General features: G+C 60.2%; 48 protein-coding genes and 1 pseudogene (1 of these 49 running past the window's edge). 19 read left to right on the top strand and 30 right to left on the bottom strand.

Annotated elements, in window-relative coordinates; genetic code table 11:
- The 11 genes in view from IP65_RS21490 to IP65_RS17875 are tightly spaced (at most 52 nt apart) and all read left to right on the top strand, a layout consistent with a single transcriptional unit that may run on beyond the window.
- Positions 1–364 carry the 3' portion of a hypothetical protein gene (locus tag IP65_RS21490; RefSeq protein WP_156306720.1) on the top strand. The gene continues 80 nt to the left of window position 1, outside the view, so the window shows 364 of its 444 coding nt (coding positions 81–444); its start codon lies beyond the left edge, outside the window; it ends in the stop codon at positions 362–364.
- Entirely contained in the window at positions 361–1,104 is a 744-nt protein-coding gene (locus IP65_RS21485) for a hypothetical protein (RefSeq protein ID WP_156306718.1), read from the top strand. Before IP65_RS21490 ends, IP65_RS21485 begins: the two co-directional genes overlap by 4 nt.
- Position 1,105: 1 nt before the next feature.
- Entirely contained in the window at positions 1,106–1,558 is a 453-nt protein-coding gene (locus IP65_RS17910; protein ID WP_054132540.1) for a flagellar hook assembly protein FlgD, read from the top strand.
- Position 1,559: 1 nt separating this feature from the next.
- Positions 1,560–2,735 (top strand): flagellar hook-basal body complex protein, encoded by a 1,176-nt coding sequence (locus tag IP65_RS17905; protein WP_054132539.1) that lies wholly within the window; start codon positions 1,560–1,562, stop codon positions 2,733–2,735.
- Between the two features lie 52 nt (positions 2,736–2,787).
- On the top strand, positions 2,788–3,501 hold the full coding sequence (locus tag IP65_RS21480) for a FliM/FliN family flagellar motor switch protein (protein WP_197279283.1): 714 nt from the start codon (positions 2,788–2,790) through the stop codon (positions 3,499–3,501).
- A complete protein-coding gene (locus IP65_RS21015) occupies positions 3,494–3,766 on the top strand; it encodes a FliM/FliN family flagellar motor switch protein (protein WP_197279282.1) in 273 nt (90 codons plus the stop codon). Before IP65_RS21480 ends, IP65_RS21015 begins: the two co-directional genes overlap by 8 nt.
- Positions 3,766–4,179 carry a hypothetical protein gene (locus IP65_RS21475; RefSeq protein ID WP_054132537.1) on the top strand — a complete coding sequence of 138 codons (414 nt, stop codon included), beginning with the start codon at positions 3,766–3,768 and terminating at the stop codon, positions 4,177–4,179. The genes IP65_RS21015 and IP65_RS21475 overlap by 1 nt, the downstream gene beginning before the upstream one ends.
- On the top strand, positions 4,169–4,888 hold the full coding sequence (fliP, locus tag IP65_RS17890) for a flagellar type III secretion system pore protein FliP (RefSeq protein ID WP_156306715.1): 720 nt from the start codon (positions 4,169–4,171) through the stop codon (positions 4,886–4,888). The genes IP65_RS21475 and fliP overlap by 11 nt, the downstream gene beginning before the upstream one ends.
- Positions 4,888–5,640: a sigma-70 family RNA polymerase sigma factor gene (locus IP65_RS17885; RefSeq protein WP_197279281.1), complete on the top strand. Its 753-nt coding sequence runs from the start codon at positions 4,888–4,890 to the stop codon at positions 5,638–5,640. Before fliP ends, IP65_RS17885 begins: the two co-directional genes overlap by 1 nt.
- A complete protein-coding gene (locus IP65_RS17880; RefSeq protein ID WP_156306713.1) occupies positions 5,637–6,209 on the top strand; it encodes a hypothetical protein in 573 nt (190 codons plus the stop codon). Before IP65_RS17885 ends, IP65_RS17880 begins: the two co-directional genes overlap by 4 nt.
- Before the next feature lie 3 nt (positions 6,210–6,212).
- Positions 6,213–6,554, top strand: coding sequence for a hypothetical protein (locus IP65_RS17875; protein WP_054132534.1), 342 nt, complete (start codon positions 6,213–6,215; stop codon positions 6,552–6,554).
- Between the two features lie 24 nt (positions 6,555–6,578).
- Here IP65_RS17875 and IP65_RS17870 read toward each other — a convergent pair whose 3' ends face one another.
- From IP65_RS17870 to IP65_RS17850, 5 genes are read right to left on the bottom strand one after another with little or no spacing between them, the layout of a single operon-like run.
- On the bottom strand, positions 6,579–7,694 hold the full coding sequence (locus IP65_RS17870; protein WP_054132533.1) for a tetratricopeptide repeat protein: 1,116 nt from the start codon (positions 7,692–7,694) through the stop codon (positions 6,579–6,581).
- A 25-nt stretch (positions 7,695–7,719) separates the two neighbouring features.
- Entirely contained in the window at positions 7,720–9,732 is a 2,013-nt protein-coding gene (locus tag IP65_RS17865; RefSeq protein WP_054132532.1) for a flagellar biosynthesis protein FlhA, read from the bottom strand.
- Positions 9,732–10,817: a flagellar biosynthesis protein FlhB gene (locus IP65_RS17860; protein ID WP_054132531.1), complete on the bottom strand. Its 1,086-nt coding sequence runs from the start codon at positions 10,815–10,817 to the stop codon at positions 9,732–9,734. The genes IP65_RS17865 and IP65_RS17860 overlap by 1 nt, the downstream gene beginning before the upstream one ends.
- Positions 10,818–10,820: 3 nt before the next feature.
- On the bottom strand, positions 10,821–11,585 hold the full coding sequence (locus IP65_RS17855) for a flagellar biosynthetic protein FliR (RefSeq protein ID WP_054132530.1): 765 nt from the start codon (positions 11,583–11,585) through the stop codon (positions 10,821–10,823).
- Positions 11,582–11,851, bottom strand: a complete 270-nt coding sequence (locus tag IP65_RS17850; protein WP_054132529.1) for a flagellar biosynthetic protein FliQ — start codon at positions 11,849–11,851, stop codon at positions 11,582–11,584. Before IP65_RS17850 ends, IP65_RS17855 begins: the two co-directional genes overlap by 4 nt.
- A 342-nt stretch (positions 11,852–12,193) precedes the next feature.
- Here IP65_RS17850 and IP65_RS17845 point away from each other — a divergent pair, with 342 nt between their 5' ends.
- From IP65_RS17845 to IP65_RS17835, 3 genes are read left to right on the top strand one after another with little or no spacing between them, the layout of a single operon-like run.
- A complete protein-coding gene (locus IP65_RS17845; RefSeq protein WP_197279280.1) occupies positions 12,194–23,971 on the top strand; it encodes a LysM peptidoglycan-binding domain-containing protein in 11,778 nt (3,925 codons plus the stop codon).
- Positions 23,972–23,973: 2 nt separating this feature from the next.
- Positions 23,974–24,363: a hypothetical protein gene (locus IP65_RS17840; RefSeq protein ID WP_054132527.1), complete on the top strand. Its 390-nt coding sequence runs from the start codon at positions 23,974–23,976 to the stop codon at positions 24,361–24,363.
- Positions 24,353–24,934 (top strand): RNA 2'-phosphotransferase, encoded by a 582-nt coding sequence (locus tag IP65_RS17835; RefSeq protein WP_054132526.1) that lies wholly within the window; start codon positions 24,353–24,355, stop codon positions 24,932–24,934. The genes IP65_RS17840 and IP65_RS17835 overlap by 11 nt, the downstream gene beginning before the upstream one ends.
- 261 nt (positions 24,935–25,195) lie before the next feature.
- Here IP65_RS17835 and IP65_RS17830 read toward each other — a convergent pair whose 3' ends face one another.
- The 14 genes from IP65_RS17830 to IP65_RS17765 form a co-directional block, all read right to left on the bottom strand.
- Positions 25,196–25,417 carry an AlpA family transcriptional regulator gene (locus tag IP65_RS17830; RefSeq protein ID WP_054132525.1) on the bottom strand — a complete coding sequence of 74 codons (222 nt, stop codon included), beginning with the start codon at positions 25,415–25,417 and terminating at the stop codon, positions 25,196–25,198.
- Positions 25,414–25,647 carry a DUF2274 domain-containing protein gene (locus IP65_RS17825; protein ID WP_054132524.1) on the bottom strand — a complete coding sequence of 78 codons (234 nt, stop codon included), beginning with the start codon at positions 25,645–25,647 and terminating at the stop codon, positions 25,414–25,416. The genes IP65_RS17830 and IP65_RS17825 overlap by 4 nt, the downstream gene beginning before the upstream one ends.
- Before the next feature lie 10 nt (positions 25,648–25,657).
- Positions 25,658–26,845, bottom strand: coding sequence for a TrbI/VirB10 family protein (locus IP65_RS17820; protein WP_054132523.1), 1,188 nt, complete (start codon positions 26,843–26,845; stop codon positions 25,658–25,660).
- Positions 26,842–27,819, bottom strand: coding sequence for a P-type conjugative transfer protein TrbG (gene trbG / locus IP65_RS17815; protein ID WP_054132522.1), 978 nt, complete (start codon positions 27,817–27,819; stop codon positions 26,842–26,844). Before trbG ends, IP65_RS17820 begins: the two co-directional genes overlap by 4 nt.
- Positions 27,816–28,649 carry a conjugal transfer protein TrbF gene (trbF, locus tag IP65_RS17810; protein ID WP_054132521.1) on the bottom strand — a complete coding sequence of 278 codons (834 nt, stop codon included), beginning with the start codon at positions 28,647–28,649 and terminating at the stop codon, positions 27,816–27,818. The genes trbG and trbF overlap by 4 nt, the downstream gene beginning before the upstream one ends.
- A 5-nt stretch (positions 28,650–28,654) precedes the next feature.
- Complete coding sequence (gene trbL, locus IP65_RS17805) at positions 28,655–29,959, bottom strand: P-type conjugative transfer protein TrbL (RefSeq protein ID WP_054132520.1); 1,305 nt, start codon at positions 29,957–29,959, stop codon at positions 28,655–28,657.
- A gap of 128 nt (positions 29,960–30,087) precedes the next feature.
- Positions 30,088–30,846 carry a P-type conjugative transfer protein TrbJ gene (gene trbJ / locus IP65_RS17800; protein WP_082350234.1) on the bottom strand — a complete coding sequence of 253 codons (759 nt, stop codon included), beginning with the start codon at positions 30,844–30,846 and terminating at the stop codon, positions 30,088–30,090.
- Positions 30,843–33,320: a conjugal transfer protein TrbE gene (gene trbE / locus IP65_RS17795; RefSeq protein ID WP_054132519.1), complete on the bottom strand. Its 2,478-nt coding sequence runs from the start codon at positions 33,318–33,320 to the stop codon at positions 30,843–30,845. Before trbE ends, trbJ begins: the two co-directional genes overlap by 4 nt.
- Positions 33,314–33,589: a VirB3 family type IV secretion system protein gene (locus tag IP65_RS17790; RefSeq protein WP_054132518.1), complete on the bottom strand. Its 276-nt coding sequence runs from the start codon at positions 33,587–33,589 to the stop codon at positions 33,314–33,316. Before IP65_RS17790 ends, trbE begins: the two co-directional genes overlap by 7 nt.
- Complete coding sequence (locus IP65_RS17785) at positions 33,586–33,870, bottom strand: TrbC/VirB2 family protein (RefSeq protein WP_231627776.1); 285 nt, start codon at positions 33,868–33,870, stop codon at positions 33,586–33,588. Before IP65_RS17785 ends, IP65_RS17790 begins: the two co-directional genes overlap by 4 nt.
- 52 nt (positions 33,871–33,922) lie before the next feature.
- The gene (gene trbB, locus IP65_RS17780; protein ID WP_231627774.1) at positions 33,923–34,876 is read right to left on the bottom strand and encodes a P-type conjugative transfer ATPase TrbB; all 954 of its coding nucleotides are present in this window, start codon (positions 34,874–34,876) and stop codon (positions 33,923–33,925) included.
- 44 nt (positions 34,877–34,920) lie between these two features.
- Positions 34,921–35,325: a hypothetical protein gene (locus IP65_RS17775; protein ID WP_054132515.1), complete on the bottom strand. Its 405-nt coding sequence runs from the start codon at positions 35,323–35,325 to the stop codon at positions 34,921–34,923.
- Between the two features lie 7 nt (positions 35,326–35,332).
- Positions 35,333–37,357 carry a conjugal transfer protein TraG gene (locus IP65_RS17770; RefSeq protein ID WP_054132514.1) on the bottom strand — a complete coding sequence of 675 codons (2,025 nt, stop codon included), beginning with the start codon at positions 37,355–37,357 and terminating at the stop codon, positions 35,333–35,335.
- Positions 37,358–37,518: 161 nt separating this feature from the next.
- Positions 37,519–38,439 carry a HEPN domain-containing protein gene (locus IP65_RS17765; protein WP_054132513.1) on the bottom strand — a complete coding sequence of 307 codons (921 nt, stop codon included), beginning with the start codon at positions 38,437–38,439 and terminating at the stop codon, positions 37,519–37,521.
- A 219-nt stretch (positions 38,440–38,658) separates the two neighbouring features.
- On the opposite strand from IP65_RS17765, the gene IP65_RS17760 reads away from it, so the two are divergent.
- Complete coding sequence (locus tag IP65_RS17760; protein WP_054132558.1) at positions 38,659–39,843, top strand: Fic family protein; 1,185 nt, start codon at positions 38,659–38,661, stop codon at positions 39,841–39,843.
- Between the two features lie 353 nt (positions 39,844–40,196).
- On the opposite strand, the gene IP65_RS17755 is transcribed toward IP65_RS17760, so the two are convergent.
- The 3 genes from IP65_RS17755 to IP65_RS17745 are packed head-to-tail and all read right to left on the bottom strand — an operon-like array spanning position 40,197 to position 45,321.
- A complete protein-coding gene (locus IP65_RS17755; RefSeq protein WP_054132512.1) occupies positions 40,197–41,429 on the bottom strand; it encodes a hypothetical protein in 1,233 nt (410 codons plus the stop codon).
- Positions 41,426–41,881, bottom strand: coding sequence for a LytTR family DNA-binding domain-containing protein (locus IP65_RS17750; RefSeq protein WP_054132511.1), 456 nt, complete (start codon positions 41,879–41,881; stop codon positions 41,426–41,428). Before IP65_RS17750 ends, IP65_RS17755 begins: the two co-directional genes overlap by 4 nt.
- Positions 41,878–45,321, bottom strand: a complete 3,444-nt coding sequence (locus IP65_RS17745; RefSeq protein ID WP_156306709.1) for a hypothetical protein — start codon at positions 45,319–45,321, stop codon at positions 41,878–41,880. Before IP65_RS17745 ends, IP65_RS17750 begins: the two co-directional genes overlap by 4 nt.
- Before the next feature lie 285 nt (positions 45,322–45,606).
- On the opposite strand from IP65_RS17745, the gene IP65_RS17735 reads away from it, so the two are divergent.
- Complete coding sequence (locus IP65_RS17735) at positions 45,607–47,103, top strand: caspase family protein (protein ID WP_054132508.1); 1,497 nt, start codon at positions 45,607–45,609, stop codon at positions 47,101–47,103.
- A gap of 192 nt (positions 47,104–47,295) precedes the next feature.
- Here the strand turns inward: IP65_RS17735 and IP65_RS17730 are convergent, their stop codons facing one another.
- Positions 47,296–47,685 (bottom strand): type II toxin-antitoxin system death-on-curing family toxin, encoded by a 390-nt coding sequence (locus IP65_RS17730; protein ID WP_054132507.1) that lies wholly within the window; start codon positions 47,683–47,685, stop codon positions 47,296–47,298.
- A 1-nt stretch (position 47,686) separates the two neighbouring features.
- On the bottom strand, positions 47,687–47,914 hold the full coding sequence (locus IP65_RS17725; RefSeq protein ID WP_054132506.1) for an AbrB/MazE/SpoVT family DNA-binding domain-containing protein: 228 nt from the start codon (positions 47,912–47,914) through the stop codon (positions 47,687–47,689).
- A 79-nt stretch (positions 47,915–47,993) separates the two neighbouring features.
- Here IP65_RS17725 and IP65_RS17720 point away from each other — a divergent pair, with 79 nt between their 5' ends.
- Together IP65_RS17720 and IP65_RS21470 are read left to right on the top strand one after the other, a co-directional pair.
- Positions 47,994–48,626 carry a tyrosine-type recombinase/integrase gene (locus IP65_RS17720; protein WP_054132505.1) on the top strand — a complete coding sequence of 211 codons (633 nt, stop codon included), beginning with the start codon at positions 47,994–47,996 and terminating at the stop codon, positions 48,624–48,626.
- Between the two features lie 239 nt (positions 48,627–48,865).
- Complete coding sequence (locus tag IP65_RS21470; protein ID WP_156306707.1) at positions 48,866–50,221, top strand: DUF6438 domain-containing protein; 1,356 nt, start codon at positions 48,866–48,868, stop codon at positions 50,219–50,221.
- 196 nt (positions 50,222–50,417) lie between these two features.
- Here the strand turns inward: IP65_RS21470 and IP65_RS17710 are convergent, their stop codons facing one another.
- Together IP65_RS17710 and IP65_RS21010 are read right to left on the bottom strand one after the other, a co-directional pair.
- A complete protein-coding gene (locus IP65_RS17710; RefSeq protein ID WP_054132503.1) occupies positions 50,418–51,872 on the bottom strand; it encodes a hypothetical protein in 1,455 nt (484 codons plus the stop codon).
- An 891-nt stretch (positions 51,873–52,763) separates the two neighbouring features.
- On the bottom strand, positions 52,764–53,219 hold the full coding sequence (locus IP65_RS21010; protein ID WP_082350232.1) for a pentapeptide repeat-containing protein: 456 nt from the start codon (positions 53,217–53,219) through the stop codon (positions 52,764–52,766).
- 146 nt (positions 53,220–53,365) lie between these two features.
- Between IP65_RS21010 and IP65_RS21465 the strand changes: the two genes are divergently transcribed.
- Positions 53,366–53,644 carry a hypothetical protein gene (locus IP65_RS21465; protein ID WP_156306705.1) on the top strand — a complete coding sequence of 93 codons (279 nt, stop codon included), beginning with the start codon at positions 53,366–53,368 and terminating at the stop codon, positions 53,642–53,644.
- A 415-nt stretch (positions 53,645–54,059) separates the two neighbouring features.
- On the opposite strand, the gene IP65_RS17695 is transcribed toward IP65_RS21465, so the two are convergent.
- From IP65_RS17695 to IP65_RS22030, 4 genes and pseudogenes are all read right to left on the bottom strand, one after another.
- A complete protein-coding gene (locus tag IP65_RS17695; protein ID WP_231627773.1) occupies positions 54,060–54,863 on the bottom strand; it encodes an IS110 family transposase in 804 nt (267 codons plus the stop codon).
- 173 nt (positions 54,864–55,036) lie between these two features.
- Positions 55,037–55,777 carry an IS21-like element helper ATPase IstB gene (gene istB / locus IP65_RS17690; protein WP_054132500.1) on the bottom strand — a complete coding sequence of 247 codons (741 nt, stop codon included), beginning with the start codon at positions 55,775–55,777 and terminating at the stop codon, positions 55,037–55,039.
- Positions 55,778–55,788: 11 nt separating this feature from the next.
- Positions 55,789–57,312 (bottom strand): IS21 family transposase, encoded by a 1,524-nt coding sequence (gene istA, locus IP65_RS17685; RefSeq protein WP_082350231.1) that lies wholly within the window; start codon positions 57,310–57,312, stop codon positions 55,789–55,791.
- A gap of 184 nt (positions 57,313–57,496) precedes the next feature.
- Positions 57,497–57,658, bottom strand: a pseudogene (locus IP65_RS22030) (IS110 family transposase); the annotation flags it as partial.
- Between the last annotated feature and the right edge of the window lie 13 nt (positions 57,659–57,671).

The following is a 57,671-nucleotide window of genomic DNA, read 5'->3' as shown; positions in this document are numbered from 1 at the left end:
TGCCCTGGCGGCTCGTGCCGAGACCATCGAAAAAGCTGATAGGCTGCATCAGGCCAAGGAACGACAGTTCTTGGCGAAGGACTTGTGGCAAAGCCAACTCCGTCACCGTCCTGATCCGGCCCAATTGCAGTTGTCGGCAGCCTGGCTGGTCGCGCAACAACGTCATGTCCATGAAGCCAATCTAGTCCATGATGCTGCGCAGAGCCGCGAACAGCATGCGCTTGTCCGGTACTCACGCGCCGGGGCTGAGCGTCGGGTGGCCGACGAGATCGCACGCGAAGCAAGGCGAGATCTTTTGCGGTACGAAGCCCGACAGGCCGACGATGCAGCGGCAGATCTGGTCCTGGCAAGGAGAGTGCGATGACCGCCATTGCAAGCCTGCCTGGTTTCGCCGTGATGCCTGCGGGCAATATGGTATCCGAAGGGGGCAATCAGGGCGGCGCGACTGCCGATTTCGCCGCACTGCTCGCAGCGCGGTTTGGTGACCTGCAGGGCATCGGCAATGCTACAGACCCAGCTCAGAGTGTGCCGAGCGCAGGTGCCACCCGTTTTGTCGACGGGCCATTATTTGGCCATTGGATCGAAGCGGCATCGAGCGATTCCCCACTCAATACCAAAACCGGTGCTGCACTGGCTACCCCCCTTGAGCCAGTGGACGTCAATGTCAGCGGCGCGGTGGCCCAACGCTCGGAACATCTTCACGAGGTACCGGGCATGGTTGCCAGCGCAGTCGGGAGGACTGCCGTCGGTGAGCGACCGGTTGAGCTATCTCTGTTGCCATCATCCCCCTCTGCTGTGACAGGGCCAACGCAGGTCTTGGGTCTCGTCGGCGAAGACGATGTGCAGGTTTCAGCGCCAAAGGTGCAACTGCCCACGGCGGCACTTGCTCTGCGAGCTGCCCGGGTTGCGAGTTTTGCTCCCCTGCAAGTGGCCCTTCTGGCGGAGGCCGGCGGGCATCGCCTGGTGCTGCGCGTGGCAAGGATGCCTGATGATGAAGCGCGCGAGACCGTTGTACGTCTGGTGGAGGAGGCTGAAAGGGCAGGGGTTTCGATCTCTGCCGTGACCGTCAATGGCAAGCCCTTCTCACTGTATGGGAGCTTCTGACATGGCTACCAATCCTGTGGCAGCGATCGGAGGTACAGCCACTTCGGCCAGCACGTCCAACGCTCAAGCTGCGAACAATGCCTTTGGTCTGGGCTTCGATTCCCTGCTCAAGATCATCCTGACGCAACTGACCTACCAGGATCCGCTCAAGCCGATGGAAAACTTCGAGTTCGTGTCGCAATTGGCACAGTTCTCGCAAATCCAGCAGGGCCAGGTCATGTCGGACTACCTTGGCCAGTTGGTTTCAGCTCAGGCCACGGCACAGGCAACCGGACTACTTGGCCGGAAAGTCGATATCGCTTCGGGCACGAGTGGGAGCGCCGCTTTGACGGGAACGGTCACAGCGGTGTCATTCTCCTCGGGATCGCCCGAAATCACCATCAAGACCTCCGATGGCCAGACCATCGCCAACATCGCGTTGACGGCGGTCAACCAGATCAGGGAAGGAAGCTGACATGCTGGGATCGATCTTTGTCGGGCTGAGCGGCCTTGAAGCCTATTCCGAGGGCCTCAAGAAAGTCAGCAACAATGTCTCCAATCTCAATTCCACCGGCTTCAAGACGTCCACGGTTACGTTTTCCAACCTGCAGTCGACGCGCGACAGTGGCGGCAGTGCGCTGACCAACGGTGCGCAATCCTGGGGCGAGGGCGTCAGCCTTTCGGACAGCACGATCAACTTCAAGGCTGGTGATCTGCGGACCACGGACAACGACCTCGATTTGGCCGTGGATGGCACCGGTTTCCTTGTTCTGCTCAAGGGCAGCGATGTGCGCTATGTGCGGACCGGCAGCTTTACCACGGACAAGAGCGGCAACATCGTGCTGTCCGGGACGGAATGGAAGCTGGCCACGCTCGACAGCACCGGACGGGCGGTGGCCGTGTCGATTGATGGCAGTCGTACCAACGCACCGGTTACGACCACCAAAGTCGTGTTTGCCGACAACCTTTCGTCCACCGGCACCACGGCATCGGTAAACGATATCGCGGTTTACGATGCATCAGGCGAGAAACATGTCTGGACGGCGACTTTTACCCGTGCGGAAAATAGCACCAACTGGACCGTGACAGTCAAGGACAGCACCGGCGCCACGATCGGCACCAGCGCGCTGAACTTCGAGAATAGCATTCCTTCTGCTGCCAGCGCGAAATTGACCTTTACCGACAGCACCACGGGGTTGGCGGTCCTGTTCGACTTTTCGTCGGGCGTTACTTCGTTCTCGTCCGGTACGGTTTCGTCGCTTCGGGCAGCATCGGTCGACGGCCATGCGGTCGGTGCCTTGACAACCGTTGCGGTCAACGATGCCGGCGAACTGCAACTCACCTATTCAAACGAGCAGACCAAGAATCTGGGAGCGGTGGCCGTCGCGACATTCCGCGATACCAGTGCCTTGACCCAGGAAAGTGCCGGCCTGTTCCAGGCCAAGGCCGGCGCAGATGTGCAGTTGATGGCCAGTGCCGATGACCGGGTCGGTCTGGTCCGATCCAAACGCCTCGAAGGCTCGAATGTCGATCTCTCGAAGGAATTTGGCGATCTCATCCTCATCCAGCGCGGTTATCAGGCCAGTTCGCAGATCATCAGCGTGTCTAACGACATGATCCAGCAGTTGTTCGGAATCCGTGGACAGGGCTGACATGGCATCGCTTTGGTTACCCCCGCCACAGGATGGCGATCTGGTCCGCTGCTTGCGCCAGATCATGGAGCAGGTCTTGCCGCGCTGGCTCCCGCACGGGCATGCGCTTGATATAGCGCCGGGGCGTCTTGCCGGTCGGGGTATCCTTTTTGCCGGCTCTTTCGGCAGCCTGCAAATTGCCGAAAACGAACTGCCTGCCCTGGGACAAGCCGCCTGCAATGGTGAGGGCGATACCGGCAATCCTGCCGACCGGCGCATTCTCGATCACCTTGGGCGGCAGGTTGTCCAGGGCATTGCCGATCTGCTCGACGAGCAATTGGGATTTCAACCGACAAACAGCGATACGAACGAGCCGTATGCCCAAAGTGCGTCGCTGCTTTACCACCGGCTACGGCGGCAAGGCGAAGAGTGGACCTTGTCCCTTGCCATGCGGCCTGATGCCGTGGTGCGACTGCGTCGCCAGGTTGCGGGCACGGCGCGGGTCTTGAGCGCCCCTGTTCCCTTGCTCGAAGCACTGGGTGAGGTGCCGGTTGATCTTGGCTGCCATCTGGGTTGCGCTGGTCTTGTGGCAGGCGATATCGCGACGCTTTCACCGGGCGATCTCATCGTGCTTGACGGCATTGTCGCCCAGCCCGCTGCACTGACCGTCAATGGTGCTCTGGCGCAAGCCGGCCAGGCGCGAGTTGCCCGCAAGGGCGACACACTCACAATTGCCGTTACCCAATCCGTTCGCATTGAGAGAAAGCATAATCGTTTCCATGTCTGATCGATCCGACCAGCCCGTTCAGGCGCAGGGAATTCCTGCGACGGTGCTCGACAGCGTGCCTGTTGCTGTAGAGGCGATCCTTGGCGTTGCCAGAGTAACTGTGAAAGATCTGCTGGCGTTGCAGCCAGGGCAGGATTTCGTATTGGACACTGCATTGGGCGATTTGGTCGAGCTGCGCATCAATGGCGCCGTCGTCGCCCATGGCGAACTGGTCGCGGTAAACGACCATTTCGGGATTCGGATCAAGACTTTGGCAGGGCAGTGATGTCCGTCACGCGCCGCATTGGCGGAGGCCTTGTTTTGCTCTGGCCCGGTCTGGCCCAGGCCCAGCAACTGGGTGGGGGCGGGTCTCCGAACATTTCCTTGCTCCGGGTGCTGATATCGCTGCTTGTCGCATTGGCTTGCGCCTTCGGGCTGGCGCTGTTCCTGCGGGCGCGCATGGGGCAGCATCCCGCGCCTGCGAGCTTGGGGCAATGGCTCAGTCGAATGGGCACGTCACGCCGGATCGAAGTGGTGGAAGCGCGTCGGGTTTCCGCTTACGCCGATTTGTGCCTGGTCCGTAATGAGGGCGAGGAGTGGCTGCTGGCATGCGGTCCTGCGGGCATTACCGTTCTGCGCCACGGCCTTGCTCCAGTGCGAGAAGACACCGCCGTTGCGGGGGGCAAAGATGCAGGCTGAGCGTCTAAGCCGATTTGTAATGGCGCTTGGATTGCTGTGTCTGCCCGGCGTGGCTTGGGCGTCACCGGTGGTGCCACCGCCAGACGGCGGTGACGTGGTCCGCACTGGCGTGCTCCTGGCTGTCTTGGCGATCCTGCCCACCATCATGATCGCAATGACCAGCTTCACGCGCATCGTCATTGTTCTCTCGATGGTCCGCCACGCCTTTGGCATGCCGGAAACGCCGCCGAATTCGGTGCTGGTGAGCCTGTCGTTGTTCCTCACCCTGTTCAGCATGGGCAGTGTGGCCACGCAGATTCATCGCGATGCCTTGTCGCCCTATCTGGCGCACCAGATTCCCGTCGAAACGGCGATCGATCGGGGCGTGGCGCCGCTGCGCAAATTCATGCTCGCGCAGACGCGGGACCAGGACCTGGCGACGATCTACCGCATCGCGCGAGAGCCTCTGCCAAAACACCCTGCCGATGTGGCCACGGTAAAGTTGGTTCCAGCCTTCATGATCAACGAACTGCGCGTGGCGTTCACCATCGGCTTCGTCATTCTCCTGCCGTTCCTGCTGATCGACCTGGTTGTTTCGGCCATTCTGCTGGCGCTAGGTATGATGATGGTGCCGCCGACCACGATTTCGCTGCCGATAAAGCTGCTCATGTTCGTGCTGGTCGATGGCTGGTCGCTGATCATCACCGGGGTCGTCGGAAGTTTTCGGTAGTGGCGGGCGCGATTGGTCTTGTTCGGGGGCTTTCGCTCCTGACTTGGCCGGAGCGCGAGGAAGCCGCGCTTTGGCGCCATCTACGCGATCATGCCCAGGCCGCCACGGCTCGGACCCGTTTGTTCAATCGCTATGTCCATCTCGCCCGCAGCGTGGCGCGTAAGCATGTGCGCCGCAACGGCATGCCCGAACATGTTCTGGACGACGCAGTTCAATTTGCCTTCAAGGGTTTGCTTGAGGCCATTGATCGTTTCGATCCCGAACGGGGGGTACCCTTCGCAGCATTTGCCAGGCCGCGCCTGAACGGGGCCGTGTTGGACGGCATCGGTCGATTGGATGAACGTGGTGCACAACTGCGGTTCCGTCGCCGAGCCGAACGCGAACGGCTGCAATCGTTGATGCCCGCAGGCGATCATGACCTCCCAACCGCCATCGCTGAACTGACCGAACTCATCACCGAACTTGCCCTGGGATTGATGCTCGATGCCGAAATGCGGCACGGCCCGAATGATGTGGTCGGACTACCCGACAACGGATTTGATCGTCTGGCCTGGCGCGAGATGCAGGGGTTGCTGCTGGAAGGTGTGCGCCAACTTCCCGATCTGGAGCAGACGGTGGTTCGGCAGCACTATGAGAATGATCTGCTCTTTTCCGAAATTGCCACTATGCTGGATCTCAGCCGGGGGCGAATATCCCAACTGCACAAGTCCGCGCTTGCGCGGCTGCGCAAATCGATGAAAGCGGTGCGATGATGTCCCATACCGACGAGACCTGCGATGACCAGACCATCCAGGCCATTCTGGCTACCGCCGGGCGCAGTTCCGAAGAGGGGTTGACGGCGATCGATGGCGCGCTTGCCGAACATCCCGGTGATGCCAGGCTGCACTTTCTCAAAGGCTCGCTGCTGATCGGTGCCAAGCGTCTGGTTCTGGCGCACAAGGCGCTGTCCCGCGCTGTCGAGCTCGCGCCGGATTTCCACATCGCTCGTTTCCAACTTGGCTTCTTTGAGTTGACCTCTGGCGAAGCGCAAGCCGCGCGCGATACCTGGGCTCCGCTCCATGTCTTGCCCGACGGTCACTGGATGCGCCTGTTCATCGATGGCCTGGAAAGTCTGGCTGCCGACCGGTTCGAGGCCTGTATCGATCTGCTGCGTCAAGGTATCGCGGCCAACACCGAAAACCTCCCGCTCAACAATGACATGCGCCTGATCATCGAACGTTGTGAGCAGCATCTGGGTGGCGCCTGGCAAGGTTCGCGGACCGAGCCCGAAGAGGCACTTTCGGCAACGTCCCTGCTGCTTGGCCAACGCCGGACCCATTGAGGCATGGCGTCGATCGGTCGTGTCGATCAGGCGGTCCTGCTGCTGCGCCAGCGGTTGGAGCGCCTTGACGCACAGCGCACCAAGGGAGGCAGCCGTACGGCTAGCGCGAAACGCCCGGACATCGTCGATCCGCTCCGCGCAGCCCGTGCCCTCGGGGATCGAGGGCCTTTCACCGCTGCTGAAATCAGGCGCGCTTTCGTGCGGACTTTGCTCGCTGATGCCCTCGGGCCGAGCCTGGTCACCAGCCTTGAGTTTCAGGCCCTCAGTGATCAGGTTGCCGACATTCTGGAAGGATCCGAAGCCGGGCGAGATTTGCTCGCCCGTGCTTTGCAAGAACTCGATTAGCGCCAAGAGTGCGCGTGTTTCCCCTCAGTGTACGGTCGGTAAGGCGAGCCGGGTCATGTAGCTGGCAACCGTCAGCCCTTGGTCGTTGATCGGCGTATCCAGCGCCTGGCGGAGCAAGGCCTGGGCCTTGTCACTGTTGCCCCCGGCCAGCAGGATTCGGGCAAAAGCAGCTGAAAAGCATTGCCGATCGAGCCGCAGGGCGGTAGCCACCAAGCGTCGGGCGGTATCGGCGTCTCCGCGTGTTGCCGCAATGACGGCAAGGGAGCCCTGGGTTTCGGCAAAGGCTGGGTCGATCGCCAAGGCGCGTTCAAACCGCAGTGCTGCTCGATCGGCGTCGCCGGCAAGATAGTGCGCCCAGCCAGCGGCGATCCAGGAGCCGATATGGTCGCCGAACTGTTCGGCCCCACGATCGATAGCATCGGCTGCGGTAGCCGGATCGCGCTGCGTCAGACTGGCCAGCCCCTTGCCGACCCAGGCGCGTGGATTGAACGCACGGATCGCCAGTGCATGGTCGAACGCCTGGATGGCCTGGACCGGATCGCCGTCGGCCAGGGCAATCACGCCATGCGCGGCCAATGCCTCGGGATGATCGCCCGCTTTTTCAGCGCAGTGCCGGGCCATGTCCATATCTTCCAGATCGAGCGCCAGCGTGGCTAGCGCGGCCAGCAATCCGGCATCCTCGGGAAAGCGGTGCAAGGCAGCTTTGCCTGCGGTCATGGCGGCATCGAACTCGCCAGCCTCGTGCAACAATTGCATATGCAGCATGGCCGCTGCGGAAACAGCTGCGACCGTCTGTCCATCCAGCAAAGCCAGCGCTTGTGGTTTGTCTCCCTGCATGGCGAGGCTCCAGGCAAGATTGAAGCGCACCGCCGGGGTGTCAGCCAAGGGCAGGAGACGGGAAAACCGGTCGGCCGCCCGGGCAAAATCGCGTCGGTACATGGCGCTCAGCCCGGCGAGATGCAGGGCATCGGCGCTGTCGGGGGCAAGCGCATCGAGCCGCTGGATCAGGGTTTCGGCCAGATCGTGGTCCCCGGTGTTGATGGCTTCCTGGCAAGTATCCACCAGCAGCGCCTGGTTGTCCGGATCGGCGGCAAGATAGAGTTGAAGGCGCGAAAGGCGGCTCGTGTCTGCAGTCGGCATGGCGTTCCCTGGCAGGTAGAAAGGATCAAGTTTCGAGGCGGACCACGTCGAATGAAGACAGCTCGATACGCTCTGGTATCTCGCCGACACCAATGACGGCAAGCCTTGGCAGGGCTCGGCGGGTCAGGGTCTTGATGGCCTTGCGTAGCTCATTACCGCAGAGCAACACGGGTGCGCGCCCCTCGCGAAACATCCGTTCGTAGAGTGGGGATAAGCGGCGCACCAGGGTGTCGGCAACGCGCGGGTCGATACCCGTGGCACCGTTGGCCAGCACATGTGTCAACTCGTTTTCCAGGCGTGGGTCTAGACTGACCACTGCAAGATCGCGATGGGTGCCGCGCAACTGGTCGCAGATGGCAAAGCCGATGCGCTGGCGCAGCAGTTCCGAAAGGACGTCTGGATCACGGGTCTGGCGGGACAGATCGAGCAGATGTTCGAGCAGGAGATCGAATCGCGCCACCGACACATTCTCGGCCAGCAGGTTGCGCAGCACCCGCTGGACATCGGCCAGTGAGAGGACCGTTGGGATCAAGTCGTCGACGAGCCCTGGCTGGCGGCGGCGGACACCGTCGACGAGTTCGGTGATGACCGGCCGGGTCAGCAGGTTGGCGGCTTCGCCACGGATGATGTCGGCGAGATGCGCGGTCATGACGGCTGTCGGTTCTGCGACAGAGAAGCCGCGATCGCGGGCGTCAGAGACCTGGTCGGGCCGAATCCAGAAAGCCGGCCGATCCAGCGTCGTATCGCTCGCTTCTAGCCCTTCAAGGCGGGCCTGGCGATCCCGGCCGGAAACGGCCAGCAGCCGGTCTGGATGGACCACCATGCGTCCGAAGCGCGTGCCAAACAGGCGCACTTCGAACTCGCCCGACGCTGTGCCTTCGCCTTCGACAATGCGCACCGGGGGCAGAGGCGTTCCGAACTCAGCCAGATGAGCTCGGCGTATCGCTGCCACGCCTTCCATGATTGTCGCGCGACGATCCAACAGGGCCGTGGCCAGATCCCGCCCCAGCACGATCTCAATGCCATCCAGGCGCTGCTCGTCGTCTTGATCCTGCTCCACTTCGCCCGCAATGCTCTCTTCACTTCGCGCGGCCCGCAGGCGGGAGCGCCAAAAGCTTACCCCTAAAAGACCAAGGAGCAGCAGGATCGGCCATTTGGGCATGCCTGGAAGAAGCAGCAGGAAAAGTAGAGCTACCGCAACGATGCGCGGAATGCGCGGGATCGAAGACAACTGCGCATAGATTTCCGTGCTCAGGTCGCGGTCAGCCGAAGAGCGGGTCACGATGATCCCGGTTGCGACCGACACGATCAACGCCGGCAACTGGGCGGCGATGCCATCGCCGATGGTCAGCAGCGTGAAGCGCTGGAGCGCGTCAGCCCAGGAAAGGCCCAGTTGCAGGATCCCGATCAGCGATCCGGCAATGATGTTGATCAGCAGGATGATGATGGCGGCGATCGCATCGCCTTTGACGAACTTGCTGGCCCCGTCCATCGCGCCGTAGAACGCCGCTTCCTGTTCCAGTTCATGCCGTCGCCGCTGGGCTTCGGGCTGGTCGATCAGGCCCATGTTGAGATCGGCATCGATGCTCATCTGCTGCCCGGGCATCGAATCCAGCGTGAAGCGCGCCGCCACTTCCGACACGCGCTGGGCGCCACTGGTCACCACGACATATTGGACAACGACCAAGATGCTGAAAACGACCACCCCGACGATGTAATTGCCGCCAACCGCAAAGCTGCCGACGGCGCGGATCACGTCACCTGCATCGGCCGTTGTCAGGATCAGCCGGGTTGCAGCCACATTGATCGCCAGGCGGAGCAGCGTGACCACCAGCAAAAGCGAGGGGAACGTCGAAAAATCGACGGGCCTGCGGACATAGAAGGTCATCAGCAGGATGGTGAGCGCGAGCCCAAAATTGCAGACGATCGCCATGTCGATTGCGGCCGGCGGGATCGGCGCAAAGAGGATGGTGAGGATGCCGAGCAGCCCTCCCACCAGCAAGAGATCACGATTGTCCTGGTATAGGCGGGAAAGCATCAGATCGTACCGCTAGTTGCTTTTGCTTGCGCTCTACGGCGCAGCAAGATGTAGATGTCTGCCACCGCCACGAACTGGAGCTGTCCGATCGGCTTGCCGATCGTGCCGTCGCGATAGAGCTGGCGGGCAAGGCCTGGCTGGCGAATGATCGGAACGCCAGCACGCTCGGCCGCGCGGCGCATGCGCAGCGCCCAGGCATTGCGGCCAGCGGCCACGATGGTGGGAGCTACGTCTTCTTCGTCGCGATAGCGCAGCGCCACTGCATAGTGGACGGGGTTGACGATCAGCACATCCGCCCCTTTCACCTGAGAGGCGGCGGCCGCCTGCTTCAACAGTTCCGCCATGATCTGCTTGCGCTTGCGCTTCTGGCGCGGTTCTCCTTCCCGTTCGCGCGCTTCGCGCGTCACGTCACGCCGGCTCATGCGCATCTGTTGGGCAAACGAGCGGCGTGCCAGCACTTGATCGATTACTGCCATTCCTGCTGCCAGAAGCAGCAGAAGAAGCAAGAGGCGCCCGGCCATGGCGAGGAGATGGCTGGCCAGCGTTCGAGCCGATCGGGTAGCCTCTCCGGCGTCGGCCATGGCGGCATGGATGAAAAGGTAGAGCGCCGTGCCATAGACCACGGTCTTGAACACATTCTTGCCTAGTTCCTTGAGCATACGCTTCGAGAACAGGCGCTTGAGGCCTTTGGCAGGATTGAGCCGTGTAAAGTCGGGTTTGAGCGGGGCGGCGGTGAAGACGATGCCCCGGTTCTGGACGATCTCCACTGTCGCGATCAGGGCTACCAACAAGAGCGCAGGAACAGTCAGCGTGGCGAGGACGGTGGCGGCGAGTTGCCCGGCGAAGTGGGCAATCCATTCCGGATCCTGGCCACGGGCGGCGGCGTAGAAGCTCTGGCGCATCGCGAAGATAAGATTGCGAACGATATCACCGCCTGTGATCTGCGCGATGATCGCCAGCGCGAGCAGGGTAGTGGCAAAACCCAGATCGGTGCCGCGTGCCAACATGCCTCGGCGCCGGGCCTTGTCGAGCTTGAAGGGCGTGGCACTTTCGCTCTTGTCCTGCTCGGCATTGTCTTCGGCCATGGATCAGGCAATCCGCAACATGGCTTCAAGTGATACGCGAATGATCCGCACCAGCACTGCGCCGGTCAAGGCCGTCGTCATTGGCAGGATGATCAGCGCAACCAGGGCCTTGACCTGAAAGCCGAGGACCAGAACGTTCATCTGCGGCAAAGTGCGAGAAATGGCTGCGATCGATAGGTCGATCAGGAACAGCACGGGCGTTGCAAGACCCACCAACCCCATCGCCAGGACTGAAACGGTGCCTGTAAAAGCAAGCAGGGCGGTCAGATCGTGTGGGCCCTGACCCAGTCCAGGCGGAATGCGCTCGAACGACAAGGCCAGGATCGAGAGCAGATCGAAAGGCGCACCCGTGGCGAAGAAAACGGCTGCTGCTGCATAGCCGAAAAGCGCACCGATCAGCGGCATCTGGGCCTTGGTGGTCGGATCGATGACGAAGGCCAGGCCGAAGCCGGCCTGAATATCCAGCGCGCGCGCTGCCATGCCGATCATCGCAAAGGCGAACTGCAACGCCAGCGCCAGGGAGATGCCCATCGCCAGTTCGCCGGCCAGCGCGGCGGGAATGTCGCGCAGCGCTTGTCCCTGAGCAGGCACCGCAATGCTGGCAAGGAATGCGGCAATAGCAATGACGGTCGTCGCCCGGGCTGCCGCCGGCATCTTCACCAGGGTGAATGGTGGAGAGAACGCCAGTATCGGCACAAGGCGCACCGCAGCGAGCAGCACGATGACTGCTTGCGCCGTTAACCCGCTGATGGCGGCGCTGGAGTTCAATGGGCCAGGCTCGGGATCAGCAGAAACAGGCCTCGGCTGAACTGGACGAGCTTGCCGATCATCCACGAACCCAGGATGATCAACAGCAGCACCGAGACGATCAGTTTCGGAACATAGGTAAGCGTCATTTCCTGGATCTGGGTCGCCACTTGGATGACGCTGATCAAAATACCCACGATCAGGATGGCCCCCAGGATCGGCCCGGCCACGATCGCTGCGGTCCATAGCATCTGGTCCATGATGGAAAGGGCGCGATCGGCTCCCAAGGCGAAGTACCCCCCTGTAATTCTCCTTAGTGGCTAAACTGCCGCGCCGTTGGAGGCCAGATGCAAAATGCTGCAAGGTGGCGCAAAAAATCTCTAAACAATTCGGATTGTCGGCGGATCTGGGGATAGAGAGCGGCCGGCGTTGTGTCTGGCCTTTGTGACGGGGCCAGCGTGATGGTGGGGATTTTTTCGGGTCGTTTGCTGGGGCTGACGGGCGGCTCGGGGGATATTCTGGGTGGGGCCGGCCTTTTAGGCAGCGGCTCGCTGGGGCGGGGTGGCGAGCAGGTCTACGTCAACGCGACGACCGGCAACCTGATTCTGTCGAAGCAGGACGAGTTCCTGGTGGGCAAGGGGCCGGATGCCAGCGTGTCGCGCACCTACAATAGCCTGACTACACTGGCTGACGACAACGGCGATGACTGGCGGCAGAGCACGGACCGGCGGGTTTATGGGCTTACCGGCACGCTGAACACCGCCGGCAGCACAGTGCGGCGCGTCTCGGGGGACGGGACAGAAGTTGTCTACACTTGGAACGCGTCGTGGCGGAATGGAACTGGCGCTTATGTGGCGACCGACGGTTCGGGGGGCTATGATACCATCGTCAAGAGCGGTTCAGAATGGTTCTGGTTTGACGGAGACACGACGACGCGGGAGGTGTATTTTGACGACAGTTCGTCGACGGCTCCGAGCGGGAAAATCAAGTCGCTCAATGTTCCTGCGGGCCAGACAATCGCATATACCTATGATTCCAATAAGCGTCTTTCCACTATTACAACGAGTGATGGTAGCTGGCTGCGCTATGACTATGCTGACGCAAATGGCCAAAATATTACGCAAATAGTAACGGGGTATACAGACTTATCCAGTTCAACCGCAAAAACGCTCACTCGCACGCGCTACGGCTACGATGCCTCAAATCGTCTGAGCACTGTCACCGTGGACCTGAGTCCAGAGGACAGCAACATCAGCGATGGCGCGATCTACGTCACGACTTACGGTTATGACGCGGTTGGCCACGTAACAAGCATCGCTCAATCCGACGGCTCGTTGCTAGCTATCGCTTATGAGTCAGTGACAGCCACGGCACGGGTAACAAGCCTTACCGAGACAGCGTCAAATGGGGTGACAAGGACGACCAGCTTTGCCTATGCGGCAAGCACAATTTACAGCGGTGGCATCTCTAGTGCTATCACTGACCCTAGCGGCCAGATTACCGTGCTTGAAACCGATGTCGCTGGCAATTTGCGTCGAATTATTGCTCCGCTGATTGCAGGTGCTGGCGCTCGTCAGCTTACACAGTTTGATTATAATACCAACGGCGATCTGGCATCGGTCATCGACTACGCCGGGAAAGTCACAAGCTACGGCAACTATACTGTTGATGGCCAGGCGCGAACGATCACTGATACGCTTGGAAATGTGGTCACGCGGACTTTTGGAAGTATCGACCGGACCACCGGTGCGGTCACGCTTTATAGCGACGCTACTCCATTTTCGACGAGCAACGATGGCAGTTACATCACCAATGTTTTGGTCAGCGAGACGCGCAAGGGCGTGGATCAAAGCGGCGCGCCGATCGACGAGGTGACGCGCTATGTCTATGACAAATATGGCGGGCTACGGTACACGATCAGCCCTGAAGGCCGCGTGACGGAATTAGTGCGATCATCGGGCGTGGTGACGACCGAAGTAGAGTATCCTGAGGCACTCTACACAGCTGCGGGCACCACGAGCGAAGCCGATCTCAACGCATGGCGCGACTCTCTGCCAGATCGCTCATCGGTGGTGAAGGTTAATTACGGCTACGACGCGCGGTTTAATATAAGGCAGATCACCACTTACGGAAGCTACACTACGACCGGCGGTGGTCAGACTGCCGATGGATCGAGCACCACACTTTATACTTACGACCAGGCGGGGCAACTGCTGTCCAAGAATGCTTCCGGCTACAATACCACGACCTATGTTTATGATGGTATGGGGCGCGTCAAGGCCACTGCTGACGTCAATGGCGGAACAACGACATACGTTTATAATGATGCCGCGACGACAACGACGATCACCTATGCCTCGGGTTATGTGGTCACGCAGACCTATAACAAGGCCGGCGATCTGATCAGTCAGACCGACAGCGGCGCCAACACGGCGGGCGGCACAACCAGCTACGCCTACGACAAGCTCGGCCGAGTGCGGGTCCGCACCGATGCCGTGGCGAGTGCCAAAACCTATTACATCTATGACAACGCCGGCCGCAAGGTCGGCGAAGTGGACAATGCCGGCTACGTCACTGAGTACCGGTACGACGGCGTGAACCGTCTGATCGGCTCGATTCATTATCGCAACGCTACGACGTTTTCTTTGGCGTCGCTGGCCGATCCCGACGCAGCCGTGGTGATAAGCTCGGTACGCCCGAATACGCCCAGCGCACAGGACATGTCTAGTTGGACAGTCTACGACAGCGAAGATCGCGTGCTTCAGACTATCGCCAGCGATGGCTCGGTCACGACCATGACCTACGACGCGGCCGGGCGGCTGCAAAAGACCACGCAGTTCGCCACCAAGCTATCTGCTGCGACGATGAGCGGTTTTTTCGCCAATCCGCCGGGCGCGTTCAACTTGGTCCAGAACGCCGCGTTTGATGCTGACACCCAGTATTGGAGTCAGTGGGGCATGGCCGGCACGACAGCCATGACAGCTCCGTCGTTGGTCAATGGCAAGATGACCACCACGTTCCGAAGCTCGTCCACAGACTCCTGGTTTGCTCTGTATCATGACGCCGTGCAATCGAGCGATATCAAGCCAGGGCAGAGACTGGCAGTGAGTGAGCAGATTGGCCTGTCTGGAGCGACTGGGAATATCAGACTTTCCGTCGAATTTCGCGATGCCAATGGCAATTTCGTAAGTAACGTTGATCTCGCAACGTTTGCAAATGTCACAAACGGTACCGTCAATGCAACGGGATTTGTGGATGTTCCTGCCAATGCAGCGCAAATGCGGGTGCTTGCATGGGGCTATCCGACAGCATCCACATTGAACACGGATCTGACGATTTCTGTCAGCAAGCCGATGGTCTCGATCGCCGGATCCGCACAGGCCGGACAGCCAGCCTTTTCGGCAACGCCGAGCGCATCGGCGAACGATTCTGTTAGTCGCAACTTCTACGATGACGATGGTCTGCTGATCGGCACGATGGACGGGGAAGGTTATCTTACCCGGAACGAGTACGACAACGCGGGTCGGTTGGTCGCAACCACAGCCTATGCCAACGCGACATCGAGCGCGAACCGTGCGAGCGGTAGCTGGACGACGCTGCTGGCGGGTGTCGGAACCTCGGCGCAGGATCGAGTCACGCGTCTTGTCTATGACGGTCGGGGTTTGCTGCGTTTTAAGGTCGATAGCCTGAATCAGATCACGACCTACCAATACGCCGGCAATATCGACAAGCCGGCAAGCGTGCAGGTCTACACGACCGCGCTTCCGGCAACGAGCGATTACACCTTCGATAACGTCAAGCGCCTGGTATTTGGCGATGCCAGCACCACGGCGATGACGGCCGCGCGCACGTCATACAATATTTATGATGCCGCCGGTCGTATGGCCTATTCGATCGATGTGTCCGGCACGGTAACTGGCTATGCCTACGACACCATGGGGCGGGTTACCCGCACGGTAGCCTATGGCACGGCGCGGGTGACAACCAGTCAGCCGGCGCTGAACACCATGGACGCGTGGTCGGCGAGCAACATTTCGAACACGGCCAACCGGATTACCCGCACGTTCTACACCGAGCGAGGCGAAGCGGCATATGTGGTGGACGGCGAAGGGTACGTCCGCGCTACCAGCTATGATGCTGATGGGCGCCCGCTTAGCACGACGCTCTGGAATGACCCGGTTACCGCAACCGATACGACCACGCTTGCAGGCCTGATCGCCCTTCTTCCTGCGGCCAGCAGCGCAAACAGCATTACCACCAGCCAGGTCTACGATGCGTTGGGGCGCGTAGCGGATAGCTATGACGCGCTGAGCAACCGCACGCACTACGTCTATGATGCCAACGGGCTTGTGCTGCAGAAAACGTCAGCCTACGGTACGGCTGATGCGGTCACCACGGCCTATACCTATGATGGCATGGGGCGCGTTCTGACGCAGACAGCGGCTTCGGGTACCGGCGATGCAGTTACGACGACCTACACCTACACAGCCTTCGGTCAGGTCGCCACGGAGACGGCTGCTAGCAACAACGCTACCTACGCCGTCACCACACGCTACAGTTACGATCGCAATGGCCGATTGCTGACCAAAGTCTTCGCCGACAGTACCAGCGCTGCTGTCACCATTGCTTATACTTACACGCCATTCGATGAAGTAGCGACGGAGACGGTGGCCGCGGGAACAAGCGACGCGGTGACCACGCGCTACAGCTACGATGCATTGGGCCGCCTTGTCGATAGAACGGCTGCCGACGGTACATCTGCGGCGGTGACGACCCACTATACCTACACGCTGTTCGGCGAAACGGAGAGTGAAACCGTCGCCTATGGTACTGCCGATGCGTCGGTCACCTGGTACACCTACGACAAACTCGGTCGGGTGCTCACTCGCACCGGTGCCTATGGCATGCCAGAGGCCACGACAACGATCTGGACATATACAGCCCTGGGGCAGGTGCTCACCGAAACCGCCGGCGACGGCGGCGTAACGCGCTACACTTATGACGAACTCGGCCGAGTGTTGACGCGCACGGATGGCTACGGAGTGAGTGGCCTCGCCACCACCACCAGCTACGAATATACATCGCTGGGCCGTCCTTGGAAGGTGACGGACGGGCTCGGCGCGATCACCTACACTTGGTATGACAAATTGGGCAGGGGAACGACTGTTCGCGATGCGCTGGGGTATCTGACCAAGACCAGCTATGATGCATTGGGCAACGTCAAAAGCGTCACTCGCTACGACACGGCTGTGTCCGGCACGGCGACCCAAGGCACTGAGCCGGCCGGTAGCGGCGGCGCATCTACAACCCTATTCAGCTACGACAAACTGGGGCGCTTGCTGAGCACCACCGATGCGTTGGGCGGAATCGAGAGCGCGACTTACAACCTGTTGGGTCAGAAGCTCACCGCGACCAGCAAGCTCGGCGCGGTGACTCGCTATACCTATGACAAACGCGGAAACCTGACTAAGCAGGTCTTAACAGCATCCACTAGCAACTATTCGGGCAGCGGAAATACATTCAACGCTGGCGCCGAGATCGTTACGACGTTTACTTACGATCAGCGTAACAACCGTACCAGCATGGCCGAAGGCTATGCCGCAACGGCAGGCGGTAGCCCGGTCAGTCTGCGAACGACGACATACGTTTTTGACAAACTTGACCGAGTCATCAAAAAGTACAATGCCCCTTTGCAAATCGTCGATGGTGCACTGACAGCGATCAATGACGTCGCTTATACGGAAGACTATAGCTACGATAGACGTGGTAATATTATACAGGTGGACAAGTACGGGTGGGACGGCGCCAACGCCAAGGCCTACGACAAAGTCAGCAGTTTCGCCTATTATGATGATCTTGGCCAGAAGGTCGCCGAAGCCCAGCAAAGTGGCGCCAGTGCATGGATCTACTCGACCTTTGCCTATGACAAAGTCGGGCACGTCGTTTCGACCAAGGTCTATGAAAATCCACTGACAGTGGCGCCCGCACAGGGTGGCGCAGCGCCGGCGGCCCCCGCTGGTCCTTGGCGGCAGACCGATGCCGGCTTCGACAAACTGGGGCATCAGATTTACACCAAAGTCGTGAGTACAAGCGGCAATACGATCGTCTCGGGTGCGTCCGACGGCAAATCGTGGTTGCGGCTTGCCATGAATGCAACTGCTGCAGGCCAAGTAGCTTCGATCGCGACCGATGACGCGCACTGGACACGTGTTACAGCGGGTTCTCGGTTGTCGGTAGGCGCTGGTGTAGAAACGACGGGTGCACTGTCCGATGCGCAGTTGATGGTCCACTTCCGGAATGCCAGCGGGAATACCATCGCCAGCGTTGAGATCGGGACGTTGAATGGCGTGCAAGCCTTCGATAGCCGTATCGAAGGATTTGTCGACGTGCCCGCCAACGCGGTAGACATGCGTGTGGAAGTCTATGGCCACACTTCGGGGGCGGGTGCGGCTGTTCTTAAAATGGTGCAACCCATGGTCGCACTTGCGACAACTGGACAGAATACATCGTCAAGTTATAGCGCGGATATTTCGAAGAATTTGCTTTTCAACGCGGGTTTCGCATCTACCAGTGGATGGGCCATCGGCTATAATCCTAACGGGATCGCTAGCGGTTCCATTACAGCCGGCGTTAACTCCTGGGTGGGGGTAACCGGTGATCTTGCCGCAGGTCAGACTTATGACGCAAACGGCAACGTGGTGCTCGCGACCGACGCCAATGGCGGGAAGGTCTATGCCTGGTACGACGCGCTCAACCGCAAGACCACGCAGCTTGATGCCGAAGGGTATCTGACGACCTGGAGCTATGACGCAGAAGGTAATGCGCTGCAGGAAACGCGCTATGCCACGAAGTACACTGGCACCGTGGCGACGCCCGGGATCAACCCGCCCAGCGTAGCCACAAACGCTGCCGACCGGGTGACGCAATTTACATACGACCGCAACGGCAATCGCCTGACCGAGAAGCGCCTGAACGTGGCCGCTTGGACGGTAAATCCTGACACTGGGGCGGCGTCTGCGGCCAGCTTAAGTTACTCCTTGGTGCGCTATACCTACAATGCGCTTGGCCAGGTCGTTACCAAGGAGATGGGCGTCGACGAGGCGGCAGCCATCCCGACCTATGATGCAACGGGCACAGCCATCGCTGCCTACAAGTACGATAATCTCGGGCGTCTGATAGAGCAAAAGGGGGCCAAATACACAGATTACCTTGGTGCCACCGTTCAGGCGATCACCAACTACAACTACGACGCCCTAGGCGATCTGGTGCGGACGGCCGATCTGGCGTCATCAACTCCCAGCGCCAACGATCGCGCGACCTACTATCGCTACGGCACAGGCGGTCGCCTTCTGTCTACGCAGGACGCAGCGGGCAATGTTCACACCTATGCCTACGACGCTCTGCAACGGGTGCGCAAGGACAGCTATAGCCGCCTGACATCCAATGGCACATACGTCTCCGAATACCAGACCACGTCATACGATCTGGCAGGGCGCACGCTTCAGCAGGAAGTGTGGAGCGCAGGGCAACGCATCTCGCTGACTAGCTATAAATACAACAGCTACGGCCAGATCACCGAGCAAGGCCAGGGGACCGACAGCGCAAGCGGCATGGCTGCTGGCAACGCGCTCTATCAGGTCAAGAACAAATACGATGGCGCGGGCCGATTGGTCGCCACGAACAATGGCGACGGGGTATGGAAGTTCTTGGGCTATGACAAGAACGGCAACCAGACCGCCACCGTATCGTCGGCTGGCTACGCATTCGGTGCCGACACGCGATTGATCGACGCACTCGCGCAGACGAACCGGACGGACGTCAATGGCACGTATGTTGTTTATGACAAACGCAATCAGGCAACGAAAACGGTCGAGGAAGGCCGCCAACTGATTGATACCAGCACTTCCAACACGCAAATGATAACGAAAACAAAGTCCTACACCGCGTTTGGTGAGGTAGCGAGCGAAACTGACGCGCGGGGCAACGCCACTGATTACACCTACAACACCATGGGCCGCGTGATCAAACGCGAGCTCCCCTCGGTGAATTGGACGGCGGAGAACGGCGTCGTATCGACCGGGCGTCCGACGGAGAACTACTATTACGATCTTGGCGGCCGCTTGGTGGGCAAGCGCGATGCCAATGGCAACGCCAACTGGCTCAGCCTCCTTGCTGGAACCGGGTACGACAAGGGAGAAGCCTCCATTGTCAAAGAGTTCCACGCTGATGGCGGCATCTACACCCGCGCCTACGATGCCTTCGCTGACTTGCGCAAGACCACCAATGAGGTGGGGATGAGCGAGCAGTACGCCTACGACAAGTTGGGTAACCTTATCACCCAAACCCATGAGGCGCGCGCCGACGGTACGCAACTTATTGATAACTATGCCTATGATCTCAATGGCAATCGCCTGACACACTGGAACAGCTTGCTGGGCTCGAGTGTAAAGGAAACAACCGACTATGATGCAGTTGGGCGGATTGTGAAGACGGTTGATCTTGGTGGTGACGCGACGACGCACAATTATGTTTGGGATGGGACTCAAAAAACCGCGGGCGTAGGCACCTTTGGTGGGTGGAACAATTTTACGACAAATGCGGCGTCAAGGAGCAACGTCGTTGTTGAGGATATATTTGGGCGCCAGATCGATAAGTGGGACTTTGGTGGTACGGACTATAACTACGTTTATGATGCGGCCGGGCGCTTGGCTAGTCGCACAAACAACAATGGAGAAACAATCAATTATTCTTGGTATAATACCGGACTTCAGGCCGCTATAACATCTGGATACATGACCGATTATTACGGATCCCAGGCAACCTCCAAATTTAAGTACGATGTCGATGGTAATCGGACGTTCGAATCTCATGCAGTAATGAGTAAATGGACAAACTGGTATAGCGGCGTTACTACAGCTGAAACTTCCGAAACGACTTACCAGTCCGCTACGGTCACTTGGGACGCGGCCAACCGCATGACCAGTTATGTCGACTCGAACAGTACGGGCTCTCCCGCTAATATCCAATGGGAGTATGACCTTACTGGTAACATCCGTCGAATGAATTCCGTGTTTCGCTACATGGATGCGCAGGGTGTTGTTTCGGCAAACAACACGGCGCAGGAATACTGGTATCGCTATGACAGTATGAATCGCTTCGTGACCACAAAGGGCATGCTGGCTGCCAAAAAAGCGGATGGGACAGTAGTTTTCGGCAATGCCGCTCGAGGAGTGGCTGGAGCTGTCATATCTCGTGCTGTTACCCAAGGGATGGCGGTCATTTTTCAAGGGGGTATGGATGTATCCTATGATAAATCTGGTAGGAGGGTTGGTGAAAAATCAACATCCTTTGTAAGGTGGCAGGAGGACATATCAGAGCATAGAGGGGATGGTTATGATGAGCCAATTTATGTTGATCATTTTGAACAAGAAGATTTTGGAGAATTCTATAATTACACTAATGACGGTTATTTGTTGAGTGTATCGTCAGATATAAAATTTGGAGATGTCACGGAATATAATGCCAATTTTGGTTCTTCGGGTTCAATTGCTATTGTCGGGCGATATGGCTACGATCTGATGGGGCGGACGGTAGAGCACTACGAGTATACGGGCTCAGGATATAATAGTGCGAACCCGAACGCAAACCTCGCCTACGCCCGAACTGCGCAATATAACAATAAAGGTCAGGTTACGAGCGACGTCGTGACGTCCGTGCGTTCTGACGGGCGCTATGTCAACTCCACGAGCTACTATTACAATGCTGCTGAAACGTCGTCAGGCTCTGGCGAATGGTCGGGCGTGACGAGCGGCGGCACGTATCTTGGCGGCAACGTCACCAAGACCGTAACGACGATTACCAAAGATGGCGTGGCGCAGACAGGCAACTCAACGACCTATAGCTACAAATTTTGGGACGCTGCAATTCAATCGAAGACGAACTATGTTTCAGGAAGTAATAACTGGACGTCGACCTTTTATTATGACACCAGCGGCCGCCTGACCTCGGTCTATGCACAGGATGGCAGGCCTCGCACAATTTCGTTCATCAATGATGCCAATGGGCAGGTCTTGCAGCGTGATGAAAACGACAATCAGTCGGGCGGCGATCCGCGCGAGTTGCATTTCTACTTCAATGGGCTACGCGTAGGCGATATCTCCAACAACGGCACGAGCGACGTGGATTATGTCACCAGCATCGCCAGCCACACGGCTACCGGCGGTACCGGCGCGTTCCGCGGCGGCAGTTCGTCCTCGACCAACTATGCCGACTTCGACCAGAGCTACGACCCGATCAACGGCCTGACCTACGAGTCGACGTCCTCGCGCTATACCGTGCAATCGGGCGATACCTTGGAAGCGATCGCCCAGCAGGTGTGGGGTGATGCCAGCTTCTGGTACATGATCGCCGATGCCAACGGCTTGTCCGCGTCCGACAGCCTGGTGGCCGGGCAAAGCCTGATTATTCCTAACAAGGTTCACAACGCCCACAACAACACTAGCACCTACAAGGTCTACGATCCCAACGAAGCAATCGGCGATACTTCGCCGACCGCAGCGCGGCCACCCAAGAAGAATGGGTGTGGGGTGTTCGGAATGATATTGGTGATGGTTGTGGCTATTGCGGTGTCGTATTTTTCTGGTCCTGAGATTATTCATGCTGCACAAGCAGTTTTAGGTGGAATTGCGAGTGGTGGGGCAGTTGCGGCAGGTTCTTTTGGTGCCATAGCTGGTGGGGTAGTAGGCGGAGCCGCAACCGGCGCTTTGGCTAGCGTTGTAAGTCAAGGTGTTGGCTTGGCTGTGGGTGCACAAGACAGCTTTAGCTGGAAAGGTGTGGCGCTTAGCGCATTGGGCGCAGGCATCAGCGGTGGTCTGGGAGCAACGGGGCTATTTGGCAGCATCGCTAAAAATGGATTTGAAGTTGGAAAACTCGGCATAAAGAGCGCATTTGCTGATGCCATGGTGCGAAGCGCTTTGGGGAGTGCTGCAACTCAAGGTATCGGCGTCGCCACCCAGCTCCAAGTTGATTTTGATTGGGCTGGCGTTGCGGGAGCTGCGCTTGGGGCGGGGCTGTCCGGCCAGGTTAAGGTTGGCGCATTCGGGGGCAACGTGCTGCGGAACATGGCCGGCGGCTTGGCAAACGCCGCCAGTCGCAGTGTGATCAACGGCACCGATTTTGGCGATAACATCGTTGCCGCGCTGCCTGATGTGATCGCCAATACCATCGGAAACCTGGTGGCGGAGAAGGTCGCGAGCATAGGTCGCAAGCCGGGAGGTGATGCGCCTCAGACGGTCATCGATCCGGTGACCGGACAGAAGGTCGTGGTCGATGCAGCCCTTGCCGATCAGATCAATCTTCGCCGTTACGGTAAGCAGATCGACGCCGAAATCGCTGCGGGTGTCCGCAATCCCGATGGATCGCTGCGTGACGGCAGTGGGCCACGCGGTTTGGCGACGGTCGAGGATCCATCGGGCCGCCCACCAGGCGACTACCTCAACCCCGATCGCGCTGAGACTTTCTCGCGGTCGATCAATGAGAACTGGCGCCAAGGGTTCGAAGCGACGAACGCGGCGCATCTGGCCAGCGTGGGTCATGAATATACCGATGCGCCCGAGTTGCGTCAGGCTTACGCGGATCGCGATGCCTATCTTGTGAAGCTCGACGCCTATGCCACGCAAATGGTCGATAAGCCGATCGCGCTGGGATTGGGTGCGATCGTTGTTACCGCAGCGACAGCGGGCACCGGGGCCGTCGCTGCGGGGTCTTTCGGTCTTACAGGATGGGGCGCATTCGGCGCTGGAGTCGTCACCGATGGACTGGCAGCGGGCAATGGTGGGCTGTTCTTCCGTCCGATGGTGGGCCAACAGAATACGTTCCGTAGTTATGGCAAAGATGTGCTTATCGGTGCTGGCACTGGTGGCACTTTCCGTGTTCTGGGTAAGGGGCTATCCTGGGGCATCGGGAAGATTGGCAGCAGTGGGGCAATTGCCGCAGACAGTGTGGCGCTTGACGCGAACGCTGTGCGCTTCTCGCAGGAGTCTGTTTCTTTCACAAAGATTCGACCGGGCGGAAACTACACCTACGATGATATCGTCCAAAGCATGTCAGCGAATGGCTGGAAGGGCGATGCGATAGACGTTGTAAGATTGCCCAATGGAGAGTTCACGACCATCGATAACACACGTGTTTTGGCCGCGAGGGAGGCCGGGATAGATGTTCAGGCCAATGTTCGTGCGTTCGACGAACAACTTCCCAGCAACCTCCTCGAACAACGTCGATTTGGCGACGCTCAAACCTGGGGGGACGCATTGACTCAGCGCATCAACGGTCAAAGCTCGACATTCAGAACCAACAACCCCTATGGGTCGTATTCACCACCACGAATCACCGGTAGACCGGGCTGGTAATCATGACTTGCTATCTGTTCGATCAAAAATCTTTGCCTGAGGGATTCCAATTCCCTCAATCCTTCCTCGACGTAGTCGGCCGGGATGTCCTGCCCGACCTTCAGCCGTGGCGCTTTCTTTGCCAGTCCCCAAAGGATGCTGACGGGTGGATGCTAGCGGTTCAGAGGCTCTATCCGACGAGGAAGCTCGTGCCATTCGCCCTTTGGGTCGGGTCGGACGACGTTGCGTGCTTCGATGGGGGCGGCGCCTCAGACGATCCTGTTGTGCACTACGTCCATGCCTATGCTTCGGCGGGCTGGGAAGATCGAGGTAACGTGCCAAACTTTGGCGAATGGCTAAAAGCGGCGACAGAACAATCGGCGAGTTTTAAGGCCCAGGTCGATGACCAGTAACGCCGTCGGCGACTTATCTAGCCTAAGCCGAGCCGTGTCTCATGCGCTCCGCCATGAACCTTGGCTCTATGAGTTGGAGTTGGATGAGGCAGGTTGGGTTCCTATTGAAGACCTGCTTGGCGCGCTCCGTACTGAGAAGCCGGCTTGGGCAGGCATGGGTGAAGCTGACTTGGTGTATATGATCGAGCAGTCGGAAAAGAAGCGCCACGAGTTGCGTGACGGTAAGATACGCGCGCTGTACGGGCACTCCGTACCTCAAAGGCTATCGAAGGAAGCGGCCCCACCCCCTGCCGTTCTTTACCATGGCACAGCTCCGGCGACGGTCGCTTTGATCAAGGAGGCAGGGCTGCGCCCCATGGGGCGCCAGTACGTTCACCTTTCTGCAGACACCGCAACTGCCAAGCAGGTCGGCAAACGCAAAGCTGGAAAACCTGTTATCCTAAGCGTGAGGGCGGGCGAAGCGCATCGCGCTGGTGTGCCCTTCTACCTTGGCAACGATCAGGTCTGGCTCGCCGACATGATCGGGCCAGAGTTTATCGACGAAGAGCTCGATTCAGTGAAAGCAAGATAAAACACACGGCACTCCGTTTGGGTAACCTGTTATCTGCACATCGCTTTTCAGTAAGATTGATGGCACCGTAGGCAAGCCTACGGTGCCATATCGCCAGTTTTCTGCTAAATTGGCCGCACAGGCCTCGAACGGAAAGCCCTTAGAGCCCGGTTTGCCGCTGCCGAAGGCCACGTCGTTCGCTGGAATGCCCCTTCGCATACCCCAGATTTTGAATCTGTCTCAAGATATTGAAATTAGTAAACATTGTTGTGGATGATGGCTCTACCATCGGCGCTTCTTGCCCTCGAAGCCGTCCTTGACGCGATCAATCCATGCGACAATCTCGCGCTCGCTCCAACGGGCCGTGAAGGGCGACAGCTTGTAGGGTGCTGGAAAATCCGCCCGCTGGATCAGCCGGTAGATCATCGTCTTACCGAGGCCCACGCGTCGCTTGACCTCATCGATCCGCAGCAGCCGATCGCATCCCTCCGGCGACGGCGTCATTTTGACTTCTCGCGGGCAAGGGCTTCGCGGGCGCGGACGAAGCCGCGATCGCTGTCCAGAAACGCGGACAAGATTGCCGGGATCAGCTCGGCGACGGGTTCCTCGCGGCCATAGGTGTCGGCGTAGATCCGGGCATAATCGGTCAGGGCAAGGTGCAGGTCGGGCATCACCATGACCGTCAGCTTCACCGGTGTGCGATCCGGTATGCGGGGCAGCTTGAGTTCGGGCATCGAAGGCCTCCTATGGCTTCCAGGGTGCCAGGATCAGATCGCGATGGACGACAAGCCGCACGGGCGCGCCGGGCCTTATCGTGATCGTGGGTTGGATTTGCAGATTGCGGGATGTGATCTGGTCACCGGCACGGGACACGTTCTGTTGCGTCGATTCCCGGATCGCCTGGACGAGGTCGCTCTTGTCGGTGAACGTCAGGTTCGCCCCCACGCCGAGCATGGTCGAGATTGCCACACCCTTGAGAAGCGCCCAGGTGTGGCGATCGACCTTGTCCGCCAGGCCCGCATAGCCCGACGGATCGGTAGCTGGTACGTTGTCGATCCGGATCGATCTGCCATCTGGCATGACAATTCGCTGCCAGACGATCAACGCGCGGCTCTGCCCGAAGGCCACCACCGAGTCATAGCTGCCGATCAGCCGCGCGCCTTGCGGAATGAGCAGCATCCGCCCCGTGGCGCTGTCGTAGGTGTTTTCGGTGACCTGTGCGGTGACCAGGCCCGGCAGGTCGGAGCGCAGGCCGGTAATCAGACTCGCCGCAATCACGCTGCCCGCCGACAGCGTGTAAGGTGACGGCGGCGGCGTCAGCACATGGGGATTGACGTCACCGCGTGGATCGAGGTTGCCGACGAATGCCTCTTTGCGCGCCTGCGCATTGGGATCGGTCGCAGGATCGAGCGTCAGTTGGGGTGGACTGGGCTGGGCGCTCTCTGCGGCCGATACGCTCGCCGCCGGTGTCTCGGCGGAAGCCGCTGCCTGCCGGTTCTGCACCAGCAGACCGGACTCGCGCGCCGCCTTCGCCTTGGCGAGCTGGCGCTCACGCTCGGCCTGCTGGCGTTGCTGGTCGCTCGGGTTGATCGCGGTCGCAAGCTGCTGCTGGCGATCGAGGATCGGCTTGCCAAGATCGCCAGGCAGGGGCGGCCCGAGCCGTGGCACATCGCCGTAGCTTGCCGGCAATCCGTTCAACGTGTCGCTGGTATGGCGCTGATCAGGCTGGGAAAGTTCCTCCAGACCCGCGGCGCCGTGGAACAGGCGCGGCTTCAGCGCCAGCCAGGTCACCGTCACGAGGCCGATCGATCCCACCGCTGCGATAGCGATGATGACGCTGCGCTTGAACCTGATCGCGCGCGGCGGTCGCGCACGCAGCGCCAGGCTCTCGGGGTCAAGCTTGGCAGGCGGTGTCGCAGCTGCTTCGGTCACGACGGCCTCCGCGGGCTGGTTGTTTCACCGGTCCGGCTGATCCGCACCACGTCCTGATGCTTGAGGCCAAGACGCAGCTCCGCCGCATCGAAGAGCCGGTCGACGACGTAGTAGCGCCCCTGCACGCGGTAGTTGACCAGGTCGGCCCCGCCTTTGGCATCGACCAGGAACAACGGCGGCGCCTCGCTTTGGCCGAGACTGGCCGGGAACTCGATGAACGTCTGGCGCCCGTCATCGAACGCGCGCAACGGCCGCCAGGCCGGCGTGTCGCCGGAGATGGCGTAGCCGAAGTGCAACTGGTCGACGGCAAGCCCTGTAGCCACCGGCTGCGCCGCGCGCGCTGCTTCGGCGGCAGCCTTGAGCGCGATCAGCGCGTCCTGCGGATAGGTCCACGATAGTGCCGCCATGGCGGTGTGTGCGGTGCTGGTCAGCGCCAGATGATAGGTCCGCCGATCGGTGGTGATGATGACATTGGTGGCGAGCCTGGCCGTAAATGGCTTTACCAGCACATGGGTACGCTTGGCCTCCTCCGAACCGCTGCCGCTCCCTCCGGACGTGGTATCGCCGATCACCCAGCGTACGGTGTCGCCCGCCGCGACGGCTACCAGCCCCTCGCCGGGCTGGAGCGCGATGTCGGTAACTTGCCCGGGCGCGGTCAGCACATGGTAGATCACGCCGTCGCTGTAGGGAAAGACCTGCACGGCATTGAGATAGCTGCCGGTCGCCGGTTCGAGTGTCGCGGCGTGATTGGCGGCCCGGACACGCCGTTCAGCTGGGGAAGGGGAGAGAGGGTGGCGACGCGGCACCGGCGTGACAGTCTTTGGTGGCGGATTGACAGGTCCGCTCGGCGGCTTTGCGACAACGGCCGATGGCGCCGCTGCCTTGGCAGGCAATGACGGAGCGGTCGGCGTGGTCTGGGGGGCGGCGGGAGCAGCGACGGCCAGTGCCGTCACCGCGAGAAAAGCGGTTTTCATGGCTGGGGCTTCTGATTGGCGGCGGCACCGAGATTGGGATCGAGCGGCGAGCCGGTGGGGATGCTGGCAGGCGGCGGCAGCGCAGCGCGCGTCGGCGTGACAGCCGTTGGTGGTGCTGGGGACGAAGCAACCGGCTCGAGTTCGCGGCTCCAGTCGATGGCATCGACATAGATGCCCAATGGGTTCTTCCGCAGCGTATCGGCGCTGGTCGGCGGCACCATCTGGATGGTCAGGATCGCGGTCCAATGCGAGGTCCCTGCTTGGGCGCCGCGCTCATAGGCGGTCTCGACCCATTTGAGCTGGAACGACTTGTCCGAGGCCCGCACCACGCTGGTGACTTGCACCGAGACGGTGCGCTCGCCGATACGAGCGAACGGTTCGGCAGCCCGGGCGTAATCGCCGAGGAATAGGCTGCCGCGCTTCGTCGTGAAATCATAAGCGGCAAGCCAGTCCTGCCGCATCAGCACCGGATCGAGCGAGACCGACCGCACATGCTCGATGAAGCGGGAGAGGAACCAGGCAACTTGGCTATCGGTCGGCCGGTAGTCCTTGTCGGCGGGCTGGACAGCGTGCGCTTCACCCAGCTTGTCGACCTCGACCACATAGGGCACGACACGGCTTTGCAGCGATTGCCACAGCAGGCCGCCCGAAAGTGCGGTGGTGAGGCCAAGGCAACCGAAAGCCATCAGCCGCCAGTTGCGGGCTTGAACACGGGCTGAGCCTATGCGTTCGTCCCAAAGCTGCCCGGCGCGCTGATAGGGCGTCTCTGGCTCGGGGGTATGGCCGTATCGTTGCACAGCGCGCCTGAACAATGATGAATTCGCGAGCATGGGGATCAGTCCTCTCTTTCCTTGATGTCGGGGGTTGCGCCGTGACCGCCACGGTCGCCGGATTGGATGACGTGCAGGGCGGTCTGGCGGTGGTGGCGAGCACTCTGCTGGGTTTGCATCGCCCGCGCCCATCCGGGCATCGACGATGAACCATCTTCAGATTCCGAAGTGATGGATGCCTTCTGTCCGGCCATCGCGTTGAACGCGGCCCGGCGACCGGACTCGGCCGCCTCGCCAAGACCGAGCGCGGCCGACAGGCGCGACCGCGCGGCGCCGGCTGCGGCGCTAGCCAAGCCGCCGATCCCGGCGCCGACGCTGGGTGAGCCGGCGCCCTGCTGCCCGAGCGTGTAGGCGGTCGAGGCTGCCGATCCCATTGCGGTGCCGGCACGCACAGCACCAAGGCCCGCGGCAGCCAGGCCGCGCGCAGCACCGGCCACCCCTGCGCCGCCGAGGTAGAGGGCTCCGCCCGCGCCAAGCACGGTGCCGAACGCGGCGCCCGCCCCCAGCTGCGGCGCGCCCGCGACCAGGCCCGAGGCGATACTGGGACCGAAAATGCCGAGTCCGAGAAGAGCGAGGCTCGCCAGCACCAGGCTCATGGCCTGGCCGATGTCGGGTTCCTGGCCCTGGAGCGCGGTGGTGAACTGGGTGAAGTAGTTGGAGCCGATACCGACGATGACGGCGAGCACCATGACCTTGATGCCCGACGACACGACATTGCCCAGCACACGCTCGGCGAGGAAGCTGGTGCGGTTCCACAGCGCGAAAGGCACGAGGATGAACCCGGCGAGGGACGTCAGCTTGAACTCGAGGATCGTGACGAACATCTGCACGGCGAGGATGAAGAAGGCGAGGATCACGATCACCCACGCGACCAGCAGCACCACGATGGTCAGGAAGTTATCGAAGAAGGTGGTGAAGCCAAGATACTGGTTGATCTGTTGCAGCAGTGGCCAGGCGGCCGAGAAGCCGGTCCCGGCCAGGCGGCCGGGCTTGAGCAGATCGGCGGCCGTGATCGTGCCGCCGCCCGCCGTCATGCCAGCCTGGGCGAAGGACCGGAAGATGATGTCGGACAGCGTGGCGAAGCTGTTGATGATGAACGCGAAGGCGCCGATGTAGAGGATCTTGCGGATCAGGCGGCCCAGCACATTGTCCTCGCCGCCCAGCGCCCAGAACAGCCCGGCCAGCGTGATGTCGAGCGCGATCAGCGTGCGCGTCAGAAAGCTTACATCGCCGCCCAAGAGACCGAACCCGCTGTCGATATAGCGGATGAAAGCCGCCATGAACTGGTCGATGATGTTGAGGTCGCCCATGGGCTTTGCATCCTGATGCTGGGTTCAAAGGATGCCGCGAGGCCCGGTCATGGGGAGCGGGAACCGGACCCCGCGGCGACGGCGGCGAGAGAGGTGTGGGGAATCGCCGCCGCCCTGGCCGGCCGTGCCTAGTGCTGCGTATAGGCGCTGCCGGAGCCGAGGAACTTTGCCGACGCGCTCTGGGCATCGCTTCGCGACTGGGCCTGGTTTGCCCGTGCGATCGCCTCGGCGCGGTATTGCGCCGCCATCAGCGTCTGGATCTGGAATTGCTGCTTGGCGACAAGCGCGAGGAGCTGATTGGTCGCCTGGCTGGCCTGCAGCGCGCCTTCGGCACTCTGGCTCCGCGCGGCGATGCCAGCGAGCGCCGCCTGATCGGTGGCGATATTCTCGACGACCTGCGCCTGCACGGTCATGGTTTGCTCGAAGGCCGCGCGTGCCGTGTCCATCCGCGTCCGGGCGCTTTGCAGCTGCTGGCTGGTGGTCAGGCTTGGCGCGACGCTGTCAGGGTAGAGCGAGCGGAACTGCTGGTCGAGGCTGGCGACCTTGAACTGGATGCCCTGCGCCTGGCCCATCAATCGGTCGATCTGCTGCATGGTCTGCTGCAGCGCCTGCAACTCGGGAAAGCGGATCGTCGACAGGTTCTTCGCCTGGTTGGTGAGGCTCTGCGCCTGGTTCTGCAGCATGCGGATCTGGTTGTTGATCTGCTCGAGCGTGCGCGCGGCGGTGAGGATATTCTGGCTGTAGTTCGAGGGATCGAACACGGTCCATTGCGCCCGGGCAGGCTCGCTCGGTGCGAGCGAGGCAAGGGCGAGCGCGCCGGTCACGGCGCAGCCGAGTGCGCTGGCGATGAGGGGCTTCTTGAAAAGCAGCAGTCTGGTCATGGTCATTCTCCAGGGGCGGGAGGTTGGGGGGCGGGGGATTGCGCGGCGTCGGGAAATGCGCCGATCAGGTCGGCGGCCCAGGCGAGATCTGCGGCGCGCAGGAAGTGGCCGGCGAAGCCTTCCGTGCCGTGCTCGGCGAGAAGGCCGTCGATGCGCTTCTGGCTGGCGGGATCGGACGCACCGCAGAGCGCCAGCGCGATCGGGCCCAGGCCCAGTTCGAACAGGCGATTGCCGCGTGCCGATTGCAGATAATAATGCCGCTTGGGGGTGGCCCGACTGACCAGCTCGATCTGCCGGTCGTTGAGGCCGAAGCGTTCGTAGGCGGCACGCGACTGCGGCTCGATCGCCCGGTCGTTGGGCAGCAATATACGCTGTGGGCAGCTTTCGATGATCGCGGGTGCGATGCTGCTGTCGGCGATGTCGGCGAGGCTCTGCGTTGCGAAGAGCACGGCGACGTTCTTCTTGCGCAGCGTTTTGAGCCATTCGCGGATGCGCGCGGCGAAGAGCGGATGGTCGAGGAAGACCCACGCCTCGTCGAGCACCAGCAAGGTCGGGCGGCCGTCGAAGCGTTCTTCGAGCCGGTGGAAGAGGTAGGTCAGCACCGGGGCGACCACCCCGGCTTGCCCCATCAGCGCTTCGGTTTCGAAGCACTGCACATCGGCCAGCGCGAGCCGTTGCTCGGCCGCATCGAGCAGGCAGCCATAAGGTCCCTCGAGCGTATAAGCGCTCAGCGCGGTGCGCAGCGCGTTCGACTGGAGCAGCATCGCGAGCCCGGTCAGCGTGCGTTCCTGAGGCGGCGCTGATGCGAGGCTGTTCAGCGCCGACCAGACAGCCTCCTTGACCTCGGGCGTAACCACGACCTTTTCGTGCGCCAGAAGCGCCGCGATCCATTCTGCCGCCCAACTGCGTTCACCGGCATCGTCGATCCGGCGCAGCGGCTGGAACGCCAGGGCATCCTCGCCGTTAGGGCTGCCCTCCGCGCCAAGCCCGAGGGCGTGGTGCGCGCCGCCCATCGCCAGTACCGCCGCGCGCGCCGAGAAGCCCTTGTCGAAGACATAGACCTGCGAGCGGGCGTAGCGCCGGAACTGCAGGGCGATCAGTGCCAGCAGCACCGATTTGCCGGCGCCGGTCGGCCCCACCACCAGCATATGTCCTACATCGCTGATATGGGTGGACAGGCGAAACGGCGTCGATCCGCTGGTCTGGGCGTGGAGTAGAGGCGGCCCGCCGAGGTGGCGGTTTTCTGTCGGTCCCGCCCAGACCGAAGACAGCGGCATCAGATGGGCGAGGTTGAGCGTGTGGATCAGCGGCTGGCGCACATTGGCATAGACTTGGCCGGGCAGCGAGGACAGCCATGCCTCGACGGCGTTCAGACTCTCGCGTACGCAGGTGAAGCCAAGGCCGTTGACTATCCGTTCGACCGCGCGGACCTTGTCTTCCACTCGCGCCCGATCGGCATCGGCGACGGTGATCGTGGTGGTCAGGTAGCCGAAGGCGAGCATGTCTGCCCCGAGCGCCTGCAGCGCGAGATCGGTATCCGCGACCTTGTTGTCCGCGTCGGTGTCGAGGAGCTGGGCCGGCTGGTTGTACATCACCTCGCGCAGCAGCGCGGCGATCGACTTGCGCTTGTTGAACCATTGTCGCCGGATCTTGGTCAGCGCCTTGGTCGCATCCTGCTTGTCGAGCGCAATGAAGCGGGTGACCCAGCGGTAGCCGAAGTCCTGATGATTGAGCGCGTCGAGGATGCCCGGCCTGCTTAAGTTCGGGAAACCCAGCACGGTCAGCGTACGGAGATGGGTCTGGCCAAGCTTGGGCTCGAGCCCGCCAATCAATGGCGTGTCAGCGAGCATTGCGTCGAGATAGATCGGCGTCTCGGGCGCAGCGACCGCATGGCTGCGATCGGAAATCGTGCCGTGGAGATAGGTTAGCGTCTCGGCATCGTCGAGTGCGTGCACTTCTGGCATGAAGCCGGAGAGAAGGTGGAGGATGCGGTCGGTTTCGGCGATGAAGCCGGCGAGACTGGCATGCCAGTCTCGGCCTTGCGCGTCGTCGGGCCGTTCGACCAGGCTCCTTCCGGCGGCATCGCTGCTGTCGGCCGGCGGCAGCCAGGTCAGCGTGCCGTGATAAGCGCTTTCGAAATGCTGACCCTCGGCTTCGAAGCCGGCACGCCGTTCCTGATCGATGAGCCATGATGCGGCGTCGGGAAAGGTGCTGTTCGGATAGCCAAGGCTGCCTCGGCGCTCGGCCTCGAAGAACAATGCCCAGCCGGTGCCGAGACGCCTTAGCACATTGTTGGCCCGCGCGCAGGTCGCGACGAGTTCGGCCTCGGTTGCGCTTTCAAGGTCGGGGCCGCGAAAGGCGAAGGACCGCATGAAGCTGCCGTCTTTGTTGAGGACCACACCGGGCGCAACCAGCGCGGCCCAGGGGAGATGATCGGCGAGGCGATCGGCCCGCGACCGGTATTCGGCGAGGTTCAGCATGCCAGATACCCTTTCTGGCGCAGGTGGCGTAGCAGCACGGGGGCGAAATCGGGATCGCGGCGCGCGGCGAACACGGCGATGCTGTGGCCCACCGCCCAGAGCATGATGCCGACAACCCACTGCTGGAGGCCCAGGCCGACCGCTGCCGCAATCGTGCCGTTGACGATCGCAATCCCGCGCGGCGCGCCGCCGAGCAGGATCGGTGACCCGAGGCTGGCATGGATCGGCGCTTCGAAGCCGCCAATATGTTCAGAGGCGATGTGGCTCATGCGACCAGCGCCCCGCCGCCGAAGCTGAAGAACGACAGGAAGAAGCTGGAGGCGGCAAAGGCAATCGATAGGCCGAAGACGATCTGGATCAGCCGGCGGAACCCACCCGCGGTCTCGCCGAAGGCCAGTGTCAGGCCGGTCGTAATTATGATGATCACCGCGACGATCTTGGCGACCGGTCCCTGCACTGATTCCAGCACCTGCTGGAGCGGCTGCTCCCAAGGCATGCCGGACCCGCTGGCGTGGGCCGTGTCGGTCATGGTGAACGTGAGGCCGAGCATGAGGCCGCTCAGAAGAAAGCGGTCACGATTGGGAATGCGAAACGTGCGCATGTCAGTCTCCTTCAAAATCGGGGGGCAGGGGTGGGGAGAAATCGACGATGGCGTAGCCACCGTCGGGGTCGAGGCCCGCGACACGGGCGATCGTCTCGATGCGCCGTGCGGTGCCGCGGCCAGCGATGAACACGATTACATCGATCGCGTCGGCGACCAGGCGGCGCGGGACGGTGATCACGGCTTCCTGGATGAGCTGCTCGATTCGGTAGAGCGCGGAAGATGCGCTGTTGGCGTGCACAGTGGCGATTCCGCCGGGATGGCCGGTGTTCCAGGCCTTGAGCATGTCGAGCGCTTCGCCGCCGCGGACCTCGCCGACGATGATGCGGTCAGGCCTGAGGCGCAGGGTCGAGCGCACCAGATCACCCATGGTGACGGCGCCGACCCTTGTTCTCAGCGCCACCGTGTCGCTTGCGGGAGACTGCAGTTCGCACGTGTCCTCGATCAGGATCACCCGCTCGTCGAGGTGTGCCATCTCGGCGAGGAGCGCATTGGCGAGCGTGGTCTTGCCCGAGCTGGTTCCGCCGGCGATCAGAATATTCCGGCGCTCGACGACCGCGAGGGAAAGCAGGCGCGCGGTTTCCGCTGACATGACGCCGTCGGTCACATAGTCCATGAGGGTGTAGACCCGCGCCGCCGGCTTGCGGATCGAGAAGCACGGCGCAATCGAGACCGGCGGGAGAATTCCTTCGAACCGTTCGCCGGCGCCTTGGCCATGCGGTGGCAATTCAGCCGAGACGATGGGCCTGTCGCCATGGACCTCGGTACGGGCATGCGAGGCCACGAGCCGGATGATTCGCTCCACCTGGGGAGCATCGAGCTTCACGTCGGTATCGACGCGGCCTTCACCGAGAATGTCCACGCGCAGCGCGCCGTCAGGATTGACCATGATTTCGATCACGCGCGGATCGGAGAGCGCAGCGGCGATCGCCGGCCCCATCGCGGTGCGCAGCATGGCGCGACGGCGATCTGCAGCAGCATTATCGGGTCCCGCCGGTATCATGGCTTGCCTTCCTGCGCTGCCGTTGGCGCCAGCGTGCGTTTGCCCGCTGCGATCTGGCGACCGACCTGGGCGACAAAGGACTCAAAGCGGTCGCGCCCGATGGCGCGGCCTGCAGCATCGGCCTCGGGCAATGGTGCCGTCACCATCAGCTGGTAGCGGACGAACAGCGACAGGCTTTCCAGCAGGACGTCGATGTCCCGGCGCGCGCCATCGAGTTCGCGCGACAGCCGGTCGAGACGGACTTTCAGAAGATCGTCGATTTCCTTGGTGCCCCGGCGCGCCAGCCAGTCGCGGAGCGCATCGTTGACCAGGTGGCTCTTGTTGCCGCGATTGCCGGCGGCGAGCGCTTCGAGCGCGTCGCCGATCTCACGGTCAAGATAGAGGTTCTGGCGAATCTTCATCGCCGCCTCACAGTTCGGGCACGAGGTCGCGGTGGGCGCCCTCGTTGATTGCATAGCCACGGGCGACGGCGCTCAGGCCCTGCGCCTGGTCCATGGCGCGCTTGTCGGCGGCGATATCGTCATCGTCGGGTGCGAGTTGCGGATCGCGCGTTTCGGCGGCGTCGGCGCTCTTGGCTGGTTGCTCGGGAAGGCCGGGATGACGCTGCTGCTGCATGCCGCCATCGTCTTCGCCGCCCGCAGTATCCTCGGCGTGCCTCAGCCGGGCATCGGTGCCGCGCACCTGGTTGGACCAGTCATCGTCGCGCAGCTGCGGGCAATCGGCATAGCGGCCTTGTGCCAGCTTTGGTGCGGGCGCAACCCGAGCCATGAAATTGCGATCGCGGTAATAGCGCAGCTTGCCTGCCCGGATCGGTGCAAGCCCGGAGATGAGCACGATCTCCTCGTCGGGCGACAATTGCATCACTTCGCCGGGCGTCAGGAGTTGGCGCGCGGTCTCCTGGCGGCTTACCATGACATGGGCGAGCCAGGGCGCGAGCCGGTGGCCGGCATAGTTGCGCATGGCGCGCTGTTCGGTCGCGGTGCCAAGCGCATCGGAAATACGCTTGGCGGTCCGCTCATCGTTGGTCGCGAAGGCGACGCGAACATGGCAATTGTCGAGAATGGCGTTCTGCTCGCCATAAGCCTTGTCGATCTGGTTGAGGCTTTGGGCGATCAGGAAGGCGCGGATGCCGTAGCCGGCCATGAAGGCAAGGCTGGTCTCGAAGAAGTCGAGGCGGCCGAGCGCCGGAAATTCGTCGAGCATCATCAGGAGTTGGTGCCGGCGTGCGGGCGTGCCAGGCTGGTCCAGCCGCTCGGTCAGACGGCGACCGATCTGATTGAGCACAAGCCGGACCAGCGGCTTGGTGCGGCTGATGTCCGATGGCGGAATGACAAGATAGAGCGACAGAGGCTGCTTCGCCTCGATTAGGTCAGCGATCCGCCAGTCGCAGCGGGAGGTCACCTCGGCAACGGTCGGGTCGCGATAGAGGCCGAGAAAGGACATCGCAGTTGAAAGCACGCCCGAGCGCTCATTCTCGCTTTTGTTGAGCAATTCGCGCGCAGCCGAGGCGACGACCGGATGGACCTTGGGATTCTTGTCATCGCCGAGATGATTGGTGCTCATCATCCGGCGCAGCGTGGCAACGAAGCTGCGCTGCGGGTCGGAAAGGAACGTCGCGACCCGCGCAAGCGTCTTCTCCTCCTCGGCATATAGGATGTGCAGAATCGCGCCGACCAGCAGCGAATGGCTGGTCTTTTCCCAATGGTTGCGGCGTTCAAGCGCGCCTTCCGGATCGACCAGGATGTCCGCGATATTCTGGACGTCGCGCACTTCGTTCACGCCGCGCCGGACTTCCAGTAGCGGATTGTAGTGTGCGGAGGCGGCGTCGGTCGGGTTGAACAGCAGACAGTGCGAAAAACGCGCGCGCCATCCGGCGGTCAGCGTCCAGTTTTCGCCTTTGATATCGTGAATGATCGCCGAGCCTGTCCAGGAGAACAGGGTGGGGACTACAAGGCCCACGCCCTTGCCCGATCGCGTCGGTGCAAAGGCCATGACATGCTCGGGGCCGTCATGGCGCAGATAACGGCCGCGCAGCGTGCCGAGCATGACGCCGCCGTCGCGATGCAAGCCGGCGCGCACGATTTCGCGGCGGCTTGCCCAGCGCGCCGAACCGTAAGTGGTGACGTTGCTCGACTGGCGCGCGCGCCACAGCGAGCCGAAGATGGCCGCCGCGCAGCCGAGAAAGCCGCTGGCGCCCGCGACCATGCCTGCCCGGTTGAAGACATGCGGGGCATAGGCGTCGTAGTGATACCACCAGGGGAACAGCGCCCAGGGATGATAGACCGGCACACCATCGAGCCGGAACCAGGGCGCACCGAGTTCGGGCTGATAGGCCAGCATGACTGCTACCCATTGCGTCGCCGCCCAAATGCCCAGCAGGACGATGGCGAAGACGACGATGATCTGGCCAATGAGCAGTTTGGTGGGTGTCACGTCGAGGCTCCTGCCCACCGGACAGGACCGGTTCGGGCAGTTTCAGACTCGGTGACAGAAGCCGAAAATTGAACGGGGCTGATGGGCGCTGATGGGCTCGTACCGGCCCGTTCCGGACGGATGCCGGAACGGAAGGCTACCCGGAAGCAGGCGCTTGGCGGTTAGAGGCCGGCGTTGGCTTTCAGCGTTTCGAGGCGTTCGCGAGAGACGATTTCGATGGTGTCACGCAGGGCATGGACAGATTGCGAGAGGGCGTCGAGGTCGTCGTTGCCTATCGCATAGCTCGCCGAATAACGGGCCTCGACATAGGCGCGCTTCAGAAGCTCGAACCGGCGGCGATCGATCCGTGTGGCGCGGGGCCAAGCCTCGATCAGCCGTGGTTCACTGTCCTCGGCCAGCGAACGCAGGAACTTGATGTTATGAGAACGGGGGAAATAGAGGGTCCTTACCAGCAGGAAGCAGGCGTAAGCCGTTTCCGTCGCTTGATGCAGGTTGAACGCCGCCTTTCGGCTCCAGTCTGAATCTTGGGCCGCTCGCGAGCTTGAAAATTCAGCAAGATCGATCCATTGATCGAGAGATTTCAATTGATCGCGAAAATATTCGGCTGCCATCTCATAGGCGTCGGCCGCAGTTAGCGGTTTCGGCGTGGCGAGTGCTCTGCCCGGCAACTCGTAGAGCACGATCCCATCGCGGGCGATGTCGGTCCAGAAATACTCGCCCCGGCTCAGCGCCTGGTTCACTTCGTCCAGCGTATGGACGATGATGTTCACCGGCCGCGCGATCGCACTGTCGTGCAGAATCTTGTCCTCGGCTACGTACCAGTAGTCCGCGACGTCGGTGAGGTCCGGGTGGCTGACGATGACCAGCAGGTCGAAATCCGACTGGTAGCCATTCTCCGGCTCGTCCACCCAGTCTGTCCGGGCATAGCTTCCGAACAAAATGATCTTGAGGATTTTGCCGTTCTTCTTCCACGGCTGGTTCGCGCGCGCGATCACATCGGCAAATTCACCCATGAGTGTTTGCTTCACCCGGTCCAGTTCTTTTTGCTGGACCGCGGGCAGATGGTCGATATCACTCCGCATGCGGGAGTTTCTCGTCGCAGGACGTGAAGTTGGCAAGCCTTGCCCACATGGACTGGGACACGAATGATCGCGCGTCACGCACGAACGCAATCCCAGGTGTTTTCCAGATGATCGCGCACCTTGCCGCCTCTCTTATTTAAGCGGGCTTATCTTAGCTCATTTTCTAATTAAGTGAAGTGGCGATTGCTTAAATAAGATGCGCCATGCATAATGGTGCCTATGGCTGATCCAGAACCGAATCTGCGGCTGGGCCGTTTCGTGGAGACACCCGTCGCCGGGGAAATGGTCAAGGCATTCGTGCCGCCGCCGCTGCCACCTGTGCCACCGATCGACGTGCTGGTGTTGCTGGACCGGCTCAGCCTCGCCGAGCGTGCCTTGGGTCGCCTCGACGGCATAACCATGCTGCTGCCGCGTCAGGAACTCTTCCTGTACATGTATGTCAGGAAGGAAGCGGTGCTTTCATCTCAGATCGAGGGGACCCAATCGACACTGTCCGACCTGCTCCGCTTTGAAACCGAGGCGCAGGCCGGTCAACCGATCGACGATATCCGTGAGGTATCGAACTACGTCGATGCCATGATGCACGGTCTCGACCGCCTTGAGGAAATGCCGCTATCACTGCGTCTCATCCGCGAGATGCACGAACGCTTGCTGCAAAGCGGCCGGGGTGGGACCAATAGCCCCGGCGAATTCCGCCGATCGCAGAACTGGATCGGCGGTAGCCGTCCCGGCAACGCACTGTTTGTTCCACCACCGACTACAGAACTCGATGGCTGTCTCGACGCCCTCGAGCGGTTCATGCACGAAAGCGAGTCCCGACTGCCGGCGCTCATCAAGGCGGGCCTGCTTCACGTCCAGTTCGAGACGATCCACCCCTTCCTCGATGGCAATGGGCGCATCGGCAGGCTACTGGTCACATTGTACCTCTGCGTCAACGGCGTGCTGCGCAAGCCGCTGCTTTACCTCAGCCTGTATCTCAAAACTCACCGGAACGACTATTACCGGCTGCTGCAGGAAGTTCGCGAACGGGGAGCTTGGGAGGCTTGGCTCGACTTCTTCCTGACCGGTGTTGCTGACACCGCAAACCAAGCCTTCGACGCTGCAACTCGCATCGTCGATTTGTTCAAGGACGATCGCGAGCGGATCACGGTTGAGAGCGACCGCGCCGGGTCAGCGTTACGGGTCCATGACCATTTTCAGCAGAACCCGTTTCTTACTGCTAACCAACTGGTCGAACGCACGGGACTATCGGCACCGACAGTCAATGCTGCGCTTGCAGACCTGGAGCGTTTGAGTGTAGTGGACGAAATCACGGGCAAACGACGCGGCCGGGTCTTCAGCTACCGTCGATATCTCGCGATCCTAAGTGAGGGCACAGAGCCATTGCCCTCGCGAGCGATCTGATGTCAGTTTTTGGGGACGTTATGGACTGTCCGGATTCAATCTGCAAATAGGCATAAGCGGACGTTGCCCTGCGCACGGGCGTTGGTAATAGTTCGGCGACACTGCACTTAAGCCATCAATAACGAACTTCAAATCTCGCAAAGATCCGCTAGTGTAACCGGCGAGCCGGTCAACCGAAAAGGCAATTGCTGTCAGTATCCAAGACTAGATCTCCTAACATATTGCCCCGTTCCAGCCGAGAAAGGGCATACTGTTCGATGGCACTCAGGCCACAAAATCGCGGCATCGACCTATCGCTGAGCGTTCGGGCGGCGTAGCAGACCGATGCCACTTCCACAGTGTTTAATCGAACACTAGCCGAGCAAATCTGCCAACTCGCTCATGTAGCGTTCGAGGTAAGCTGTGACGCTTCTTGCGCTTGTGAAGGCTGCGTAAGTTTGCCAGCGGTCGTCCTTCTTTTCATCGGCGAGGTCACACACCGATTTGCAGCTGAATGTGAGAGGACGCGGGCGCGGAGCAGCAGCGGTCGCCGAGAAAACACCGTAGGCTTCCATCTCGACCGAGACCACGCCGCCATGCTGCGCCTTGATCCGCTCCACTATTGCCGCATCGGCCAGAACGGATGAGCCGCTCACCGAGGGACCAAGACGAAGTCTGAGTTCGGTGTCGGGAGCGTCGGGCCATTCGGCGCGAAGGTCGCTCCAGAACTGCCGATCACCTTTAAGCTGTTCCCAGCGGACACGCACTTCTTGCATGATCGGCAGAGGATCGGGGCGAATCTCGAATTCCTGCGCTCCATCCTTAACGATGTGCTTGCCGCTTTGCCAATCCCAGCAGGGGTCGGCGACGATCGGGTCTCCATAGTTCCCGCGGCCCTTGATACCGGCACAGATACCGGCGATCGCCAAGATCCTTGGCCTCAGTTTCTGAATTAGCTTGGCCGAGAGAAGTGATGCAGGAATCATCCCCATCTTGGGAGAGTGCGCCGAGGCTACCTTGTAGGTCGATCCGGCGCAGATGAACTCGCCATACCGAATGAATGCCGTGTCGTCGAGCGGCTCAGCTGGCCCCCACGTCCAACCGTTTCGCAGGACAGCGTCGTATTCCGGATACGGGAGCGCGGTGATGATGCAGGCATCAATAGAGAAAGTGCGTTCCTCGGGTTTTTGTGCCGCCGAGGCGATCCACGCAAGCCCTGCCTTGATCTGGTCCGACCAGTCGGTTTCAGCTTCGGAGTAGCGCACGATCGTCCAGGTCTGCTGCGAGAAGATCGGTTGCAGCGCGTCCACGCCCTCCTGATACGCGGTGAGCCCAATGATGTGGGCTGGCTTTCGCAACCGCTTTCGATCGCGCAGTTCGGTGAGAAGATGGACCGTGCTCTCGGTCTGGGGACTGTCCCCCGCGCGAAACGGCATAACGAAATCTAGGATCATTAGGTCGTAATTGTTCTGCGAAAGCCTGTCGCGAGCCTCGATCATCGTAAACGCGACATCGCAGTCATCGCGAGCGACGCCCGCAACCCCATCTATACAGTTTAATATCTTCGCTACTTTCGCAGCATTATCGTCAACTACCAGAACCTTCATCGTATGATGACCTCTTCTATCTTAGTTTTCAGCTCATCTCGCCAAGTCGAGAACATCGAATTATAAAAAACGATTCCTCTAAAAATTTTGGGGTGTTGTGCTTCGAGATTCTTGCCGAGCTCGGTGAGATCGATTTCTTTGTCGCCCTGCGAGAAGGCGGGATAGGCCGTTACTACGATGACCGCTGTCGGTAGTTTAAAACGATCCATGTAACGCAGAACCTCGACCCCGCCGAACCCCTGTGCGCGTCCTCCGCTCTCTCCAGCGACGATATCGAAGGTCGGCAGAGACATGTCGAGGAGAATGAGGTCGAATGATGAAGACCGCAGCGATCTTATGGCGCTTCCTACCGAGCAAGCCTCTGATACCAAGCCTAAAAGATCCATCTGCTCCAATAGCGAGCGAATGTTCTTCCGCTTGGGTGCTTCGTCCTCTACCAGAAGAATACTCACCGTGCGATTCCTTCAGGCACCTGAAGGGTAACCGTTCCTAGCGAGATTATCACCGGTATTTCCATTTCCGTCAGAAAGCTCAGTGGTTCGGCGATAAGCTTGAAATCAAGCGTGCCCGAAGGATACTCGCGGACGAAGGACGCGACCTTTAGAAGGCCTGATCCCCTGTCCGACGACGCGCCATGCATGATGTCGCCTGCTGCGATCTTCTCCCGTGTACTCGTGAGCTTGGCCTCGACAGTCTTTAGGTCAAGCTGGTCGCCCACGGGATTGGTGATCGACAGCCGCAGCCTTTTGGCAGTCTCGTTCACTTGGCAGCAAATTGAGATTTCGGGCTCATTTCCAGCTCGTGCGCGCCTGAACGCATTATCGAGTGCGACGAAGACAAACTCCCAGATCACCAAAAGCACCGACTGAGTCGTGTCGATCGTATCAGGTACATTCCACACGATTTTTGGACGGAAGGTTCCCAGCGACTTCAGGCTCGACTGCACGGCGATTTCGACGGCGAGCTTCAGGCGGAAAGTGCGCGTTCCGCGACCCTCTACGCGCTGGAACCACGCCCCCACCGTGTCGAGTTCGCGCTGAACTTCGGTACTCGCCCGCTGAATCGCGATAACTGCATTCTGGACGCAGTCCGGAGTTTCTGAGGCCGCTTCGAGGCCTGCATGCAGTTCGCCGAACAATTGAACGACGCTTTCTCGGATGTCTGAAGTCAGAAACTCCCGCGCCCTGGTGAGCGAAGGGCTCAGGAGACCCCAAAACGTCTGGATGCACACGTGCACGAAATCGTCGAAATCTGCATCGCTGGTACTGAACGCTTTGAGGATATGGAATTGCGGAGCCGTCACGGCAATTTCGAAGAGCCCTTTGGGATGCGCGCCCGAGCGAACATGCAAGTAGTTGTCGCGAACGTCGCTGATGAGCAAGTCATAGCGTTCCGAAAAGGAATCGAATGTCGCAGAGGCGGCGTCTCGTTGCGCGTCGCTGGCAAATCCAAGATGCTCGATCCAGAACGCGTTTCGTTCGTAAGGGGAGCGCGCCGTTCGCCTCTCAGTGATCAGGCGCGCGACTTCCACGGGGCTGCGCATGTGGCCTGCAATGGTTCCATGGCGGATGCGCTTGCCGAGGAAGTACTCCAGACCGTACTGCTCATCAGAGAGAAATTTATCCTTCAATCCCAAGATGATTTCGAGCAGCAGAGTATCGGCTTCGCTGGTAGGAATTGAGAAGTACTCGCCAGATAGGTCAGTAGCCGACCGAACCTGCTCCACGATCTCCTCGAACTTGGCGTTGATACCGATGCCGGCGACCTGCAGCGCTTGGTAACGCGAGTAGCTCTCGCGAAACGTTCGGCTCGCCCACCGCGTGAGCCCTGGTACGTCGACGGTGACCCGATTGCTGTCCACCAGTTCCAGTCCGCTCTTGAGCATCCTGGCTGCATTTATCGCATCAATGTCTTGCTCGAATTCGGCGCGCCGATCTTCGCACGCCGCAGCGAGCAGGCGAAGGACCGCGAGTCGTTCCTGCGACAGCTCCTCGGTTGAGGCGAAGAACCCGGATGTGTCCATGAGCTGCGGAATGCAGATGTGCTCAAGAAAGAACACTAGTCGCGGATTATCCTCGAGTTGATCCACACTTATCGATGAGGGCAGATCCCATCCGTTTTCGAAGAGCACTTCCTCGAAGGAGAACCGCAGAAATGTGGCATGGAGGCTATCATCGGTCTGTTTCCAATAGGCATATAACGCAATGGCAAGATCCAACTTGTCGGGCATCGATTGAAGTTCGTCCCACTGCCTCCCGGCCAAGGCGTTGCGCGTGGGTACAATCGTAATCACGTGAATGCTTCGTGCTAGTTCACTCGCGATCGCTTTCAATGCGGCGCGCCAATCTCCTGCGTCGAGATGAAATTTGAGTTCGAAATTTGTAAGCAGCAAGCGCTGTCCGTCGGTCATACTCGAGCGGGGAATCTTACGGAGGATTTCAGTTGCGGCGGCCGGATCGACATCGCCGGCGCGAAGCGCGTAGAGAATCCAATCCATAGGGCAGAGCGCGTGTTTAAGTGGGGGAGTGTTTGAAGCCGCCCACTTTAGCGCCTCACTTGGACCAACGCGGAGTTGCCACGCTTCAACGCTAGCCTGTGCAACGCACAAATTCTGGGAAAGCAGGTCGATGGCATGGGCACCTTTGTCATTGAGAGCGGCGATCGCGATCGTCGCGCGACTCGCCAAAGGTACCGAAGTGAGAAAGTCTGCGATTGAGCCGACCGCTTTTGGCGATGGCAGAAATGCGAAGTTCCGCGAAATTTTCACCAGTCGGCTGAGGCTATCTTCGAAGCTGTCGTCTCGTCTGATCACGCTGAGGAGCAATTGCGCGAGCGTTTTCTCTCTCGAATGCCGCGCCTGCTCGACAAGTTCACTCTCGGCGATGCGGCCCTCGACCAAACCCCAGAATGCCCTGGCCGGGTGATCGCCGAGCGCTGGCGGTCCGCTATTTTCTTCCCCCTGGGCGCCGGAAGGTGAAAAATTCCCGAGCGCGCAGAGCAGCTTGCCAACTCTCCAGTCACCGATCCCTGCGAAACCTGCGAGGATGTTGATCGCCGACTGGAGCCAAGCTGGCGGGGATGAGGTGGAGATGGTCTGCTGCAATAGGTCGATCGTCGTTTCATAAATATCGAAGATCGATTGGGCCTGCTCGATCCTAAGTATCGTAGAAATGTTCTCACTGCTCGGCTCAACCACCCCAAGAACCTTATATTCTAGGTAAATCTTTAGGCCCGAGCTGGAATTCGCTTTTGCTAGTCTCTTGCGATAATCTTCTGAGAAAATTCGGTAGGTTGAGCGCTCTTCATTGCGAATGCTGTAAAAGAATGAGAGATAGGCAGGAAGTCCGCTCGGGTATAACTGGAGCGTGTTTTCAAGCACTTTCTTCTGCGCCTCTAGTCCGTGGAATTCCTGCTCGAAGGCTAGCTCTGCCGACAAGAGCCACAGGGATGGTCCGAAAGACTGCCTGATTTCTTTCAGCGACGCGCCCATCTTAGCGACGTCTTCCGCCCAGAAGTGGTCGTTCAATCGTTCGACAGCGGCCCGGAACGCCTTTAGGTCTTCGATGTGATTTGAAAGCCGGAAAGAGATCCATTCTAGCTCGCTTTCGACCGACAAAGATTTGGTGTCGGGAACCTTTGTCGTCAGATCCCTGCTGAGCGACGAATAAAATTCGGGTCCCAACCCGTCGCTTAGGCGACTGAGCCAGGCGAAAAAGCTCTCGCGCTCCGAACGTGGTAGATGTTCGCGGATATTGAGCAGTGCGGAGCGGATCGCGGACCGTCCACGGATCACGCGCCACTTGTCGTCCTTGGATCGCCGTTGCTGCTCGCCGATCACACCGCGAACAATATTTTGATATCGTCCCAGCAGGTCGTGCTTCACTTCAGTCAAAATGGTCCCCCCGTTGGATCTCTTTTATCTTTCTGCGTCCGGCGAGCAAGGTTGCTTTGCCGTCAATCAGCATCAAAGCGTTGGACGTCCTCAGCCCAATGTTGCTACTCAGCATTAGCTTCCGGGTCGTTCTTGAAGGTCTATCGCTCTGCCACGGTTCGATGAATGAACGGCACGTTTTGGAAAGCTGTTTCAACTCTTGGAACGTCAGCTCTGAGGGCAGCTTCGAGCCCATGCAAACTCCACACAACCCCGGGATTGCAGCAGCCATCGTCCCGCGCCATCATGACAGAAATTCTTGATGGAGAATTGCTCTTGCCCTCGATCGCCATCCTGATCGGAAATGCAACTTACACTCAGCAAAACCCACTGGAGTGCTGCCGGCGCGACGTCGAGGCGATGGCGGCCCTTCTCGAAGCGACAGAACGATTTGATCGGATCGATGCCCATGTCGACCTTGACGCCGACCAGATTCGCGCCGTCGTTCGCGAAGCCCTTCCCGCAGAAGGTGGCTGCGACGAGGTGTTCTTTTACTTCTCAGGCCACGGTGACATCCAGACGGCGGAATTCTACTATTGCGGAACAAGCTACGACTCCAAACGTCCCAATCTGACCGGCGTCTCACACAGCGCCCTCGACGACTTGTTCCGAGCTGCTTCGCCGGCAACGCTCGTCAAGGTAATTGACGCCTGCTTCTCCGGCACCTTGCTGATCAAGAGTGAACCCTTGCCACCACCACCGGTCCACAAGGACGGCTTTCGCAACGTGCTGCAATTCTCATCATCAATGGACAGTCAGACCTCGATGGGCGGCGATCCGCTCAGCACTTATACGCGCGGATTTCTCGAAGCGAGTGTGCGGCGGGAGGAAGGCGCGGTGTTCTACACCGACATCGCCAACGCGCTGCGCGATGCCTTCATCGACAACGACGAGCAAACTCCTTTCTTCGCTAACCAGGGTACCGGACGTGAAATCTTGGTCGACGATGCTGGCCGGCTCGCCGAGTTCAAAACGCGATTGGCCAAGGAGTTCGGCGCGCCTAGGCAAGAAGGAGTAGGCGACGAAGACGGTCAAGCAGACGAAGATGCTGCCGAGCGCGGCAACGTGGTGGTGGCCGAGCCGCGCACGATCAAGGATATTCTCGAAACTGCCGAAGTACGAATGGGCTCCCCGGAGCAAGCCACGGCCATGATTTCAGAGCTGTTCGATGGCTTGGTAGAGGCATTCGATGAGCACGAATTCGTTGAGGCTTTTGAAAAGGACGTCACGCAGCATAGCCATTACTGTGAATCGACCATCGAAAACTTCATGATTCGCGTTTTGTCGCGTGAGAAACGACCCGACAATCTCGTTACTGCGGAGATAGAGCGCAAGCGCCGCAAGGCCAACCCGTTCACGGCAGCCACAACAAGTATGTTGTTGGCCCTCAACCAGTACGACGACCAGTATACCGAACTCTTCACGCTCCGGCTCAATTGCTCGCTCGACAGAGCCCAACTCAGGCTAACGCTCACGCCCAAATATCGCAGTCTCCAGCAGCATGTGTTGGTGCTCAGCTGCGCACCTAGTCTTGAGCGACTCTACGTTTTTGAACTCCTCACGCGCCACCTTAGGACCGATTGGAACCGCTTCGATGACGATGGCCAAGAGGTCGTGCGCCGGTGGTACAAGCTCGAATGGGGCCAGGACCTCGGCTGGCTCGTCGAGAAGATTCATGCTGCACTGGTCAATTCCATGCGGGAGCATATTGAAATTTCGATTCAAGGTCTCACGGACGAATAACACGACGGCCCTGTCGGTTATTGGCGCACCGTCGAGACCCTGGACTGAGTAGCCGCCAGCTCACGGACGTTGTCGGCGGAAATAAACTGCCGCAACTCGAAGCGCGTTCGATCGCGCCGGCAAGAGCGCATTAACGAAGGGCAGTTCTCAGCGAGTACATGAGGGGCTGGGAATGACCGCTTTGAGGGCGGGTCAGGATAGCCTGGCCTTGAACCACCTCGCCACTTCACCCTCGCCGAGCGAACCACTGGCCAACGCTAAAACCATCTGGATGGCGTCTTCGGGCGCAAAGCCGACCTGCACGTTGTTGAGCGCGAGGAACAGGCGCGCAAGCACCCAGGCGGTACGCTTGTTGCCATCGGTGAAGGGATGATTGCGCGCAACACCATAGGCATAGGCCGCAGCCAGAGCGCAAAGATCGGACTCGCCATAGGCCCATTGGTTGCGTGGCCGCCCCAATGCCGATTCCAGCGCAGCAGCATCACGCACCCCAATCGGCCCGCCATGCTCGGCTAGCTGGCGGTCGTGGATGGCGAGCGCAAGTTCAGCCTCAATCCAGACTGGTTCAGTGACTTCACCCATCTTACTTGGCCAGCACGCGCAGAATATCCCTGTCCTCGCGCATGATCTGCTCGGCCAGCGCCATCTTGGCCTCGAATGAGGGATCGGCGGCGGTGATGCGGATGCCGTCGGGGGTTTCCGATACATATAGCGTGTCGCCCACGCCCGCGCGCAGCTTGGCGAGCAATTCCTTGGGCAGGACGACACCGGCGGAATTGCCGATCTTGGTGATCTTGAGGCTGGCGTTCATACGAACGTTATAACATTGGGCGCGGATTCCTCAAGAGGCGTATCCTGCCGCTGGCCATGTCGGCCGCAGGAGAAGCACAATGGGACATTCAGATCTTGACCCCGCCGTGCATGAACGGCGCCCTTGGAACGCTGGCCAGAATGTGGGCCCGAAACGACCGCTGAGGCCACGGGATATTTGGGCCATCCGTTTCTATCTCGATGAGCACAAGCGATTGCGTGACCGAGCCCTGTTCGACCTCGCCATCGACAGCAAATTGCGCGGCTGTGATCTGGTGAAGCTGCGCATCGGCGATCTCGTCAGCGGCGGGTCCATTCGCAATCGCGCGACCGTTATCCAGCAAAAGACCAGCCTGCCAGTCCAGTTTGAAATCATGACCGAGGCGCGCAAAAGTCTGCTGGCTTGGTTGGAGCGGCGCAAAGGCTCGTTGGGCGATTTCGTTTTTCCCAGCCGGATCGATTATATGGGGCATATCAGCACCCGCCAATACGCCCGCCTCCTCGATGAGTGGGTCTCGACCATCGGGCTCGACAAGCGGGAGTACGGCACGCATTCTATGCGTCGAACCAAGGCGGCATTAATCTACAAGGCGACCGGCAACTTGCGTGCGATCCAGATACTGCTGGGCCATACCAACATCGAGCATACAGTGCGCTATCTGGGCGTCGATGTCGATGATGCTTTGACGCTGTCAGAACGAACCGAGATTTGATCAAATTTCCGGCCCATTGCTTTGTCCGGTGGGCCGGAGATTTTTGGCATGAACGAGCGGCTGGTTCGGGCGCACTGTTCGGCACCCTCGGACGTCGGCTTTGAGGGCGTTGGCGGACGACGGGGCAACGGGCAAATCGGCGAATCGGAATCGCGCGCTTAAGGCGGACATCTCGAGCCACTTGTTCCAGATTAGTTCCGCCGCCATGCTCCGAACGATCGACCGGAGGCGCAATGCCGATGAAGAAGCCAATCTTTTTAGCAGCATTTCTAGTGATCAGCTTGCCTACCACCTCTCCATCTGCGGCTCGCGCAGCAAAAGCCGTGGACCAATCTGAGGTTGCGATCACCCTGGAGCGGTCTGCCTGTTTAGGCCCCTGTCCGGTTTACAAGGTCACGATCCACGGCGACGGGCGCGTGATTTTCACGACAGACACGGAACCCGTCGGTCAAGTGGATGAAGCTCACCGACGCTTCGTACAATCTGACGGCGTCTTGTTGCCTGGCACCCATGAAGACAATGTTTCTGCTGCCGATGTCGCGGCACTCATCGAGAGATTCCGGGCAGCCGGCTTTTGGAAGCTAAGGCATGCCTATTCAACGCCTGTCAACGACAGTCCGGCATACGTGGTTACCTTCGACACGGGGAAATCCCGAAAGACGGTGATCGGCTATGTTGGCAGCGAAAGCGCCATGCCGCACAGCGTGACTGAACTCGAAGAAGCAATTGACCGGGTTGCTGGCACGGACAGATGGGTGCGCGGTACTCAAGGCTTGCTGCCATGGCTTGAACGGGCAGGCTTCGATTTCCATTCGGGAAAAGCTGCTGAATTGGCCGGCGCGGCCGCATTTGGTGACGGCGCGGAGGAAACTGTTCTCGGCCTGATTGACCGAGGGGCACCGCTAGACGGCAACGTGACGGTAAGCGGCAGTTGGAGAGCCTCTCCAGTTCTCTCAACAAAATCCGCAGGTATCCTTATCACGGAAAGTGCGATCAAACGAGGCTACGCAAAACTGTTTCGCCGAATGGCTGCAGCAGGATGGCTTGAAAAAATGGGCGTAGCCAACGCTGCACAGGCCTTTGCGGAAAATGCTGCGGGCTGCTCACCTCAGCTGGTTGACGCGGCAGCGGACGCAGGAGTTGATATCGACGTTGGCGGGCAACGCAGCGCGGACGATGATCCTGACGGTCCTGAGGGTAAGACGGCATTGGCTGAATTGGCCACTTCTTACGCTTGCGAGGGGCGGGAGGCGGATCGCGTAAAAACCGCTGAGCGGTTGCTGGCCCATGGAGCTAATCCCAACCGTCGCGACAGCCTTGGTCGAACGCCATTGTATGGGGTCGAAAGTCCTGATCTGTTGAATTTCCTGCTTCAACACGGCGCAGATGCCACAGCGAAGAGCATCGACGGGCAAAGCATGGTTTTCGGCAGTTGGACGGATGCCATCGTTCTTCGCCTTCTTGAAGCTGGCGCAAGTCCTGCTGGGCACTACGACGTCGATGGCGTCAGAACTTTGGCAGAGCAGGCAAAATACCGGAAAATGCCGCTCGTGGCGAACTGGCTGGCTGCCCATCCGGAGGCGTACCATCGGTAAAAGAAGGACGCCGAGCCGCAGAATGTTGCCCATGGCAACTCCCCGCCACTTTCGGCTGGCAGGCAGCGTGAATAGCCAGGGAAAGTAGCTGTCACCAGGCTCCTAATCCGAGGTGAATGAAGGCGCGGTTTCGTTGTCGACCGCGTGCTGCGGGAACGCCCGCCATGAGGGCGGCGGTCGGCGCACAGGCCCGCCGTCAGGTCTCTTCGTCCCACTCAGCCATCCAGCCAAAGCTGTCCCTTATCATGGAACTGATGCGGTTGATGACGATGACCATCTCGGTGAACTGGATAGGATCGATCGAACGGGAGTGCATTGCCGGCCTGCGGATCGTGTTCAGGCGGCGCATGTCCACCCGGAAATCCTCCGCGTTGCCGAAGATCGGCTGGAATACCGGCCAGTTCTTTTTAAGCGTCACGATGGGGATCAGATCGCCCAGGTCGACAAACGCTATGAGATCGGCAACCTGTTCGCCAGCGCGTTCGGCATCTGCTTTGCGCTCTTTTGCTCGCTGTAGAATATCGCCGGGAACGCGCTGTTTGAACCATGCATCCGGGTTTTCGCCAGCGTCGATCTGGGCTTGCACAAGCACTCGCCTGACGAGGCCGCGCATCGCGATTTCAAAGCCGGTGATCGCCCGATAGGTTCCGATGCGCGTGCGCGAGGCCGACACCTCGACGCTCAGCGGGCCGGCCTCAATCACGGCGGTGACGCGCTTTCCACGAACCTGCCCCTCGACAAGTCCGCTCTCAACGAGAACCTCAACGATCTCGGTGTTGCGGGTATCGATAAGGCCGCGGTCGACCTCCGCTTCCTCATAGTAACGCTGACGGACCGACCGACGGTGCCAGAATTCTTCGGGTAGGTCAGGTCGGGTCTGCCATTCGCCAAGCAGCGAACCCGCGGCTGCGCTGCTCACCGGACTGAAAGCGCCGATCGTATCGATGGCGCCAGCGAAAACCGAAAGTTTGGAGAGTGTTTCGCCGATACGGACATTGCGGGCCAGCATCGCCTCGACCCCTGGTGAGACCAGCAGCGCGCCAATCCCAGCGCTGCCCCTTATACCGGCCGCGCGTTCCGCCAAGAGCCGAAGCTGCTCGCTGACAAGCCCCCCGGTTGCGAACCTGCTGGCGCGATCCGTTACATAGCCTAAGGGGGCGGCCGAGAAATGTTCCGCCCAGCGCTGCGGGTGCATCAACTGACCAATATTCGAATGGTTCTGAAGGATCGCCCAGTTCGGCAGCGTACTGCCTGGATAGGCGCTCGCTAGGGCCGCCAGTTTTGAATTCTCCGCGAGTATACCGCTCTGCGCGAGCAGGCGCGCGGTGCTGGTCATGTCCTGTAGATGGCGTGAATGCCGGTTTGTCTCGTCCAGCATCCAGGCAAGCTTGCTCGTCGCGCCGATGTTGGTGAGCGCAGAAACCTTGTCTGACAGGGCCAACATTTGGGCGCCGGTGCTCAGCTTGGTAAGGGCGCCCATCTGGGTCAACTTCGTGACCGCATCGAACTTGCTCTGCCGGGCACCTAGCGCTTTCACCATAGAACCTATCCTGGCGATGTCCCGAGCGGGCAGGCTTTCGTGGACATCTCGCTCCAGCTGCGGATCAGCTCTGTTCGTCAACGGATCGGATTCGTCTTCAGGTTCGCTCATGTGCGGCAGATTCTTCCCTTAATGTCTCGCCGCGCGATGCTAGTTGAAGGGCGGACGAAGCGCGTCATGATAGCGAGTTTTTCACGAGGAGGCATCTCTGGAACCTGCTTGTCTCGAATCCACCAGCCCTCATCATTCAAGCGCCCAGCGGCAACTGTGAACGGGCGACTGGTTCCGACGTCCCAGTTCTGGCCGCTGAATGTCGGGTGTTAAGGCGATCGCGGCGTCATGCCCAACTCGGTGACTCGCGCGCCCTTGCAGACGTTGATCCGGATTGCCAACCCGCCCGAAAGCCGTCAGCCTGCCGTTGCAGGTACAAATCGAGAGAAGCGAAAGTGTGTAGACCGTGGACAAATAGGCTGAAGTTGGCAAGCCTCAGCTTGGTATATGCTGGAAGTATTTTTGCTCTCGATAAACTGGGTGTCCATGATCTTGCAAGCCCATGGTTTTTCACTGCGCTCATTCCGCTGATTCTGATTTATATAAGTGAGCGCATAGGCTGGGTTAACATGTTCAGGGGTATTTCTCTCCCGAGTTTGCTTTTGTGGGCGTCAGCCAATCTAGAAGTTTGGGTGCTGAATACGCGTTCAGACGTTCCGGTTTGGGCTGGCTACTTGATCTTCGGCTTGTTCCTGGTCGCTCTTGCCTTCACACTGGTGCAAGTGTGGACCTATCGGGAAAGGCCCCTCTAACCGCATCCACTTCAAAAACCGCACGTCAGCCAACCACCAACCCAAGCTATTCCTGGGGCCAGCGAAATCGATAAACAAACGACCGGTTCCGGCGTACCAACTCAAGCGCCTGAACGGCTGCTATGAAGGCGATCTTGGTGGAGGACGAGGCGATGGTCAAAATGACAGTTCGCGCCCATTTGCCGATGTTCCAGTTGGATCAACGAGTGACCTTCTTCATCCCTTGATCTTCGGGGTCGAAGCCCTGCGGGAATTGGGTCGCATCATTGTATTTAGCGCCAGTCAGCAACGCGCCTTGCAGTTTAGCGTTGGCGAGGCAGGCGCCTTGCAGTTGTGTAGCTCCTCCGACGTTATCCTGGGTAAGATTGGCGCCTCGCAGGTCTGCGCCTGCCAATCGGGCCTCTTTCAGATCTGCGCCGCGTAAAACCGCGTCACGTAGATCAGCGTCCGTGAGATCGGCGCGGAACATGATTGCCCAATAGAGGTCGGCGTTTCGCAGATCGACCGAACGTAGGCTGGCGTCACTGAAGTTGAATCCTTCAAGGTTCGCGTGGCGAAGATCGCGGCCAGACAGATCGATGCTGTCGAGATCGTGGCCGGAACGGTCATCACCTGTATCGAGTAGCTCTTGGCCTGCAGAAGTGTAGATTTTCATTGGTCGCTATATCTAACAGTTTCCTAAGGTCGGCTTTGCGCCAAAAACAATCAAAAGGCCCCCATCCAGTTCCAGGAGGCCAGGCAACTTGCCAAGCGAACTATGGTCAGTCAAATCTGCTGCAGTCCTTACCGTAGGTAGATGAAATGAAGGCAGCATTCTGGCGGTTCGCTCACAAGCGCTATCATAGCAAATCGATGTCGAGTCTCACAGAGCTTGCATTTTTTATATGGTCGCTGTTTTTCGTGATGGTTTACGGTGCGGCCTTTCTGGCAGGATGGCAGCCGAGCGTGTTGGAGGCGATTTTGGGTGCCGCGCTAATTGGCGCGCCCACTGCCGTTGGATTTGCCCATCGGCTTATCCGCCTTGAGGCTTTGAAAGGCCCTGATGCTCTCTACCGAAAACGGTTGGCAACCAGCCGCTAATTTGGCCTCCCATTCAACCCAGGTCATTCATGGGGCCAGCGGCATCGATAAACAAACGACCGCTTCCGGCGTACCAAATCAGGCGCCCGAACGACGACTATTAAGGCGATCGCTGCAGACGGAAGGACGATGCCCAAATCGGCGGCTCGCGCCCATGTGTGGACGGCTCTCCGTTGGCAAGGGGTTTGGTGAGCGTGTGCACTTGGTGGTCGGTGCGGCCATGTGTCCGGCCTTTGATGCGGCTGTCGTTGCCGCTGGCCATAATGCCTTCCGCGGACCGGATCCCTGATCACTTGCTCGCACTCGGAGTGCTTGGGCGTAGTAGGGTGGTCTGATCCGGCGGTGTCGACCAGCTTTTGTGCAATAGCTCCTTTGCCCTTTCCAACCTCGAAGCGCAGCCTTCAGCCGCGCGGTATCATGCAGCGATAGCCATCGGCTCGCGATAGCGGTCTCCGCGCATCATCATGGCCCATGCGATCCGAGCGTTCTTGTTTGCCAGTGCGATGGCAGCGACCTTCGGCTTACGGCGCTCAAGTAGACGTACGAGCCATGTGCGGCGCGTGCTCTGCATCGCGCGTCGGATCACGGCCATGGCGCCCGTGAAGAGCATCTGGCGCAGATAGCGATTGCCCGCCTTGGTGATGGAGCCAAGCCGCTCCTTGCCGCCCGATGAGTTTTGCCGTGGCACCAGGCCCATCCACGCTGCCATGTTACGGCCGCACCGGAATACCGACGGGTCGGGGATGCATGCTATCAATGCCGAGGCTACCAGTGGCCCGATGCCGGGCACTTCCATGAGACGACGACCAAGCTCCGTTGAACGGGCCAGGCCGAGGACTTGGCGATCGTTTTCGAGGATCTGCTGTTTCACAAGGCTCAATTGGGCAACAAGCATCTGCAGGCACTGACGTGCTGCTGCAGGAAGACGTTCATCGGTCCCATCCTCGATGACCTTGAGCAGCCGGTCTACGCCGATGCGCCCCACCGGCGCGGCGATCCCGAACTCAGCCATGTGCGCACGAATGGCATTGGTGAGCATCACCAGTTGACGGTTGAGCATCAGGCGCACCTTGTGCAGCATCATTGCGCTTTGCTCCTGGGGCGCTTTCGGCGCAACGAAACGCATGGTGGGGCGCGTCACTGCCTCCGCGATCGCCTCGGCATCGGCCATGTCGTTCTTCTGGCGCTTCACATAGGGCTTCACATATTGAGCAGGCATCAGCCGTACCTCATGACCAAATTTGGCGATCTCGCGAGCCCAATAATGCGACGTTGCGGATTCCGACGATGCCGGTCGGCTATTCCGATCTGATCCCGGCCACCATTCCGATTTGATGCCGGCCAGCGTGAGCCTGATCGCTGGTTGCTAATGGCACTGAGTTTCGGTGGTGGTCAAGCCGCGACGGCGGTGGTTTGGCGGCGCATGGACTCGCCGCTGATTTCTAGCCGATGTGCGTTATGAACAAGGCGGTCCAAGATGGCATCGGCATAAGTGGGATCGCCGATCAGTTCGTGCCAACGGGACACAGGGAGCTGACTGGTTACAAGGGTCGCGCGCCGACCATATCGGTCTTCAAGGACTTCGAGCAGATGGTGGCGGGCATTGCCGTCGAGGGGATCGAGGCCCCAATCGTCAAGGATCAGCAGATCGACCCTGGCCAGGCTCTTCATTCGGGCGGCAATGCGGCCATCGCCTTTGGCAAGTGCCAGTTCCTCGATCAACCGTGGCAGCCTGGTGTACAGCACCGAACGGTTGTCGCGGCACGCCTGATGGCCAAGCGCGCAAGCCAGCCAACTCTTGCCGATCCCAGTTGGCCCGATAATCGCGCAGTTCTCGTGCTTTGCGATCCAATCCCCCTTGATCAGCATGTCGAACAGGCGGCGATCAAGACCACGCGGGGCGCGGTAATTGACGTCCTCGGGCACAGCGTGATGGCGCAATCGCGCATGGCGCAGACGCAACGCCAGACGTCGGTCATTGCGGTAAGTGGCTTCATGGTCGAGCAATAGCGCCAACCATTCGGCGTGGCTCAGGCCGGCCGCTTCATCATTGTCGGCAAGGTCGGCAAAGGCCTGCGCCATGCCGGGCAGACCAAGCTGGCCCAGCAGATCAAGGGTTGGATGTTTGAGCACTCTGGTTCCTTTCAGTGGTAGTATTGTGAGCCCCGGATGTTGTCGTGGTCGATCGGTGCGCGATCGGGGGACTTGGGCACCGGAACCTTGTCGAGCCCCTTTTCGAGGATCGATTTGACCGAGGGGTAAGTGCGGGCCTGGATCTCCAGCGCGCGCAATGCCGCGGCTTCGAGCCGCTCAGCGCCGAAGCACTTTTCAAGCCCGATGATCCCAAGGCAGGATCGGTAGCCTTGCTCTGGGTGGGGCCGTCCCTCGATGATTTTCTCGACTAACAGCAACAGCATCGGCCCGATGCGGGTTGCTTCTTCGCGGATCTTCGCCGGCGTCCACTCACCATAGCGTCGGTGACTGGATGGCATATGGTCCGGGATCGTCGTGTGGCGTCCGTTGCCACTGCCGCGCATGTGCACCGCGATGCGCTCACCGCCGAGGAATATCTCCACCGTGCGCACCGTGAAGCGGGCTTCGACCTCACGGCGGGCATAGCGGTAGGGTACTGAGTAATGGTGCCGCTCAAGTGCAATGTGATAATCAAGCCCGACCCGGCACCGCTTCCATTCGGCGTGAACCCAGGGATCGGTCGGCAGCGGCTTCAGGCTCGGCACGTCGATTTCTTCGAACATCTGGCGACGGGTCTTCCCGAACTGGCGCACCACCCGCACGTCATTGAGCCGCACCATGCAGTCGGTGATCGCAGCGTTGAGCTCGGCCAGGCTATGGAATATCCGGTTGCGCAGTCGCCCCAGCAGCCAGCGTTCGACGATGCCGACGCAAGCCTCGACCTTGGCCTTGTCCCGTGGTTTTCTGGGCCGTGTCGGCAGCACTGCAGTGCCGTAATGGCGGGCCATATCGGTGTAGCTGCGATTGACCATGGGATCGAACAGACACGCCTTGATCACCGCGACCTTGGCATTGTCGGGCACCAGCAACTGCGGCACCCCGCCGAAGAAGGCGAAGGCAGCGTTGTGCCCTTCGATCCAGTCGCCCATCTGTTCGGTCCAGGTCGCAAGCGCGAACGACAGGCTCGAGCCGCCCATCACCGCGACGAAGATATGCGCCTCACGGACCTCGCCGGTCTCGCGATCGATCACCGGAACCTTGTCACCGGCATAGTCGATGAACAGCTTCTCGCCGCCGCCGTGGCTTTGCCGCATCGTCAGCGGCAGCCGTCCTTCCCAGCCCCTGAACAGGTCACAGTACCGGCTATAGCGATAGCCGTCAGGGTGTTCGGCAATGTATTCTTCCCACAACACCTGCAGCGTCACGTGCTTACGCTTCATCTCGCGCGCTACGACCGACCAGTCCGGCTCTGGCAGCTTACGCCGCCCCGGCTTCACCCCGGCCGGGCCGTATAGGCGCATCTCCAGTTCTGCATCGCTGATCTCGGACGGCACGGGCCATGAAAGGTTCGATCGATCGAAGCGCAGGATCATGTCACGCACCGTTGAACGGGCGATCCCAGTCATCCGGGCAATCTCCCGCATCGCCACCGCACCCTCGCGATGCAGTCTCATCACTTCGCGCACATCGCGCATCTTTGGCCTCCTCGTCGGCATCCATCCCTCCCGGCTGCTATTCAGCCGAAAAGATGGCGCCAAGTATCAGGCTCCGCACCCCAAACAAGGTGACCGGGAATTTCTCGGAATGGTGGCCGGGATCAAATCGGAATCCCGGCCGGCATCAAATCGGAATCGTGGCCGGCATCGCCTCGGAATCCGCATGCGACGTCGCGCAGGGCTCGATTCCGACCAGGCAAGGCGATAACTTTTCGAAAAACGGCAGCAACCTCGCTCGTGTCAGTCGCTTCTGCAAAACTATGGTGCCAGCCTCATCCAGCCCGTGCAGCTGGAAGACCGACTTCGCGATGTCCAATCCGACCACATGTACGTCCGTC

The sequence above is a fragment of the Novosphingobium sp. AAP1 genome (assembly GCF_001295765.1).
Lineage (GTDB): Bacteria > Pseudomonadota > Alphaproteobacteria > Sphingomonadales > Sphingomonadaceae > Novosphingobium > Novosphingobium capsulatum.
This window is presented reverse-complemented; position numbering and strand designations above follow the sequence as displayed.

Bases quoted from the DNA above. Each gene is read 5' to 3' on its own strand.
- IP65_RS21485 (WP_156306718.1), top strand. From the start codon at position 361: ATGACCGCCATTGCAAGCCTGCCTGGTTTCGCCGTGATGCCTGCGGGC.
- IP65_RS17910 (WP_054132540.1), top strand. From the start codon at position 1,106: ATGGCTACCAATCCTGTGGCAGCGATCGGAGGTACAGCCACTTCGGCC.
- IP65_RS17905 (WP_054132539.1), top strand. From the start codon at position 1,560: ATGCTGGGATCGATCTTTGTCGGGCTGAGCGGCCTTGAAGCCTATTCC.
- IP65_RS21015 (WP_197279282.1), top strand. From the start codon at position 3,494: ATGTCTGATCGATCCGACCAGCCCGTTCAGGCGCAGGGAATTCCTGCG.
- IP65_RS21475 (WP_054132537.1), top strand. From the start codon at position 3,766: ATGTCCGTCACGCGCCGCATTGGCGGAGGCCTTGTTTTGCTCTGGCCC.
- fliP (WP_156306715.1), top strand. From the start codon at position 4,169: ATGCAGGCTGAGCGTCTAAGCCGATTTGTAATGGCGCTTGGATTGCTG.
- IP65_RS17880 (WP_156306713.1), top strand. From the start codon at position 5,637: ATGATGTCCCATACCGACGAGACCTGCGATGACCAGACCATCCAGGCC.
- IP65_RS17875 (WP_054132534.1), top strand. From the start codon at position 6,213: ATGGCGTCGATCGGTCGTGTCGATCAGGCGGTCCTGCTGCTGCGCCAG.
- IP65_RS17870 (WP_054132533.1), bottom strand. From the start codon at position 7,694: ATGCCGACTGCAGACACGAGCCGCCTTTCGCGCCTTCAACTCTATCTT.
- IP65_RS17865 (WP_054132532.1), bottom strand. From the start codon at position 9,732: ATGCTTTCCCGCCTATACCAGGACAATCGTGATCTCTTGCTGGTGGGA.
- IP65_RS17860 (WP_054132531.1), bottom strand. From the start codon at position 10,817: ATGGCCGAAGACAATGCCGAGCAGGACAAGAGCGAAAGTGCCACGCCC.
- IP65_RS17840 (WP_054132527.1), top strand. From the start codon at position 23,974: ATGACTTGCTATCTGTTCGATCAAAAATCTTTGCCTGAGGGATTCCAA.
- IP65_RS17835 (WP_054132526.1), top strand. From the start codon at position 24,353: ATGACCAGTAACGCCGTCGGCGACTTATCTAGCCTAAGCCGAGCCGTG.
- IP65_RS17830 (WP_054132525.1), bottom strand. From the start codon at position 25,417: ATGACGCCGTCGCCGGAGGGATGCGATCGGCTGCTGCGGATCGATGAG.
- IP65_RS17825 (WP_054132524.1), bottom strand. From the start codon at position 25,647: ATGCCCGAACTCAAGCTGCCCCGCATACCGGATCGCACACCGGTGAAG.
- trbG (WP_054132522.1), bottom strand. From the start codon at position 27,819: ATGAAAACCGCTTTTCTCGCGGTGACGGCACTGGCCGTCGCTGCTCCC.
- trbF (WP_054132521.1), bottom strand. From the start codon at position 28,649: ATGCTCGCGAATTCATCATTGTTCAGGCGCGCTGTGCAACGATACGGC.
- trbL (WP_054132520.1), bottom strand. From the start codon at position 29,959: ATGGGCGACCTCAACATCATCGACCAGTTCATGGCGGCTTTCATCCGC.
- trbJ (WP_082350234.1), bottom strand. From the start codon at position 30,846: ATGACCATGACCAGACTGCTGCTTTTCAAGAAGCCCCTCATCGCCAGC.
- trbE (WP_054132519.1), bottom strand. From the start codon at position 33,320: ATGCTGAACCTCGCCGAATACCGGTCGCGGGCCGATCGCCTCGCCGAT.
- IP65_RS17790 (WP_054132518.1), bottom strand. From the start codon at position 33,589: ATGAGCCACATCGCCTCTGAACATATTGGCGGCTTCGAAGCGCCGATC.
- IP65_RS17785 (WP_231627776.1), bottom strand. From the start codon at position 33,870: ATGCTCGGCCTCACGTTCACCATGACCGACACGGCCCACGCCAGCGGG.
- trbB (WP_231627774.1), bottom strand. From the start codon at position 34,876: ATGCTGCGCACCGCGATGGGGCCGGCGATCGCCGCTGCGCTCTCCGAT.
- IP65_RS17775 (WP_054132515.1), bottom strand. From the start codon at position 35,325: ATGAAGATTCGCCAGAACCTCTATCTTGACCGTGAGATCGGCGACGCG.
- IP65_RS17765 (WP_054132513.1), bottom strand. From the start codon at position 38,439: ATGCGGAGTGATATCGACCATCTGCCCGCGGTCCAGCAAAAAGAACTG.
- IP65_RS17760 (WP_054132558.1), top strand. From the start codon at position 38,659: ATGGCTGATCCAGAACCGAATCTGCGGCTGGGCCGTTTCGTGGAGACA.
- IP65_RS17755 (WP_054132512.1), bottom strand. From the start codon at position 41,429: ATGAAGGTTCTGGTAGTTGACGATAATGCTGCGAAAGTAGCGAAGATA.
- IP65_RS17735 (WP_054132508.1), top strand. From the start codon at position 45,607: ATGACAGAAATTCTTGATGGAGAATTGCTCTTGCCCTCGATCGCCATC.
- IP65_RS17730 (WP_054132507.1), bottom strand. From the start codon at position 47,685: ATGGGTGAAGTCACTGAACCAGTCTGGATTGAGGCTGAACTTGCGCTC.
- IP65_RS17725 (WP_054132506.1), bottom strand. From the start codon at position 47,914: ATGAACGCCAGCCTCAAGATCACCAAGATCGGCAATTCCGCCGGTGTC.
- IP65_RS17720 (WP_054132505.1), top strand. From the start codon at position 47,994: ATGGGACATTCAGATCTTGACCCCGCCGTGCATGAACGGCGCCCTTGG.
- IP65_RS21470 (WP_156306707.1), top strand. From the start codon at position 48,866: ATGAAGAAGCCAATCTTTTTAGCAGCATTTCTAGTGATCAGCTTGCCT.
- IP65_RS17710 (WP_054132503.1), bottom strand. From the start codon at position 51,872: ATGAGCGAACCTGAAGACGAATCCGATCCGTTGACGAACAGAGCTGAT.
- IP65_RS21010 (WP_082350232.1), bottom strand. From the start codon at position 53,219: ATGAAAATCTACACTTCTGCAGGCCAAGAGCTACTCGATACAGGTGAT.
- IP65_RS21465 (WP_156306705.1), top strand. From the start codon at position 53,366: ATGAAGGCAGCATTCTGGCGGTTCGCTCACAAGCGCTATCATAGCAAA.
- IP65_RS17695 (WP_231627773.1), bottom strand. From the start codon at position 54,863: ATGCCTGCTCAATATGTGAAGCCCTATGTGAAGCGCCAGAAGAACGAC.
- istA (WP_082350231.1), bottom strand. From the start codon at position 57,312: ATGCGCGATGTGCGCGAAGTGATGAGACTGCATCGCGAGGGTGCGGTG.